Raw genomic sequence first — 57,671 nt, forward strand, 5'->3', positions numbered from 1 at the left:
AGCCACTTTGGTAATGGTCTTAATCACACCATTAATGCTTTGGGCCTTTTCGCGAATCACCTCCAGCCTGGAGGTAATGGAGGTGGTTGACCTCATTAATTGCTGCATCGAATTGGCCATAGCCGTGAGATTAACCTGGCTCACGCTGGCACTAGCAGCCGTAGTCTGAGACTTAGCAGCTACCACTTCCATCGTTTGCACCAAGTCTTCAGAAGTAACCGCAATCTGTTTTGCGGTCGCCACTACCTCTCGGGTCGAAGCCACTTGTTCTGTCACGGTGGCCTCTAGTTGTTTCCCAAAAGCAGTCAGCTTGGTGATAGAAGCTGTCACTTGAATGCCAGATTGTTGGACTTGACCAACGAAGCCACTGAGTCCCCGAATCATCCTTTGAAAGGCGAGGAGAAGCTGACCGATTTCATTGCGATCGCTAATATCAGTTTTCAACTTTACGGTTAAATCACCGACAGAGATTTTCTCCGCAACATCTACAATCTCCGCAATCTGAGACTCCACTTGCCGAGAAAGCCAAAGCCCAATAATCAGATTAAAAACAACAGATATAACTACACCCAAAAACACTGAAACAACAACTAGTTTTTGGGCGGATTCAGATTCTTGCTCCAAGCGCTGTAACGCAGCCTGCTCTACCTGCAAAATTTGTTGTCGAGCTTCGTCAATATCATCCATTCGCAGAGATTTCATCAGAGCTTTAGCTTCAACCAATTGGCCTGAGTCAATTAGCTCAAAAATCTTCTGAGCAATTGCTTCATTTCGGTTCACCTTTTTGGCAAGATCCGCTATTTGCTGCTGACGCTCTAAACTCTGCGCTTGCTGATCCAGCTTTCCATAAGATTGATTGAATAGTTCTAAACCTTGATCATAGGATTGGATATAGCTTTTATCTTCTGGAAATAGCAGATAGCCTCGGACATTTCTGACCATTCTGGCAACGCCCAGCACCATTTGATCAACCTCAATAATGGTAGTCTGAGCTATCTTTTCTTCTGCCTGTCTTTGAAAAGCATTGCTTGTGTTTACATGAACGATTCCCCCTAGCCCTACTAAACACAAAATTGGTAGGGAGTATCCTATCAAGATCCGGTTTCTTAGTTTCTTATGCTTCAACATAGGCTTTGTGCTTAGATGAGTTGACTTTGAAGCGGGAAATCCCCTCACTTAGTATCTGGGCTACCTCTTTCAGCAACTCGATCGCCTGATTAATTTCCTTAAGAGAATCTGCCGTCTGCTCAGAGGTATCTCGCAGTTGCATCATGGCTTCGTTGATTTGTTGAGCGCCTTGAGCCTGGCCTTCCATGCCTTGATTGACCGTGAGCAATCTGGGTGCTAGCGCCTCTACCTGGCAATCTAATAGCTATAGGCAGGTTGGGGTTCAAGCGCGATCGCGCCTACCTTAAAGCGAGAAATTTCTTGGCGCAAACCCTGAGCTGCTTGGTTCAACTGCTCGATCGCTCGATTAATCTCCTGCAAGGCATCCGCCGTCTGCACAGAGGTTTCGCTCAACTGCACCATTGCCTCACTGATTTGCTGCGCTCCTTGAGATTGTGCTTCCATCCCTTGATTCACTACAGAAAAGCGGGGTGATAGTGCTTGTACTTGCTCAATAATTTCTCCTAACTGCTCACTGATAGTGCCTACATCCTCCACGCCTCGGCCCACTTCTTTGGTAAACTTGTCCATCTCCATCACTCCGGTGGAGACAGAAGATTGCATCTCCTTCACCATCTGCTCAATATCGAGGGTAGCCACAGCGGTTTGGTCGGCTAATCGACGAATTTCCCTTGCCACCACAGCAAAGCCCAAACCGTATTCCCCAGCTTTCTCTGCTTCAATAGCCGCATTGAGCGAGAGAAGATTAGTCTGGTCTGCCACTTTAGTAATCGTGTTAACCACACTGTTAATGTTGTTGGCCTTCTCACTAATAATTTCCAGCTTGGCGGAAATGGAATTAGTAGCAGCCACTAGCTGACGCATCGTAGTTGCCATTCGCAGCAAGTCTTCTTGGTTGGTAGCAGCAGCCACCGTTGTCTCTTGAGACATGGTTGCGACTTCTTCCATCGTGTTAGCCAGTTCTCCCGAAGTGGCAGCAATTTCTTTTGCGGTCACTACTACTTCATTGGTTGCCGCGACCTGCTCTGTGACGGTAGCTTCCAATTGTTTGCCAGAGGCTGCAATCTTCGTTGCCGAAGTTGTCACTTGAATACCCGATTGCTGTACCTGGCGGATCAGGGAGTTGAGATTATGAGTCATAGATTGAAAAGCGACCAACAGCTTGTCAACTTCATCGTTGCTGTTATTAGCACTCTCAACCTGCGTAGTTAAATCTCCGGCTGAAATTTGTTCTGCGACCACTACCACATTGGCAACTTTTGCCCCCAAGGGCTTCGCGATCGTGCGACTGAGATAGATGCCCAAAGCGATCGCTACTGTTGGTCCTGTCACTAACGTAAATATGACCCAGAAAGATGTCTGATTACTATCCTGAATAGCCATAACCTGAGCGGCCTTCGCAACTTCAGTATTAGTGTCTAGAAGCTTAAGCAGATCCTCGGTAGCTGCATTAAAAGTAGGACGTTCTTGTTGAGACAGAAAGCGGTTGAGAGTTTGCACTTCAGATTCAGTTAAACCACTTTGCTTAGCTTCTTCGTAAAGCTGAAGAAATCGTTCTTGATCTGTTTTCCAATCCTCCCAGTGAGGCTGGAAAGCGGACTTGTAAAGCCTTGCCTCTTCAGGGGTTTGAGGCGTTGACTCGTATTGTTTAAAGCCAACATCAATTTGCTCCCAAGCCTTCTTGATTCTGGTTAGCTCAGCCTCTTTATCATTCTCGCTAATTTCAGGATTAACCAAAACTCGCATAGAGGACTGAATTTGAGTTTGTCCCTCATTAATCTTCCAAATACCAGCCACACTAGGAAGACTATTTTTAGTCAGAGTGTCAATATGTTTATTTAGACGGGAGATACCTAACCATCCGACACTTGCAGCAACTAAAACGATCGCACTCATTACCCCAAATGAGCCAATCAAGCGATTCTGTAGTGACATGTTCTTGAGCATAAGATTTTTTCTATCAAGGTAAAGCTACAACAGAAGTTTGCGATCGCCTGCCATAACAAGCCACTTCAGCAAATACAACTCGGAATCCCGTATGGTACAGGATTGTGTCTACCTGCTTAGCCACGAAATCTTGAGAGGTCAAAATCAAACTTCATCAAGAACGTTGAACAGGAATAGATAACTTATATTTCCCTAATCTCAGCTCGGATTCACTAAAACTTTGCATCCGCCAGAAGCAGTTTTAGAAACACAAAGTTACTAAAAACAGGTCTCCACAAAGGCTTAAATTAATCTTAAATGTAGGTTTTAAGCTAAGAATTCAGCATTATATTTAGTGCTCAGATAAATGAATTCGCTGCAACCGTTGCCGCAACACCAGAGCACTCGCCAGATCACCCGATTGCTCTTTTAGTAAGACCAAGTGCAGCAGAGCTTCTTCGTGGTGCGGTTGTAAGTAGACAGCTTTGCGAAAACATTGCTCAGCTTCAGTTTCTTGGTCTACAGCTTGATAGAGTTGCCCTAAAAGGCAATAAGCCTCAGCATTATTACGATTTTGGTTGAGATACGCCTCACAGACTGCAACTGCTTCAACCAATTGCCCGCCATCCGCTAGCGTTTTGGCAGCAGTCAAAGATGCTTTTTGGGAGTCAGACACAGCAGTAGAGCGAGCATTCACCAATGTAGTTTTTGCCTCAATGCTAGGAACATTTGTCGGTTGCAACTCAAGCGCTTTGCGAGTGGATGTTGTATTTCTACTAGCTTTGGCTGGAGAAGCATTCCGCTTTTGTCCCTGCTGATTGTAAGTCATCAATACGGGGACTTTATCTTGAGTGCTAGACTCAACCTTACGGAAAGCAAATGCTAAAGCGTGCCGAATGGGACTAAATCGGGATGGAGGCAGTTGTCCCATTTCTGAGTGACCAACAAAGAACAAGCCATTTCTAACTAACAAACGATCTAAACGATGAATTGTTTGCTGCCTTGCCGCCTGATCTAAATAAATTAGTAAGTTGCGGCAAAAAACCACATCATAAGCTGGCTGATTCCAGAAAAGATTGGAATCTAATACATTTCCTTGAATAAAACTAACTGTTTTTCTGACAGATTCATTGAGCGAATACCCAGCTGTAACTCGCTGAAAGTATTTCTCCTTCAAAAAACTATTTTTTTCGCCTCCCTGGCTCAAGCTTTCTGCCTTGCCGATCGCAGCTTTGCCGCGAAATGAGTACTCGTCATAAACAGCTAGTTGAGCTTTTTGTAGAGCCTTTTGGCTAATATCAACAGCATCAACTTGAAATTGTTCTGCTCCTAACCCTGCTTCTAACAAAGCGATCGCCATTGAATAAGGTTCTTCCCCAGTCGAGCAAGGCGCACTCAAGATCCTGAAAACTTGATTGGGGTGGGCAGGCAACCACTCCGACATCACATAGTGCGCCAATAACACGAACGGCTCGCGATCGCGAAAGAACCAAGTTTCTGGCACCACCACGGTCTCGATCAGGGCTGCCAATTCTGTCCCCGAAGTGTGCAATTGAGTTAGATAAGCTGCCATGTCTACTAGGCCACAGCTTGCCATGCGAGATCGAACCGCTCTAGCGATCGTATTAGAACCAATGGCAGCGGCATTCAAGCCAATCTTCTGCCTGAGTAAATTCTCGATTGTAGCTTCTATCATTCTCAGGTACTTTATTGCACAACTGGCAGATCAATTACTTGCGTTGGAGGTAGCTGCACTGGAGATAATAGGTGTTCCACATCAAGGCACTGGATCACACCTTGGGTATCCATTAATTTTTTGCCTAAATAAGGAGCTGTATCCACCACCATTCCCGCAGGAACCAGCGTAGTACTAGACGTATTAAAAGTTTGCGTCACTCTCTCTGCTAGTAAGCCTAATATTTGTGTCTGGTTCTCGGCACTGAGAAAGCGAGCCACAATAATTCGAGTACTTAAGTAGGAGCGACAAGGACGACGACGAACCAGCTGGCATAGATCTACCACAGGCACCATATGACTCCGGTAGCGCAACAGACCAGATACATAGGCAGGTGCTTGGTGCGGTTTTGTCAGTCCTATTAGCGGTAGCACCTCCACCACCTGCTGGCTCTCCAAGGCATAACGCTCATCATCAATTGCAAAGAGCAGCATCAACATAAGGCAATCCCACTAAGCCGAACAGAATTTCTAGCAACTCAGCCAATTTCCGGCGCGATCGCTGAGGTTCACTTCTAGAATGACCAAATTAGGGCCAGACTTATCCAGTCAGTTGATGGAAGAAAATTAGCCAAAATGCGGATTAAGGAACTATACCTTATGAACTAGACTAACAGAATATACTCTCAAAAAACAGTATTATTATTAACTCTATTAGGTGCAATCAGTCGGTTTATCACTTACTTCAAGTTTTCCTCATCACACACATTCATGCCCTAAATACTAGCCATTTCATCAGCCTGGCTTATGATGTCAATGCCACCAGAAATTGTTACTAAAAGTCCGGAAGCATTCAGTGAATCCACCATACTTTCACCTGCTCCCCAAATTGTTGTTTTGCTCATTGATGATCAAATTATTATTGGTGAAGCAATTCGGCGGATGCTGGCTTCCGAACCAGATGTAATTTTTCATTATTGTAACGATGCTGCGCAAGCAATCCATCTTGCTGAAGAAGTTGCTCCAACAGTCATTTTGCAAGATCTAGTTATGCCTAACATCGACGGGTTGATGTTAGTTCGTCAGTTCCGCTCTAATCCCATTACTTGCAATATCCCATTAATTGTACTTTCGACCAAAGATGAACCGAAAGTCAAAGCGGAAGCTTTTGCATTAGGAATTAATGACTACTTAGTTAAACTCCCCGATAAAATCGAATTAGTTGCTCGCCTGCGATATCATTCCAGAGCTTATCTTAATCATCAAGCCCAGACTGCCGCACTGACGGCGCAAGCTCAAACTCAGAAGCTAGAACAAGCTTTGCAAGAGTTGCGAAAAACGCAATCGCAGTTAATTCAAACCGAGAAGATGTCGAGCTTGGGCCAGATGGTGGCAGGAGTAGCCCATGAAATTAATAATCCTGTTAACTTCATCTATGGCAATCTCAAGCATATTGAAAATTATATTCAAGAGCTACTAGATTTAGTTCATCTTTATCAAGAAGAATATCCTCAGCCAAGCACAAAAATTCAAAGTTATATTGAAACAATTGATTTAGATTTTGTAGCCCAAGATCTCCCTAAAACCCTATCCTCGATGAAAATAGGTGCAGATCGAATTCGTCAAATTGTCTTATCCCTACGTAATTTTTCTCGGCTTGATCAAGCTGAAATGAAACGAGTTAATTTGCACGAAGGCATTGACAGTACTCTTCTTATTCTGAATCATCGTATCAAGCAAGGAATTACTATTATTAAGAGCTACTATGACTTACCTTTAGTCGAGTGTTACCCCGCTCAGCTCAATCAGGTATTCATGAATATTCTGAATAATGCGATGGACGCGCTGTTAGAAGACTCAGGCAAAGCCCACAAACAAATCACTATCCAAACTGAACTAACGAATTCTCATCAAGTTCAGGTCCGTATTCAAGATAACGGTTGTGGGATTCCGCTAGAAATTAAGAATAAATTGTTCGATCCCTTTTTTACTACTAAACCCGTAGGCCAAGGCACTGGTTTAGGTCTCGCCATTTGCTATCAAATTGTCGAAAAGCACCAAGGTGAAATCGAAATTGGTTCTGGCCCAGAGGGGGGAGCAGAGTTTATTATTCGTTTACCAGTTCAGCACTTTTCTTGAAATCGGCGATCGCCCAAGCCATACCAACTGAGCGGTGCTTGCAGAGAGACAAGTGCCAACACTAATCTCTGAGTTGAGTAAGAGAATGCAGTAGTGGTTGTTTCTGTACGATCGCGGTGTAAACTGCTGCCAGTTGCTGGGCGATCGCTTTCGAGCAGGCAACCGTAAGATAACTAAAATTTTGGCAGGGGCTGTTGATTTAGAAGAGCAGTATAAACTTGGAGTAGTTTTCTTGCAGCTACATCCCAAGTATAGTTTTGAAAAATAAACTGACGGGCGCGATCGCCCAGCTCCTTGGCCTGCTCCAAATTACCCAAATATTTCGCTAGAGCATCTGAAATTGAATCAACATTAGTATCAACTATGCACGCGGCATCTGCTTTTGCTGCTTCAGGAAAATTGCAACCTGTAGTAATAACACAAGGTAAACCAGAGGCCATACCTTCGAGCACAGACATGCTGAATCCTTCAGAATAGGAAGGAGCAACATAAATACTGGCAGCGGCAAGGGCAGCATACTTTAAGCTACCTGTCAGTAGCCCTGTGAACGTTACAGCGTTTATACATCCTGCCTGTAAAAAATAACTCTGGGCGGTAGACGAAAAGCCAGTGTTGTCTGGTCCTGCAACAATCAAATGAGCTTGTGGAAAATGGCGGTGAACTTTAGCAAAAGCAGGAGCCAGTAGATCTAATCCTTTCTTAGGATCAATTCGACCGAGGAATAATACTATAGTTTTATTCTGAAGAGACGGGAATTTCTCAAAGAGAGGTTCTGTTTCCGGCAGTGCTTTAAAGTCTTCAGGATGAACACCGTTATAAATGATGACAGTAGGTGTATTTAATCCAAGAGATTTAGCATTGTCAGCTTCAGTTCCACAAGAAAACTGAATTGTACTCGCAGACTGAAGTGCAGGCTTTTCAACGACAGAATAATAAACCTTTTTCTTCCATACTTTATAGGATAAAGCCCAAGGTTCTAGCATGCCGTGTGCTGTCATCACATAGGGAATCCGATAAAGCTTACATATACAGTGAATTATTGAAACCAACGGAGAAAAGAGAGTATTAGTATGAACTATGTCATAATCTTCAACATTCTTAAGCATCCACTTAACTAAAGAAGAGCTAACAATAAAATCATTTTTATTGAAGCAGGGAAAGTATTGAACTCTATAGGCTCCCTCCTCAATCCAAACATTCAATGGTTTGGATAACTTAGAGGGATTGCTAGCATTAGTTGTAATAACATCAACAGTAACACCCAAACAAGCAAGCCCCTTAGCTATTCCCAGCACAATCTTAGGGATACCACCATAAACCTCTCCCATATAGGGTGTAACGAGCAAAATTTTCATCAACTTTAAGCTCTGGTTGATTAATGTATCTTTATTAGGCAGCGCTCATTGCGGATTTGGCTGCTTGCATAAGTCCATCGGCAAAGTTACTAGGTGAGTAGTTAGTAATAATTTTTTGGCTTACTTTTCCCATTTGAGCACGCAGTAATGAGCTTGACCTATGGATATTAACTAGCTTACCTATCATGTCCTCTACATTCTCTGGATCGAATAGAAAACCATTATGGTTATTGTGAATAAGCTCATGGCAGGCACCTACAGTCCGACTACAAAGAATTGGCAATCCAGCTGCACAGGCTTCGTTAACTACAAGCCCCCATTGCTCTTGTAATGCAGGGTGTATAAAAGCTTCAGCAAGACCATACCAATCTCCTAAGTCTTGGTAACTAATAAAACCAGGTAGATGGATGCAATAGTTTAGCCCTTTGTTCAGAATCAAGCTACGAATAGATGGTTCTTCTACTCCAGTACCACAAATTACCAGATCCCAAGCATGAGCTTCTTCTACTTGCTCACGATAAGCAACAAAAGATTCTATAAGTCGATGAATGTTTTTACGTTTAATAAATCGGGTTGCAGCAAGATAGTAAGGTTTATTAGGAATTTGAGGCTGACGTAATCTTGTAGTATTGGGATCCCGTCTAGCCTTCTCGGCTTGCTGACTAAAGTAGTCATTGTCGACTACGTCATAGCCAAGAAAAATGCGATCGGGACGAAATCCCAGTTGAACTAGATAGTCACGATGTAAATTACCGCCTACTAGTGCAGCGTCGTATCGCTTGACATACAGCCAAGATTTAATCATTTCCTTCCAAAATGTACGTCTAGCATCATCCCACTTGCTTTCACTCATCAAAATTGATAAAGCGGCATGCCGTTTGCACCACAATAAAGCTGCACGAGAAATAGGAAAACCCCAACCAGGAATGGCAACAACAGTTGGTTGTAGCGTATTCAGACAATCAAATAATAGAGATGTTGCAGGTATAGAAGAATTCGTACTATTTAGGGCGGTAGCCGATGTAGACAAAAGAGTTTTGAGGGGAAATGTAATCTCACGGCCCATGTCTCCCCAAGGATGTTCTTTGGTAGTATCTGTAACTTGTACTGCTGTAAACTGCCAATCTCTGCGTTGGCAAGCATCGTAGGTAGCTCGCAAACGGGCCGCGTGGTAACCCCCAATGTTATCGAAAATAACAACTACATGCATAGCCGAAAAATTAGTACTTAGTTGCTAGTTAATTGCGTCATGAGTGAGGAAGCCTCATGGGTGGATGCGGATTGGAGGGATAAGGATGAGTTGATGGATACATCCTGAGAGTTAGATTCCGACGTTTCATCCAGAGCAATAAAAAGCAGGGCCAAAAAGCCATACCGATCCAAGCATAAATTCCAGCTAAATCTCCGCCTCTTAGCAGTGGGATAAGAGACGAGCAAAGAATCGCACGAACTAAAACCCCTGCAAAAGGCTGAAGCTGAGTACTATACCGAACAACCTTGGCAATGACTAAGCCGTATAAAGGAGCAAAAAAGAGTATGCCAAATAGTCCAATTTCTGCATAAAACGATCCAAATATAGTTGGTGAAATTCCTACAGTGCCCCTACCACCTGCGATTGTAAAGCCTAACTTATTCATGTATCCTCCTACAGGTTTCTCAGGCCACCAAGCTCTAGGGATTGGCCGTATAAATATTTCTAGATGCTCCATTCCCCAACGGAAGTCTAGTTGCTCAGGATAAACATTTTTCAACAATACAAAGCCATCTAACATATTGGCGTCTTCAGCGCCTAATGCTCGTTCCAGCGCAATTTGATTGAGAGATTGGTTAGCTATGTTGGGATTACGCATGGCTCCACTAATAGCAAATACAGCCATAGCTAATATGAGAGAGAGCGTTAACAAAGCCAAACGTATTTTTGGTCGGTAAAATGAAGAAACAATGATTCCAGCAGCAATCATCCATCCTAAAAACTGGAAGCGAGCCTGACTTCCAAAAGTCAAGTAAAATACACTTGTTAAAATGGAGAGCGCCATCACTTTATTAATGAGAGAAGTTATTGCTCCAAACCGCCAAAGACAGACAACAAGAATTGCAATTCCTACTAAAGCAAAAGGAAACAAGTACAAATAGTTATTAATTTGAAAGGCTAGTGAGCTTCCGGCGCTGAGCTGGGTTGCTATTTGAGAGCGAGTAAGAATGACTAATGGCAAACAAAATAAACCAAGAAGAAGGGTCTTGGGCCGCAACCATTGTAGAACTGAGCGATCACTCGGTGGAATTGCAACTGCTAAGCTTCGCCTTTGACAAAGCATATAAGTGCTAAGCAAACAAATTTCCCCAAGAGTAATATACATTAGAGCCTCAAGGGCGGCTTCTTGAGTTATTGGTTTTGATATAAACCAACTTAACTTAATCCATTGGTTAATCCCATGCTCAACAGCCCAGTAGCGATAAGAAGCAACATAAAATAGAAAGCTACTAATAATTAATGGAATTTCATCATTGCGCTTCAAAAACCAGATAACACTTAGTACTAGGAAGGCTATTTGAGTAAAGGCAAGTTCAGGATATTCAAATAGTGGCATAAGGTAAGGCCTGGAGATTGTTTTGGAGTGTTGCCAAACCGAAATGCTCCATACTAGTAGATTGCCGAGAAAAATTTACTAATTGTTGAGGATTATTTAAACAAAAGAGGAGAGCTTCGGCGATCGCTGCTCCAGTCACGTTCTGCAATATCAATCCGCTTACTCCATCTTTCACGACTGCACCACAAAATCTGGACGCAATTGTTGGGAGTTTCCAGGCTTGCGCTTCCAGCTGTGTTAGTCCAAACCCATCCGAAAGAGTTGGAAGTAGAAAAATATCTGCCTGTTGATAGTATTGAGCTGTTGCGCTGCGAGGAACAGAACCAATCCACCGCACCTGTTCATGCACCTTATCCTGTTGGGGTCTAGCAATGCCTGGAGAACCAACTAGCCAGAATTCTATGTGTTGGTCACGTAGGTGTTCAGCCGCTTCTAGCAGTGCAACAATGCCCTTGCGTAAGATAACCTGACCAAGAAACAGCACTCGGAGCGGACGTTCAGCTGAGAAAGCAGAAGGGTAGGTTCGCACAAAGTCACGCGCTTGCTCAGGAGGTTCATAGGCAAGAGGAATGATATCAATCTTGTTAGCGGGTACTCCTGCTTGCTGCAAAGCTTGGCTTGACCACTGCGAGTTAACTAAAATCCGGTCAGCTAATGAGCATTCTTCCTGCCATCTGACCCAGTAGTGGGGTGGTGCCGGTTGCCAACTAGATTCATAGATCGAGTGTCTCGCGTATTCCTCTAGAACCAACTTTTCCTCAGTTGGCCCTGGATCAATTTGACCAAGGATAGTGCGCCAACCTCTGGTCTTGGCGTAACGGAACAGTTCTAAGGTAGCGTAACTGTAGGCAAAGAGGGTAGGGGGAGAATTGAGAGAGGAGTGTTGAGGAGCGATCGCATTTAGTACCTGCACTGCCCGTTTTTGGAACCAGTGATTACGGTCGATAATACGTTCCCATCCTGAGGTTTTCTGAAGGCGTTGAGTTAGTTCAAAGCGCATCAAAGAACCAGTGAAGGCGTGGACAGAGGTTTGGGCTAAATCTACATGGAACCGTTCACGTAAATTAGTGAACAGAGGTGTAGGCAGCTGGTTCAGTGCAGACTGTGGTGGAACCCAGGCATCTGTAATCAGGTGGGCGAGTTGTCCGGTCTGATGTAAAGCCCGTGGGATAGCGTAATGTTCACGCGCTCCTAGTTGACAACAGATCCAGGATGGCAATTCTTCATTTCTCAAAGTAGCCACGGTTGGTAGTTCAGCGTGTAGTGCAAGTCAGGCGATCGCTTTTTCACGAATCGGGCTGGGCTACCGGCAACAATGGTGTAAGGTTCCACATCTTTGGTCACGACAGAACCCGCACCCACTACGGCACCCTCGCCAATCCTGACTCCTGGCAAAATAATCGCTCGGTAAGCAATCCAAACGCGATCGCCTATGATTACATCTCCACCCTTATCGCCAAACTCAGACGACTGTGGATCATGTCCCAGGGTTAAGATTGTCGCTTCTGGGCCAATGGAGACATCAGAACCCGTTTGGATCTGGTAGTGGCGACCATCAAATAGGCAGCCGAAGTTAAGCACATTGCGATCGCCCAGATACACCTTTCTCCCATTCAAAAACCGACATCCCATTTGAACAGAAGTCCCCAACCCAACCTTTGCTAAATAGGCTTTGAGATAAGTCATACGAATTTTACGAGATGGCAAGTTTCCAAGAAGCTGATTGTAGCTGTAGCTCAAAACACTACCTGTAAAAGCTTTAAAGTTTACATGTGACATGCTACTGGTACTTTTCTTTTAAGCTTTTATATCATCGAGTTTTTACGAATAAATCCAGCCCCAATCCCGGGTTTAGGATTGCGAAGTTTAGTATCTTCATGTAGCAACTCTGGTATACAGGGTAGTTCTACCGCCCAGCAATTCTTACCTAACCTGGGCATAGTAAACGCGATATCATTCATTTGTTTATGCACCAACTCTAGGTTGCATGGCAAGTGGGCAGGGGAAGTACTGCCCTTGCCCCGATACACTCGAAAGCTCCAAGGAATCCGCCAAGGCCCAACCACGAGATGAAGCACGACCAGATGCACGCCTCGTTTGCCATGTAACATCGAGACTAAGCGCTCAAAGGCCTTGAACTTGCCTCGTTTTCCCAATCATTAAATCATCAATTACTTGGAGATGCGGTCGCAATGAGACTAGAATTGCTTTTTGAGATGCTGGCCCAGTGAGTGCGTCAGCCTTAGTGTATGTTTCTGTTCCACTGCTAAAATTCATATCCTTGCTAAGGCATGAGTAATAATTCTTTCTTAAAGGATACCGGTGTGATTTTATGGTTAACTGGAATTAGCGGAGCGGGGAAGACCACGATTTCTCGGCATCTAGAGCATAAACTACAAGAATACGATCGCCTAGTTGAGCTACTGGATGGGGATGTCATTCGTCAAAATCTCTCCAAAGAGTTGAGCTTTAGTCGTGAAGACCGGAATACCAATGTACGTCGGGTGGGTTATGTGGCAAACCTTCTCAGTCGTAACGGCGTGATCGTCATTGTTGCTCTGATCAGTCCATACCGTTCTGTCCGCGATGAACTGCGCTCCACGCTCAACAACTTTGTCGAGATCTACGTTAATGCCTCCCTAGAAGTTTGTGAGGCCAGAGACGTGAAAGGGCTTTATGCCAAAGCACGCTCCGGTCAAATCCCATTGTTTACGGGCATTGATGATCCCTACGAAGTGCCACTCAATCCTAATATCACTTGCTACACTGCTGAAGAAGAAACGGTAGATGAAAGTACTAATAAAATCGTAATTTGGCTAGAAAGCATGGGCTATCTACAAAGACCAAAAATTCGGCAATAAAATTGATGATGTTGCGATCGCCCAGATACACCTTTCTCCCATTTAAAAATCGACATCCCATTTGGACAGAGGTTCCCACTCCCACTTGTGCCAAATAGGCTTTGAGATAGGCCATGCGAATTTTACGAGATGGCAAGTTTCCAAGCATTTGACTGTAGCCATAACTCAGAACACTACCAGTGATAATTTTCAAGTTCACGGGTGCAATCCTATTCAACGGCTTTGAATGATTGTCTAGTGTCTGGCTCAACCTCGGTACGCTGAAATTACGGTGCAGTTAACGCTAGGGTCTTCAGCCCCTTCGATTGTGTAACCATGCTCTCGCAATAGAGAAAGCAAAGACTGACCTTTGGTATTAAAATAGTGGATTTCCATGCTGATCCAGCGAGGATACGGACCATTTTTTAGCAACGCCGGAAGCACTTCATATTCAGCCCCTTCAACATCAAGTTTGAGCCAGCAATCTGGTTCTATTTCAAGCAGAGTACAGGGAATTGGGACTCCAGGCGGGTTTTCATCAACGAAGCCAGTGTGCGAAGACTGAGCATGGTAGTAAAGGGTGGTGTTTTTTGACCAAAGACCCAACTGATGGGTGTCCACTTGCAGATGATTGAGCGCTAAGTTCTTCTGGAGTTGTTGGAAGTTGGCTGAATCCGGCTCATAACAGATTAATTTAGCTTTGGGGAAGTAACTGTTAGCGTGAATGGCAAACAGGCCAATATTCGCACCGCCATCCACAATAGTTTTGGGTTCAAAATTAGGAACTTCATAGGCTCCCCTGACTAATTCACCCCCCATTAGGTAGTCGGCTTCGTTACCCTGGCGCATAGAGAAATACGTCAATCTTCTCTTAATGTATAGCTGAAGTTGAACGAAACCTGTTGCACCAAGGTCATTGATGCGCTTGATAAACCACAAGCGCAGCTTGACGCGGTGAGAACCAAGTACCCCCAGACCAGCGATCAGGAAAGCTAGCCATTTGTCCTGCAAAGAGGCTCCTTGGTGAGCGTGATGACTCAGTTTAAAGATCGTGGATATAGTGGACATACACTTCAAGAGTTATGGGACTTTCTTAAGCTCTTGTGTCTCAATTTCTGCTAAACAGTGACTTACTAACTTAGCATTGAGTGCCCAGGAGTTTTCCTCAAAGTACCTCTGCCATTGAGGAGTGGGAGGATTTTCTAACCACATTCTGATTCCCGTCACGATGGACTCTACATCATCTGGCTCGACCCAAATTCCAAGTTCATACTTTTGAACTACAGAGCGTAAAGAGCTTTCCCCAGCTGAGGCAAGGCAGGGTTTACGGTAAGCGACCGCCGTATTCAAAACACCACTGGCAGAATGAAAATGTTTACTGTAAGTCAGGAGGATGACATCAGCAGATGCAAATAAGTTTGCCACCTCTGTAGCTGGAATGAATCGGATTTGCCACTTACAGCGATTTTCTATCCCTAGATTGGTGGCTAGTTCCTGGTAAAAAGCTACCGGGCGTTGACCTGATGACTGTTCTTTACCCGCAACAATTAGGTATAAATCCGGAAAATTAACCATTGCGCGAATAACAAGATTGAGATTCTTGTTATCCCGAATATGACCAAAAGCCAGCATCACTTTGGCGTCTAGTGGCAAAGTGATGCTGGATCGGGTTTCTTCTGGCGATTGATTCGCTTCAGGAAATTGATAGGTTCCGTGGGGAACTACGGTTGTTCGCAGTTGAGGCATGGGTCGAACCATATCGAGTTCGATAGATTCATGGACAAAGGCTTCACGTAGGAAGGAATAACCACAAGCGATTGACCAACGATGCCACCAGCGAGGACCGACAATAAAATCCCGCACGGGGTCATGCACGACAGCACCAAAGACAACTCCTTTTTTAGTTAATTGTCTCAAACGGCCCGACCAGAGAGGAGCTAAATACTCCACATAGGAGCCAAGTAATACATACTGAAAAGTATTTGAATCAATAAAACTGGCTAATTTGCTAAAATTTGCCAGGGTTACGGAGGTAAAATGTACCACTTTGAAAACTTTATGAGGGAGTTGTTTAGTGGGTGCTACTTCCTGCAAAATTGGCACAATTTGATACTTCTCTCCCCTACCCGTTGGGTATTTCAGAGTGGTAAGTACAGTAACATCCACTCCGAGAGCAACCAAAGCATTAGCCTGCTCGTGGGCATAATCGGCAATACCACCGTAGCTAGCGGGTGAGTAGTAGAGAAGTTTCATGACTCAATTTTGTTGAGTTTGGAATGAGCTAATTACTTCGAGGCCTTAGGGAACAATACACCTTAGATTTACAATAAATTTATTCCCAATCTTCGTCTGCATAAAATTCCTTTGATACTTCCTCAACATGCGCTTTAATACGGATGATTTCGTCTTTTGTTAATTTATTTTTCCAACTCCCTACATTTGCTTGACTGTTTCGTTTTCTTAAAGACCAGTCGCCCTCAGGGGCATCAATAGGGTTTGAAGGTGAAGTATAGTCTTGAATAGTAGCTTTAACCGAGTCTGAGAACTCTAAACCAAACCGATTAAATAAATATTCAAAACAAGGGATTGGATTTCCAGCAAGATCCTCATAGCGCAGATAAATCCAGTCCGGATGATATTTTTGGTACTTTAAAACCACAGAATATATCATTTTCCAGAGCAAGGCAGCTCTATCTATAATTTCATTGTCTAACGCTGCATATTCAGTAATTTCTTGTTCAAAAGGATATAAGTAATCTCGAATTAAAAGAGGTTGTTGGAGTAGCTCGTAAAAGTCATAGTCCCAATTTAATCTTTTTAGGCTAGTGACAAATGCAGCTGGATGCCGGACAAGAACTAATACATTCATGTCAAATTTTTTAGCCAGCCATCCTGCTGAGAAAATAGCCAAAGGGTCTTTCATCAGGGGCACAAGATTACGGGAACGATAACCCCAATAGATGCAGTATTCTTTTAACGTCCTTTTGAAATCGACAAAATTTCTGTTTGCGTTGAATTGGGCCCCCAAGTTGTAGCGAAACCCAAGTGTATTCTCGATATGCTTATAAAAAGCAGCCTCATTCTCATCAGTTACATAGGTGTTCCAGTAAATAAATTTTGCTCCACATCTACCAGGATAAATACGATAAGTCTCAGGGCTAAAAGGTTCATGGACATAGACGACTGAGGGACAAGCCGATATCATCTTTCCCACCCAAGTGGTACCAGAGCGATGAGAACCAGTCACCAATATTGGCTTTGCCATATCATTAGCCATTAGATAAACTCTGCCCTTATGCTAAACATAATTTTCTCTCTTAAACGGGTTTTACTTGTATGCTACGAAGCCGCTCTCGGCCTTTCTGGCAGTGCTTTATTCCGGCTAAAAATCCCTCCCAATACCCGACTACACTCCAAAACTTAGTCAGATATTCAAACAAGACAATACGCAACCAGCCACCTGGATATCCATAGGCGTTCAAGCGCTGCATAGCGGGGACTAATCGAAGTACTCGTAGCCCCACCACGAAGAGAAAGCCGCTTAGGAAAAGTGCTCCTACCCAGACCGGTGAAGCAAAAAGTAGCCAGACTAAACCAATAAGCAATAGAAGGACTTCAAGAAGCAGCTTTCCTCCTACCAGGAAACCATACTTTAACCAGATGCCCGCTTCCCCGCCACCACGAAAGTTGCGGCGTGTTTCTTTACAAAAAGACTTCAGGGTTACAGGGCGCTCCCAATAACAGCGCGGGATGGGGGCGCAAGCGACACGATCCGTTGTCTCATGTAAGAGCAGGGCAAACAGCATGTCATCCCCTGCTAAAGTTAAATCTTCTGGATAACCACCAATTTTTTCCCATAAGGATTTGCGATAGGCGATCGCTCGTGAGGAAGCGTGAGACTTGGGAGTGGCAATTAATTTCGGCCCATCGAGTAAGGCATACTCTATCTTTGCCCAATCACTCTTGAGGTCTTCCCAGCGAACTTGCCAACTCCCCATCACGGCTTCCAGTTGCTTATTCTCTAATAATGGTCGAGCTAGTTCCTCTAACCACTGGGATTCCCACATACAACCAATGTCTGTAGAAACAATTATTTCATGTTGGGCTTGAGCGATCGCTAAATTTCGACCACGAGCTACATTACAGCCAATTTCCTGAGTGACCTGTAGTGGATAAGGTTTCTTCGGCTGGTAGTTTTGTAGGAACTCCCAGGTGCCATCCTTTGAACCAGCATCGACAATGACAATTTCATCAGGCAGATAAGTCTGTGCTTCCATTTGGGTAAAGAAAGCAGCACATCCTTGCTGATCATTTAATACAGTAGTTACAAGTGAAATCATTAGGCTAACTGGCGACAGACTTCTGCCCAGAGCTTCATGTTCTGAGCTACATTTTTAAAGTAATTTTTCAGCGCTTCATCCCAGAGGAATCCTTGCTGTTTCGCTGACCATTTCTCGATTCGTTCTGCTAATTCAACAGTTGCCTCACTATAGGTTTTCGCTGGAGACAACGGCGCTTCTAAAAGAGGCAGCATATCATCAATGACAACCATACCCGCCAATTCATTCCAAAGGTCTTTGTAGAGGTTGTGGGGAGAACGGCGATGCTCAACAACGGGAGAGCCAACTTTGATACGATGTCCCACCGCTTGGGCACACTTTTGCACAAAGAAACCGCTAAATATGTCACCGAAACGATCCAGTTTCATGCCCCCAACTGGATGTCCCATTTTGACGTAATAGTAAGCTGGAATCGCCTCTCGGATAAGCCCAGTATTTTGGGTATTGATAGGCATTAACGTGTCAGGGGCAAGTAGGTAGTCAGTTGTAAACTTTTCCTTGGCGATACAACGAGTGACTAAGCGAGTGGCAGCATCAACATCTGGGTCGCCTGACCAAAGACCAGCATTGATTGCGACAAGACCCGTAGAAACTTCAGCATCAACTTTTGAACAGGCTATGTCACGCCGCTGATAGGGAAAGCCCCTGGCATAAACCGTTTCTCCAGCCCCTAAAGAAGGACATTGAACCTGCATCATGGAACACAAGTTAAACCAGCTATTATGTCCAACTGCCGAAAGGAGAGAAACTTCTTTACCGACCTCAGAATGCCCTGCTAAGAACGGCCAATTCTTTTGGGGATAGTTATCATCATCAATCGCAATAATCACATCACAGCGATCGCGATAAGCCATCAGAAAGCCGATGTTACGCCGGTTGTCAGTCTTCCAAGGAATTTCAGCGGCAAGTTCTGGAAAAGGCTTGAGGAAATCATTTTGCTCATTTGGGCCTAGGTAATACCAGGGTAAACCCTGCTTTGTGTATTGTTCTACCTGCTCTCGGCAACTAGTTGGTGTTGAGAGATCACCTACTACATAAAAATGAACCTTTTCCAAATCGCCACAAGCTAAAAAATGGTTGTAGTACTCATGAATAAACTGGCCATCATAAATCGTTGTGACAACAATGCCAAATTTCATAGGCTTAGAAAAAGGTAAGTGAATATTTAAGCAGCAGGTTCTAGATTTTGTCGTTTATTCTAAGTGCAAGATATTTTTTCTTCAGAATGCAAATAGAGGGCTTGAAAATAATCTTCTCCCTGAAACTGCTCACCCTCTAGCAGAGTTTCTTGATAATTCAGGCGATTCAAGAAGCCTCGCAGCTCAACCACACTAGCCCCAAAACTCGGCAGCGCAAACCCGTGCACCTCAATTAGTAGTGGTGGATGCCATTGCCGCAACAGTTGCTCAGCACCCCGGAGCACCTCTAGCTCTGCCCCTTCAACATCAATTTTGATCAAATTTACGGGTAGATTGAGGGGAGGCCAAAAATCATCCAACCGGACATTCGCAACTTGAATTTTTGTCTGGGATTGGGTGGATTCTGCTGATAGGGATGCAGTAACAGCTACTGTTTCAGGTGGTACAAAGAAATCAAGAAACAGATCAGTCGAATTTGATACTGCTTTTGGAATAATTTTTACTTGTTGCTGCACATGATTGATTGCAACATTTCTACGTAATAAGTTTAGGTTTGTAGGAACGGGTTCAAAGGCAAAAACACAGCCTTGAGGACCCACGGCCTTAGCAGCATATAACGTATGCAATCCAAAATTTGCCCCTACGTCAATCAAGATATGACCGGGAGCTAAGTACTTTCCTAGAATCTGATGAATTGCAGCTTCAGCATCAATATTCCAGCGTCTGAGGGACTCATCCAATCGAACAATTTCGTTTCCCATTTGAAAAGGAACGCCTCTAAAACCATAGCGAAGCTTGAATAATGAATCTTTGAGTAACGGTAAGAACATTCTTAAGACTACTGAAGGAACAACTGGCGCGGGATACTCACTGGTCATACAATATTTCTGCCTTTACTCAGGAGAAAATCTAACATTCTAGTCTGTCCTCTACCTCTAATATCCATCTCAGTACTTCAGAAATGGCTTGATTCCAACTAATCGTCGAGCGACCATTGACAATTTTGGTTTTCGAACAACGCGGAAATACTCGCGTAGCCAAGCCTCAGCATGCAGTCTTGCCACTTCTGCTACTTCTTTTGCCTGTTGATGACAAGCCGAGCGGTACAGTTCAACATACACTCGCATTAGATTTTCACATTGCGCTGAGGTGTAGTCGGTCTTAGCTTGCTGAAGAACTTGTTGATTGTGAGTGATCGCGGCATGGACTCCTTCAAACCACTTTTCTGGGTTTGAAATCTGGCTACGACATTCAGCTGTTTGAGTGCGATACAAGGCTCCCTGGCTAGTTCCATAGGTTACTCTGCAAGAGGTAACTAGCTTAAACCAGAAGGCAATATCTTCCCCTAAGTAGCAATCGAGTTGTTCTGGCCAATAGCAATCTGGCACCAGCGAACTATGCTTGATGATTGCGGCATGGACAGCCCAAGGAGCAAATGCGATCACAGCGTCTCTTAGTTCTTGAGGCGATCGCCCCATACCTGCTGGCTGCTTCAGCTTCTTCACAGTTGGATTTTCATCGATAAATTCCTGCCAACAACAAGCAATGATATCTGCGTCTGGATCTTGTTGGGCTGCTTGCAGTTGTTGAGAAAGATGGTTGGGTTCAAGCAAATCATCCGCATCTAGAAACTGAATCCATTCTCCCTGAGCATAAGATAGCCCATAATTACGAGCAGCTCCTGGTCCTTGTTTAGATGCTCGCAACAAGTGAATACGCGGATCTGGTAATTGTTGAGCAATTTCCCAACTGCTGTCTATGGAACCATTGTCAACAATCCACAGTTCCCAGTTTGAATAAGTCTGCGCTAATACAGAGTGGATGGTAGCTGCAATGTAGGGTGCTTTGTTATATAGCGGTGTAATGATTGAAATAGTTGGCATGAAAACGAACCAATCCTATTTTTTGCAAAGCCAAAAACTGCCACATTGATGGAACTTCTGCTGCCACTGAAGGACATTAGGCCAAAGTTTCGCCACCTCTTCTGGGTAATCAAGAGACAACCAATGATTTGCTAGCTTGACCTCGAAAACGTTGTTATAAGCTAAAAACGCTTCTAGCATGTACTGTTCGCTCCAGGCTCGGCGCTCCTTGATTAACCAGTCAGGGGGGTAATCATAGGGAAAGAAAATATCGTGGAAATGAACCCATACTCCAGATGGAAGAGCTGGTAGAATTTGTAAGATTTCTCGGCAAACATCACTATCGAACTTTACTGTGTGCGTTGAGTCGATCAATAGAACATCTCCCGCACTTAGTTGTTGAAAAAAGTCTAGACTTAGGGTTTCTACCTTCTCAGTGATAAGCTCTACCGCTAAATTAGCTTCTGTCAGCCTTGCTTCAGGGTAAGGTTCAACACAAATAATTCCGCCGCTGTATCCTTGTTGCAAGTTCTGGGCAATTGCTAAAGCTGCTATTTGAGTTGAATAGCCACAGCCAATTTCAATTACCCTCCTAGGCTTTAGCTCTCTCAAAATTGCGTAGTAAACTGCTGCATCTAGCTCAGAAAAAACACTATTTGAGAAATCAAATGAAATACTAGTCTGCCCCTCTACAATCTCTTGAATTTCAGATTGATACTGACTCAGCTTTCGAACTAAGCTAACTTGCCTTTCTAAATTCCAATCAATGCAGCTGGATACCCGTCGCTTTAACACCTGCTCTGGTGTAATTGCTGAAAATTCAGGCAGTGGCTCGTAGTAATGGCACTGACGAATAGAATAACCCCAGCGATCGCCTAACGTTGGATACTTTTGTAGTAACCAAAGCAATCTCTGCATTAAGCGTATAGGCAATCTCTGAAAAGCTTTTAACAGCAAGTTATCTACTAGCCTACTCAGTGTTTTTGGTAACAGATGGGGCCTAGGAGTGCTTGACATAAGATTATCTTGATATAGCAGTGTTGAATAATTTGTGGGTAGACTGGATTTTTATAGTTTAGTAATAGAGTAAAGGCTTTCAATAAACTGTTGTTGAATTGTCAGAGGGTTAAACATTGTTTGAGCCATCTCTAATGCTTTTTGGCCCAAACGTTCTTGTTCTATAGGTTCCTTTGATAGGTCTATAACAGCCCTAACCAAATCTTCGACGACAGGGGATGTTACTACTCGTGCTGAATCATATTTCTGCCCCCAGTCAACCACAGAGCAACCTTTTGGCCCCCAAATAACAAGCGCTTTACCAAACTGGCAGTATTCTAATAGCTTAGAGGGGAAGCTAGTCTGCATTCGCTTTTGATCTGATTCAGCAAATGACATAATCACTAGCAAAACATCCGCTTCCCAAAGGGCTTGAATTAATTGATTACGTGGCAAAAAACCAGTATAAATTCCCTGGAGCTGAAATTCCTGAACTTTTTCCATAGGCCAATCAGGAACAGGTCCTAGTAGCTTGAGTTGAAATGTATCTACTGATTGAGATATGGTGGCTAGCTTCTGAAGTAATGGCCCATAGATATCTGATAGATTACCTGCATACACCGCTGTCAACTTGTTGCTCAAAGCTTTCTTTTTAGGATTACCTTCAAGACTGATTTGCTGTGGGATCGGCAACAAAATTTGGGCATTTTGATGCTGGCCTAATGCTTGCTGCATAGCTTCACTAACACAGAAAGCTAGCTGGCTCTGGCGGTATAGTTGTCGAAACCGATGGGCGATCGCGTGTCTTACCCAATCATGTACATATGCTAGATCAGGCCACCAATCATGAAATATAGTCACTAAGGGGATGGAATACTCTTGGGCAAGTTTCTGGGCTAACCAGCACAAATCACCATGAGCAACGGTCAAAATTAGGTCGGGCGGTTGTTCTTGAATATAGCGTCGCAATAGACGAGTATCGTAAAAGCTGCTTAGGAGTTGTCGCACACCATGAATCCATCGAGCTGCTCTAGTTTGAGCTAACCGTGTTAGCAATGGATGAATTGGCAGTTTGATCACTGCCTCGACTGTCATATCTTCAGCGACCCTAGTGGGATCATCAGTGGCGATCGCTACTTTGAATGGTGAGCTTTGCCAAAGATGTCTATAAAGAATTAGTTCTCCCCCGTTACTGTTTCGCGGCAGCACTGAGGAAACCAACAGAATTCGTATAGGTATCGATATTCTTTCCAAGGCTGCTCCTTTCTACAACTTTGTAAGCTAACACTAAGGATCAGGACGATCGCAGCTTAGCTACTGAACGGTAAACATTAAGAGTCTGAGCTACTGTCTTATCCCAGCTAAAAGCTTTTGCCCTCTGATATCCTTTAGCGATTAAGCGATCGCGTTCTATAGAGTTGTCTAGAAGGGAGAGTAAGATATCTGCTAAATCACTAGTAGATTTGGGATTAAATAATAAGGCAGCATCACCGACTACTTCAGGAATGCTGGAGCAATTGGAAGCAACAACAACAGCTCCACAGGACATTGCTTCGAGTGGAGGAATGCCAAAGCCTTCATATAGGGACGGATAGACAAAGGCAAGACTGCAACGATAAAGCTTTGCTAAATGGCGATCGCTAGTGTAGCTGTAGTGTTCTATGTACTCACTCAGCCTCAGCTCGGCAATCAGTTTCTCTTCGGTTTCATTAAAAGGCAGACCAACAACACAAAGTTTAATCTCAGGTCGAACAGAAACAACCTTTGCAAAAGCGGCTAGCAAGCTATCGAAGTTCTTATAAGAGTAGCGACCGCCTACATAGAGATAGTAAGGTTGGGGGGGGACTGGCTCAGAACCATGAGAAAGGGTTACATCTATTTCTGAGGCTAAGTATGTAACGGTTACTTTCTCCTCTGGCAATGAGTATCGTTCCAATAAATCCTTCTTGGTATTCTCCGAAATACAGATAACAGCTTGTGCTGCCAAGATTGCTTTTCGCTTCTCTTCGGTTTTGTGACCGCTGGGATCAAGTTGATCAGCGAAAAGCTCATGGATCATGTCATAAACTGTCAGAACAACAGGATATCGACATTGATTAATTTCTTGGCGGGTAAGCAGTCCATAATAAGTGGGGTGGACAAGATCGAAGGAATTAAAGGAAGCAACAGCCCGAAAGTAATATTTTTCCAACCAGTATGAAACGCATCCTGGACGAAATCCAAATCTTTGATAGAAATAAGTTTTCAGATTTGGATGAGTGGGATAGTTAACATTGCGAAGCTGGCAAGTAGTAAGGGCAGAAGTAAAATCTTCTGGCAATCTGCTAATCAGGTTAGCAAAATAGCGATTGATACCTCCAGTAGGTTGCGATGCATATATCTGGCCATCATAGAGAATACGCATGAGCAGACTCAACCTTCAGGTAAAACTAAGAAGAAAGACTACTAACTGCTTAAAGCTGTTTTGTAAGCGTTAATGGTTTCTTGAGTACACTTTTCCCAGCTAAACTGTTTTGAGCGCTCTATCGAACTCAAAGACATAGTCTCTCTTAGAGAAGGATTATTATAAATCTCAAGCATACTTTGACATAGTGCATCGGCATCTGTAGGGGAAACCATTATCCCTGCATCACCAACCACTTCTGGTAGGGAGGATGTATTGGAAGTGATTACTGGAACACCGCACTGCATTGCTTCCAAAGGTGGAAGGCCAAACCCTTCATAAAAAGAGGGGTAAACAAATGCCATAGCTCCACTATATAGGGCAGCTAAATCTTCATCAGCTACGTATCCAGTCACAATAATGCGGTCTTTTAAATACTGATGGTGAGATATTTCATCAAAGATTTTGCTGTAATCCCAACCTTTGGTACCAACTAGAACAAGATATAGATCTTTAATATGTTCTTGTTGCGATAATTTTACAAAACATCGGATAGTGTGATCAATGTTCTTTCGAGGTTCTAATGTACTTAAACTTAAAATATAAGGTGCTTCAGGAAGATTGTATTTTTTTCTTATTGATGAAATCTGCTCAGGATCATTACAAGGATAAAAAAGCTCTGATGCAGCTAAGGGTGTTACAAAAACTCTTAAAGGATCAATTTCGGGAAATTTATTACACAGATCGTTTTTTGTACTATCTGATATGCAGATAACCCAGCTCTCTGGAGCGAGACTATCTAAAATTTTCTTAAGAAGATGATCTTCGTTGAACTCAAAAAACTGTGGAAACATAATGGGAATTAGATCATAAACTGTGAGAAACACATATTTGTTTTTTCTTTGTCTGATTTGTTCAGGTATAGGATAAAAAGGCGAGTGAAATATGTCTGTCTGCTCTAAGCTTTTAGGACAAATCAGATAATTTGATTTGTCGCCAATTATCTTATCTGTACTGTAGAGTAATTTTCTCCAGATCTTTAGGTATAAAAGCCTTAGTTGTGCCTCATTACCAATATTACTAATTTCTAAATTAAGGTCACAAATTTTAGTATCAAGACCTCTCTTAATCTTTATGATATCTGTCTCAGGAAGAGATATCTCTTTAAATAGCGAGCTAAATTTCAGGTAATCTAAAGAACAGTTCAGTTGTTGAAATGACTCACCAGCGCAAAAGGACAAATCACACTCTTTTGAAGAGGCCAGCCCATAAGCTATATTTTCAACAACTCTAAAGATTCCAGTTCGGGCACGAGGATGATAGTAGCCTGCTCCAAGTACTGATATATCATATAAAACTTTCATAACTCTTCTACAAAGAAGCTAAGTCTACGACAGCAACTAATCCGGTAGGTATATCTTGATATGAAGCTTTATCAAGCAGTTCATTGGTCAAAAAATCATAAAATTCTTGATAGAGAGATTGTGATTTTGAAGCACCAAATCCAACTATTTGTTTCAATTTAATTTTAGCCAATGAAGATTTCATATATTTTTTAGTAAAACTATCAACATCAAGTTGAATTACTTGTCTCACTAAATTTCGTGTAGGTATAGCAAGTTCAGGGAAAATCCTAATATTGCAACAATCAATACCACTAAGTAGTTTTCTTAAAGAACTTTCCGTATAGTTCCTTAAGTGGGTTTTATCTTGATAATGTAAAAACGTAAGATTAAATTTATTCATAATCTCATCTTCCTTCGGTACTGCGATGATTAATCGCTTAGTAGTCACTCTAGCTAATTCCTGAATAGCCAGCATGTCATTTACATGTTCTAGAACATCAAAACAATATGTGCATTCAAATGCTTTATCAGGAAAGGGAAGACTAGTTATATCCTCTTGGACGTAAGTTCCTATCCGACCTTCTTCTTTTGCTAATTGTAAAAACTGAGTATATTTGTCAACGCCTGTAATCTCTAACCCTTTTTGAGCCAAGAATTCTACATAGGCACCACCACCGCATCCGGCATCAAGAATTTTTTTACCTATTAAATACTTTTCAAGGTGTGATACCCGTTCAGGATTTAAGTTGCCATTGACAGAAGACCAGTTGAATTTTTGGGCATTTTCAAGTGAGTAAAGTTCATCCATAACTTATACTTCGGTCAACTGTTTTACGTTCCAATTAAGCTTGGGTCGTATAATTCCAGGAAGTTTTTCACTGCGTGACCCATGACCCTCCACATCTTCAATGGTGAAACTTAAACAGTACGGAGTTGTTACAAGAGGGCTTGTATAAGGTGGTATATCTGCGCCAAAAAAAACCGAATATTTGGCAGCATTGAGAAGATAGCCGGGGAACGTACATTTGCTAATGTAATAACCTGGGTTTCTTAGAGTGGCTGGCCAGGCATTTGGATCATTAGAACCACATATAGGAACTCCTTCTAAATTTTGCATGAAGAAGCCAATTCTTAAATCATCTAAAGGTTTAATGACTTCGTACTCTACAACAACAGAAAATTCTTTGCGACAATCTAAAGAAGAGGCATACTGACCTTTATCATTCAATATATAGGCCTTAGTAAAGCGAATTTCTGGAGATTGAGGTGCATCGTATTGGTTCCATACGACTGTCGCATCAGATGTATCTCCTTCTGATAAGTAATTACTAATAGCAGTCTCAAAATCAGAATCTGTAATAAGCTGTCCCCTCTTCATCAAAAGTGCTCGACTACAGAGAGATCTGATTGCTGCCATATTATGGCTAACAAAAAGAATAGTTCGCCCTTCCTTCGCTACATTCTCCATTTTTCCTAAACACTTTTTCTGGAATTGAGCGTCCCCTACCGCCAGCACCTCATCCACAATCAAAATCTCTGGCTCTAAGTGGGCAGCAACTGAAAAGGCAAGACGCACATACATTCCAGAAGAATAATGCTTAACTGGTGTGTCTAAAAACCTTTCAACTTCAGCAAAATAAATAATTTCATCAAATTTCTTTTTAATTTCCACCCTGCTCATTCCCAGAATTGCACCGTTGAGATAGATGTTCTCCCGCCCAGTTAATTCTGCGTGAAAGCCTGTTCCCACTTCCAATAAACTAGCTACTCGACCTTGAATTCGAATACTACCTTTTGTTGGTTCTGTAATTCGACTCAGAATTTTTAGAAGCGTTGATTTTCCTGCACCATTTTGGCCAATGAAACCGACGCGATCGCCTTGCTTAATTTCAAAAGAGACATCTTTAAGCGCCCAAAACTCTTCTTGATCAAGTCGTGGCTTTTCTTTGTGCTTAGATGGTAAAAAATGCTGACCCACTGACCGAGCTGTTTGAGCGATCGCATCTCGTAAAGTCAGGTATCTTTCCTGTTTCTGGCGACCGATAATATATTTTTTACCTAAGTTCTCAACCCGGATCACCGTATCAGACATACTCAGCCAATAAATTACTTCTAAATATTCCGTCTAAGCTAAGTTTCTATTTGCTCTTAATAGTCTTCTGATCCCATAAAAGATACCCGGAAATTAAGCATTAATTAATCTAAATTCATATTTAAAAACTCTTTTCAAAAGATAATCATATAAATAATGCGAGCAAGAGAGTTTTAGCTCTCCTTGTTGCCTGCATCAACATCTTCCTGTAAATCTCCCTCTAGCTTCTAGCACAGACAGCAACAGCTCCGGTAAACATAGAGATGCAACCATCCGTAGCATCCCTCAGGCTAACGAATGGAGCCCTAATTAATCAGCAATTCTGCCCTGACAAACCTGCGATCGCCCTCACTAATATGTTGAGAAGTGTGGCTGACCTCTCCAGGCATCACTCACTCTCACCTCACTCCTCGCTACAGATCTAGGTTTAGTCAGCATGTTTAGCAAATTCTCTAAAGTGGCGATCGCGATCGCTCTCTCCAGCGCCGCCATCAGCACCTCAACCCTCAAAGCTGAAGCAGTCACCAATCCCACCACTACACCTCCTGGTACTGCCTCAGCCGAGATTAGCCTAGCCACTCACCTAACTCAGGCAAACATAAAAATGTATGGTGCCTATAACTGTCCTTTTAGCCTGCTCCAGCGGCAATTGTTTGGTGAAGCCGCATTCAAGCAAGTGACCTATATCGAGTGCAACGCCAACGGCAAAAATGCCCAGGCCAGCCTTTGTCAAGCATTGCAAATCAAACAAACCCCAACTTGGGAAATTGGCGGACATCTTTATTCCGGTGTCCGCTCCTTAGAGCAATTAGCCCGTCTCTCTAAGTACCAAGGATTCACTCACTTTCAGCAAGCTGAATCCTTGGTAAACAGCTTCTAGCGGCAGGCCGCTTGACTAATCAACATGCCATTACTAGTAGGGTTGACAGACTTGAGCTGCGATTGTTGCTGGCTTGTGGTTGAGTCGTAGGGGCAAGCCAAGTGCCCTCCCGCCCGGACTAGAAAGTCATCAAAGTCTCGGTCTTGAGCATTGGGCTTCACAATCACAGACCCCGTATCATCCCAAATAATGGCGATGCCTTGGTCGGCCAGGTTGCCCAGCCCTCCCTCAAATCTCACCAATCTGCTGCCATTGGTTTGGTTTTGGAAATTGGTGGAATAAAGTACGCCAGCAGGTCGTCCCTGAAAGCTAGACTCCAAATAGAAGGCATAGCGAGTATTGGCTTGAAACTCAAACTCAGCCAAAGGCTCAGGCACCGTATTGCCCGGCGTGCCCAAGAAATCATCGTTATCGCTAGTACCAATGTCAGAACTGTAATCCGAGGGTTCCATCAACGCTTGAGGATTGTCAGAAGGCTTCACTTCCGTAAACAGCGGCGTCCTCTCTCCCGTGTCTAAGTTCACAATCCCAAAAATGGACTGGTACGCCCCGTTGGATTCAATAAACTCAAACTCCACAATCGTATCCACATCAAAGCGGATACCTTCTGTGCCAAAGATTTCCTCAGCTTGGACTGGAGCCGCCAATCCTCCCAATAAAAAGCTGCTCGCGATCGCGCCTAGCCACCACCCAATACTTCCAGCCTCTTTGTTTCGCATTGCCTGCCTTCCCATAGAGTTACTCCTCACTTAGACCACTGCCAACCCTCAACGCTGGAATGGTTACCAAATCTTCAAGTTCGCGCTTTTGAGTTGTTCAACTTGGGAACTATCCAAACCGCTGAGAAATTCCTGCGACGCTCTAATCGCTTCATTCAAGCGAGACAAAGCTGGATTCACACATTCTTCACCAGGCCCACGAGCAAAGCGCCGGGGCACACGGGTCACTGCCTGCTCAGTCGTGTTGTAGGCATTGCGAGCCGCCGTTAATTCTTGAGCCAGCCGATTTGCAGTTGCCAGGGTGTCAGGGTTCAGACCAGGTCTGGAAGGAAACCGGGGAGCCGTATTGTTAAAAACATTAGTGCCACTTACATCCGACTGATTGTTGATTTGAACTTGAGCCTGAGCCGAACCTGCAAAACAGCTCCCTCCCACTAAAGCAACTCCAACAATCCAACTCGCCCACCGCTTACTACGCATAAAGTTACTCCTGACTCCATCATCAAATTTTGGGGTTAAACTTTGCGGTTCAAGAGAAGGTAAAAGATTGGTCGCCCTTGATCTTCGACCTTCTCAGATTTCAGATACTAAAACTTCCAGGAATATCCCAGTCCTACTACAAAGCGAGCCCCATCGCCTGCACCAGCAATATCTCTCACGGCTGGAGTGATTACCAAGCTTTGATTTTTGAATGGCACAATTGAAAGACCTGCCGCTAAGTCTTCGCCTGTCCATTCCACTAAGGCACTCACAGGGCGAACAACTCTCACGGCCAAGCTGCCAAAGACGTTGAAGTTATCTTTATCTTCAAACACATCATCTTCCGTTCGGAAACGACCATTGCCAATCCCTCCCGTGAGAGCAACTCGGCTGAATGGCGTGTTCAAATCTGGGCGAGTTCGGAAGATTTTAGTTGCGACTGCATAAATCGAGTCTTTAAAGTCTTCGTTGAATTCGTCACCAATCGTGATGAACCCATCCCAGCCCAAAGCAGCAGCAAAGTCTTCAGAGAAGGCGCGGTGAAGTTTCACATTGAATCCACCAGTGCCAAAGTCTCGGTTGCCTCCAAAGCTAGCCAGCGTATAGGACAACTCAACGCCTACATTTCTCCGGGCATCTCCTAAACCTACACCAAACCCAACTGCGGCATCATCTTTGTCACCGTAGCGAGTGCGTTCTTGATAGGTAGCACTGATAAAGCCAGTGCCGTTATCAGCTCCAAAGCCTACCGGGTTAGCAATGCTGAGAGCTGGCGATCCTTCAAAGACATTGCCGAAATTTTCTGACTCAGTTTGCACAGCTTGCAAGCGAGTCTGCAAGTCTTGAATCGTTTCCTCGGAAGGAGCTGCTGCTGTCGTCGGCGTGGTTGGCAATGTCTGCGCGGGTGAAGTGGTAGGGGTTTCAGCCGTAGTTGCTGCGCCAGCAATGTATTGGGCTGCTGTGGTGCTTGCATCCAGCGCTGATACTTCACCTGTTTGCACTAAGGCTTGGTAAATAAAAGCCGCTACCTCAGCTCTAGTGGCTAATTGCTGCGGGTTCAGCGCTCTCACGTTTGGATAACTGACAACCAAGCGCTTGTCAGTTGCGATCGCTAAATCAGTTCGCTCTGCCGTTGACACCTGGGCCGCATCTTCGAAATAAGTTTCTAAAATATCGGCACTGGTTGACTCCGAGGTCAATTTCAAGCCATTGACTAAGCCCACCAGCGCTTGGTTGCGGGAGATACCCTGGTCGGGAAGAAACACATTGTTGCCAGATGCGGAGACGAACCCAGAACGGTAGGCTTCGTCGATGGCGCTGTAAGCCCAGTAGTTCGTGGATACATCCGAAAACTGTACCGAGGTACGGACGGGTTGCACTTGGAAGGCTTGCCGCACGATCGCAGAAAATTGGGCTCTGGTCACTGTAATGTCGGGTCGAAAGGTGCCATCGGGAAAGCCACGCACCACATCCCTGGATGCCAACGATTCAATCACGCTTTGCGCCCAGTGGCCTTGAATATCTGAAAACGAGCTAACTTGGGCTACCTGATATTCGCTTCTAGAGCTGGATACAGGTGCGATCGCAGGGTTAGATTCACGACGCTGAGGTGCCAACTCAGGTCTTAGAGTTTCTGCTCTAGTTTTAGGGCTAGGCGTAATTGCGGTTGGTTCAGCAGCAGTTAGTTGTTTCGGTTGTGCCGCCACAACCGGAGTTTCAGGGCGATCGGCCTCTGAAGCAACCACTGCGGATTGAGAGTCGGAGACTGACACAGATTTGTCAGTTACATCCGGTGCTGGAACTAAATCATTGATCGTTACGGCTGACTCCACTGATGCAGATGACCAACCTAGCTGGGCATCTGGAAGAGCTGTGGCTGCAAATTCAGTAACCGAAGCACTTTCTGGAGGCGCGATCGCGGGTGTGGTGACTAAATCAGCCGCGTTAGTTGAAACGACAGAGCTGCCAGGTTCTGGGACTGATGCCAATGGAACGACCACATCTGCCTTAGCTTCTGGCGTTAAGCCAGCTCCTACTAAAGCTAACAATGTACAGGTAGCCACGGTGCGAACATAACTCACCGTCTCTTTTTGCACCCAATGTTGCCAAACAGCACGCAACAAAAATCGCTTGTGCTCATTTGTAGTGTTGCTATTTGGACTCTGAAGAAGCCTGCGATCGCTCGGTATCATGACTGAACCACTCCTACTACCCACCAGGAAATTTCTTGTCTGTCGTGAACATTGCTCAGACAACATTCACATCCTTGCCAACTGGCAGCCAGCACCCGATCTGATCTCGCTTACAGGCTGTTAGGTTGAGTATCCGCATAAAACAGGATCAACCGTCGAAAAAGCTAAAAAACTTCTCCTAATCATGAGCGAGTCGGCAGGTGATGGCAAAAAATTTTTGGAAATATTTAAAGATTTTAGGTAGCGTAGCAAGACTAGCGGCAATTTGCTAGATCAGTTGAGCATCACAGACTGGCTTGTCGCCGATAAAAGGGGCGCTTTACCACTTCCCCTGAATAGAATTTGCCGCGAATCTCTACATTGAGTTGCTGCCCCACTTTGCTCAAAGCTACGGGGACATAAGCCAGCGCGATCGCTTGCTCTAAAGTGGGTGACCAACTACCACTAGTTACCTCGCCCACCGTTTGTCTCTCATGCACCACCGGATAGCCATGCCGCGCAATATTGCGCCCTGCCATCCTCAGCCCTACTAAGCGCCGTTGCACACCTGCTTGCTTCTGTTGCTCCAACACCGATCGCCCGATAAAGTCGCCTTTAGTGTCTAGATGCACCAACCAGCCCAAACCTGCTTCTAAGGGTGTGGTGGTTTCGTCAATATCTTGGCCGTAGAGGGCCATTGCCGCCTCTAAACGCAAGGTGTCCCGACAGCCCAAGCCACAAGGAGTCACACCTGCCGCCAGCAGCGATCGCCATAGTTCTACACCTGCCGCTGCATCAACCATGACTTCAAAACCATCTTCTCCGGTATAGCCTGTGCGAGCGAGGAAACCGAGTTGACCCAAGACTGGAGCTGCTAAATGACCAAAGGGCTTAACGGCACTCAAGTCGGCTTCAACTAAGGGTTGGAGACAGGCGATCGCTTGAGGGCCTTGTACGGCAATCAGGGCTTTTTCTGTAGACAGGTCTTGAAAATCCACCTGGCCCAAATCCAGATGCTCGGTCAACCAAGTTTTATCTTTTAACGTGGTGCCCGCATTGACAATTAGCACTACCGTTGGTTGCCCTGCTGCATCTTCTCCTTGGTAATACACAATCAAATCATCCACAATACCCGCTTCTGGCGTGAGCAAAACGGTATATTGGGCGGCACCAGGTTGGAGCCGAGCTAGATCTGAGGGCACTAAACGCTGGAGTTGCTCAATTACTTGGTGGCCCTTCAGCACAAATTTGCCCATGTGGGAGATGTCAAACATTCCCGCTTGCTGCCGCACCGCTTGGTGTTCTTGAGCAATGCCGACATACTGCACAGGCATCTCCCAGCCAGAAAAGGCAGTCATGCGAGCTTTCAGGGCTACGGCATGCTCAAATAGTGGGGTCCGGGCCAAGGGCAGAGGAGTTGCAGCATTGTTTGCATCGCTTAATGAGGCCACAGCTTTGAATTCCGTTCGAGTAAGACTGTATTGATCCTACGGGAAACTACTACCAGTTGCTTTAACCGTTAGGGTCGCTGATTCTGGGTCAGCAAAATCAGGGTAAACTCTGAATCACTTCGTTGATCGTCACCTTCCATAGCTTGACCATGCCTGCATCCTACCGCTTCCAATCGGCTGCTCTCCTAGGACTTTGGGTTGGCCTCACAGAAATTGCGATCGCGCCCAGCGTCACAGCTGCTCCCAGCTCTGAGACTAATCCCTCACCTGCGCCACATTTACGGGTAGTGGTCAACAGCAATCAAGATGGGCCGATCCAGCCAGATACAGCCATAACCCTGCGAGAAGCGATCGCCCTAACGAATGGCACCCTGGAGCGCGATCGCTTGAGTACCGAAGAACAAGCTCAAGTCACAGCCCTAAGTGCCGATGCCCCTTCCCGCATCGAGTTCAGCTTACCTGCCGAGCAAACAACAATTCGTCTCACTTCAGTTCTACCACCGCTCGCTCGCCCTGGCTTAGTTATCGATGGCAGCACGCAACCCGGATATGATGCAGAAAAATCGGCTACGGCTGAAATCAGCATTCCGATCCCAGTAGTCGCTATTACTCCCGCGGAGGGTCAGGAAGTCTTTCGGGGGCTAACTGTCGTTGCGGACAATGTGACGATTCGCGGCCTCAGCCTTTACGGATTCAACTCCCGTCGTCAAGTACCCGCCAGCACTCCGCCTGCCGATATTTTTATTGCACACCGTTTACCACCCCCAGACACCAGCCAGCAGCAACCTCCCAACGCCAACTTCCCGTTTGGTGCTGAAGACAAACCGCCGCAGAACGTCACGATTGAGAACAACTGGTTAGGCCTAACCATTAATGAACAGATGCCTACCAATCCCTCAGCGTTTGGTGTTTCTGTGTTTAACGGAGTCGGCACCGTGATTCGGCGCAACCGGATTGCCAACCATGAAGGCAGTGGCATTATTACGGCGGTGCGGGCGGAGAATACCCAAGTTACAGAAAACATTATTGTGGGCAACGGTATTGCGGGGATGCCCGACGCGATTCGCTTGGAAGGTGTGATCGATCGCTCCCAAATTACGGCTAACTTGATTTGCGGCAACGATGGCAGTGGCATTTACTTGTTTAAGCCTGATGGATCAGTCCAGATTCAAGCCAACCAAATTAAGCTCAATGGACGACGGTTGCGGCGAGCCGCAGTCTATTTAATGGGCAATCAGCATCAAGTGATCAAGAACCAGATTAGCTACCAAACGGGGCCTGGAGTCGTAGTCACTTCTTACCCCAAGAGCGATCGCAACTTGATTCAAGACAACGAATTTGCCGCCTTAGAAGGACTCAGCATTGATCTGAACACGCAGCAGAACGTAGGCGTGCAAGACTATCAGCGTGGTGATGGTCCCAATCCCCCCCGCAATTCGGGCAATCGCCGCTTAGATACGGGGAACTCAGCCATTAATGCCCCTCAGTGGCTCAGTTCCGAATTCGTTCTGCTCAATGATCAAGTAAATGTGGATGGCAAAGCCGATCCGGGTACTCAAGTCGAGATTTATCGAGTTGAAGCCAGGAGCCAGGAGTCAGGAGTAAAGAGCAAAGCCATTAATCTGTTTCCGGGTTATGCACCCTTAAGCAAAGCGATCGCCACCGCAACAGCCAACGAAAAAGGTCGATTTAGCGCCACCTTGACCAACGTGCAGCCCGGCGAGCAAATTAGCGCGATCGCCACAGATAGCCGTTACGGGACCTCCGAGCCAGCCGCCAACGCCACTATCCGCACCACTCAAGGTGCTGCGGCTCCTCCCACATCACCTACGCCAGTTACAGAAGTGCCCCGTTGCACCACTCCCCCCGTGGCTCAGGTGCCACCCACACCTCCAGTAGAACCTACACCAACTCCACCTCCCATTCGGTTGCGCGTACCTAGAAACATCCACTTTGCTCTCGACAAAGATATTGTCAGCCCAGAGAGCGCGGCAGTGCTCAATCAAATCGCTGAGGTGCTGCGAGAATATCCTTTCATCGTGGTGGATATTGAAGGCCACACTGACCCTCGGGCTAGCGATGCCTACAACTTAGATCTGGGTCGTCGTCGAGCTTTAGCAGCCAGAAATTATTTACTCCGTCGAGGCGTTGCACCAGAACGGTTGACCATTCGTTCTTTGGGCGAAACCCAACGTAAAACTACTGGTGCCAGTCGCGTAGATTACGCTCGCGATCGCCGAGCCGAATTTACCTTCCAAGACATACGCGGTGTAGACATCATCTTTGAGTCTCAAGAAGAAGACTTGCAAATTGAACCTGGGGGTAGCAGGTAAGTTACATCCGTAAATTCCGTCAAATCACCAGGCCCTTTAAAGCAACTGGCTGGGTGGAGATCCGTGTGAACGCCAGTTAATTCTCCATGCGTTCCAGGCAAAGTGAGGGCTATGCGATTTACTAGCTTTATTGCTAGGAGCAATCGTGTTTTTGGTGTGAAATAGGGTGTCCTCGCTCAGTCCTTTATCGAATTGAACGAACCACGCATGACGATCCCATCCTCAAACTGCCGTCCCCTGCAATTGCTACTAACTGCATCATTAACGATAGGTAGCTTAGCAGCCGGATTGCTAGATCCAGCGATCGCAACTCCCCAAAATTACCGGATTCAAGTTACTACCAATTCAGCCACTGGCTCCATCAAACTGATTCAAGTACCAGTGCCAAGTTATCCTGTCGCGGCCTCTAGACCATCCAGTTCGAAGCCCAATTTTGCTTGGCCCACAGATTCCTCCCTCCAAGCAGGTTATATTTGGCCCGTCAAAGGCGTCGTCACCTCTAGATTTGGTCCACGTTGGGGTCGCATGCACAATGGCATCGATATTGCTGGCCCTGTTGGTGCGCCGATTCAAGCAGCAGCAGATGGAATTGTGATCAGTGCTGGCTGGAACCAGGGTGGGTACGGCAACTTAGTCAAAATCCAACACCTGAATGGCAGCGTCACCTTTTACGCTCATAATCAGAGAATTTTGGTGCAGCAAGGCCAGCAGGTGCGGCAAGGCCAAATCATCGCTGAGCTAGGCAGTACAGGTAATAGTACTGGCCCTCATTGCCACTTCGAAATTCGCCCCCAAGGACAAAGCGCTGTTAATCCGATCGCCTATCTTCCCAGTACGGTGGCTCAGCAATTCACTCACTAATTCTCTCTAGAAAAACTAGTGCTGCACCAAATCAGATTTGCGATTTTATATTGGGCAGTTCACTCGACCAAGCAAAATTAACTTGAGGCAACGCTAGGGGCTAAATGTAAGGTATAGACTAGAACTCTAGATACTACCCCAAAAGATACTATGGAGCCACAAGTTGAGAGCCGCGATCGCGTCACCTGTGCTGTAGAAACGACACTAGGCGTGATTGGTGGGCGTTGGAAGGTTTTGATTATTCGCGAATTATTTCCTGGAGTAAAACGCTTTGGAGAGTTACACCGAGCGTTGAATGGCATCACCCAAAAAATGCTGACGCAACAACTGCGAGAAATGGAACAAGACGGTTTAGTGCATCGCCAGGTTTACCTGCAAGTCCCACCCAAAGTGGAATACTCCCTGACTCCCCTTGGCGCAACCCTCAAGCCAATCTTGAACTCCATGCACGAATGGGGAACTAAGTTTTTGGAGAGCCAGGAGTTAGACCAGATTTGACCTCAGCCAGCGATCGCCATATTGCCATCAACGCCATAGAAAAAGCGCGAGACCTCAGCCTCGCGCCCTAGTAATACAGCCTGTGATGGAAACAAAAAGCTTTAGACGTTAGCTGCTACTTTGGTCTTCGCTTCTTTAGACGTCAAACGCTCGTAAGTTGCCCGCATCTTCAGACCCGTCAGCACTTGGAATAAACCAGTACCGTTGTTCGAACCGGGATACTCACGGTGTTGCAGCAACAGATGAGTCACTTCACCTTCGTACTTAGCCGAAGTCTTGCTGAGGTGCTTCTCAATGTAGATTACTTCCTCTAGCTCGTCGAACTGACCATCCACTTCCAGCACGGAAACGCTGTGATCGTAGTAGGTATCAGGACCGTAGAACATCTTGATACCGGGATACGAGCAAGTAAGCTTACGACCACAAGGAGTCCAGTCGATAGTAGAGCCTTCATCAAACAGATAAGCAGGCTCGAATCCTTCAACCCCATCTTTCTGCACCATGCGAACGCGCAGAACTTTGCGCTCCGTTTCACCTTTGATCAGGTTAGTGGGTAGTACCTGAATCACTACATCAGCGTGGCCTTTTTGCGGATCGATATAAGCTTCGAAGTCAGGGCGACGAGCATTGATGGCTGCCATGACATCGTCATAGGTGTGACCACGCTCGGCCATATCTCGCTGAATCTTCCAAGCGATCTTCACTTCGTCACTGATGTCGAGGTAAACGCTGAAGTCAAGCAGCGATCGCACCCGCTCATCATGCAGAGGATGCAAACCTTCAATCACGATGATGTGATTAGGATCAATCCGTTCTGGAGGATCGAGTTCGCCCGTTTCGTGGTTGTAGATAGGCTTATCAATAGACTGGCCGTTCTTCAGAGCTTTGACCTGCTCGTACATCAAGTCAAAGTTGTTAGCACGGGGATCAAGGGCGGTAATCCCGGTCTCCTTACGTTGCTTCCGGTCCAGACTGTGGTAGTCGTCGAGGCAGATTACGGTAACAAAATCTTCCCCAAACAAATCTGTCAATCGGCGCAAAAATGTAGATTTACCGCATCCGGAGTCTCCGGCAACGCCAATTAAAACCACGCGGTCTGGCTTACTGGTCATAGATTCCCTCTAACGATCGTTGAATAGACTGTTCACTAACTGAGTTTTGAGCAGATTCACTCTAGAGCCCGGAATTCACGCCCGAAGTGGGTAGTGCGGCTTAGAAGGCTGGCACAGAGGCAGATGCAAAACAAACGTGCAGCAAAAGAGCTACCGCTTATCCTGAAGAAGCTTTTCTAGTAAGTATTTAATACTACTTTAACAGTTCATCTTACCAGAACATGATCCCCTCTACAAGTTCAGCCTGAATTGAAAATTAGCTCGGTTCCTATCTATGCTAAGGTTAATTGCGCATTTTAAAGAAATGAAATTGGCTCGACATTGACATTCTTTTCCTGACTAACCTTTTATGCTTTGGGTAGCCACGAGAAAGAGGCCGAGATATTTCGGTCTTCCGATACTCTAGAAGTAGGCATGGCTTCTATAACTGCGTGATGTAATTGCGTGATGCAGATTTAATCTTTCAGTCCTTTGAGACTTGCGATTGAGGCGTAGGGCTAACATTAATGGGAGCCAAGGACGCTTTGTAGCAAAATGTTAAGTTAAGTTGGGTTCGGAGATATCTATAGCAATGTTCAATTCAAGTGCAGCGGGCGGTGCTGGCAACACGGCTTCCGGTAGCCGTCTCTTCCGCTATGAAGTCGTCGGTCTGCGTCAGAATTCGGAAACGGATAAAACGAACTACCCCATTCGTCGCAGCGGTAGCACCTTTATCACAGTGCCCTATAACCGCATGAACGATATGATGCAGCGCATTCTGCGTATGGGCGGCAAGATTGTTGGCATTGAGCCACTCAATAGTGAAACCCTTACCAACGGTAATGCGGCTGCTAGTAAAAGTTCGCAGTCAGCGCAATCTGCTCCGGCGGCTCAACCCGCTAAGATGCAAGCAGATTCTGCTCCAGCAGCAGGTGCAAAGCATGAGGCTCTATTCGAAGAAAATGTTCCCGTTAACATTTATCGTCCGAATAGCCCCTATTTAGGCAAATGTGTTTCTAACGAGGAACTAGTGGGCGAAGGCGGAATTGGCACCGTTCGCCACCTGATTTTTGATGTTTCTGGCGGTGATTTGCGCTACCTAGAAGGTCAAAGTATTGGTATTATCCCACCCGGAATTGATAAGAAAGGCAAACCCGAAAAGCTCCGTCTGTACTCGATCGCGTCTACTCGGCATGGCGATCATGTCGATGACAAAACTGTTTCTTTGTGCGTGCGTCAGCTAGAGTACAAGCACCCTGAAACAGGCGAGACCGTTTACGGAGTTTGCTCTACCCACCTCTGCAACCTCAAGGAAGGCGACGAAGTTAAAATCACGGGACCAGTTGGGAAGGAAATGCTCCTGCCTACTGATCCCAATGCCAACGTGATCATGTTTGCCACTGGAACGGGTATTGCACCTTTCCGGGCTTACCTGTGGCGCATGTTTAAGGACGCTGAGCGTCAAGCCAATCCTGGCTACCAATTTAAGGGTTTTGCTTGGTTGGTCTTCGGCATTCCCACCAGCCCCAACATTCTCTACAAAGAAGAGTTGGAAGAAATTCAGCAAAAGTATCCAGAAAACTTCCGCCTCACCTGTGCCATCAGCCGGGAGCAAAAGAATGCCTCTGGCGGTCGGATGTACATCCAAGACCGTGTAGCTGAGCACGCAGATGAACTGTGGAAGCTGATCCAGCAGGAGAACACCCACACCTACATTTGCGGTCTCAAAGGTATGGAAGGCGGCATTGATGAAGCGCTGTCTGCTGCGGCTGCCAAAGATGGCGTGACCTGGAGCGATTACCAGAAGCAAATGAAGAAGAGCGAGCGCTGGCACGTAGAAACCTACTAAGCCGCGATCGCTCCGTGAATGCTCCGCTGAGCTGAAGTCTCAGAGTGTCATCACTAGCAGTTAAACTAGCCCTAGAGTTTGGATCGATTGGGAAGCAACTTTTCTTCCTGAAGATTCAAACCCTAGGGCTTATTCGTTTGTCAGAACTTATTGGAATTTGGGATAACGGTTGTGACCTTCAAAGTCGGTTTGCTAGGGCTAGGAACAGTGGGCACGGGTACAGCACAGATTTTGCTCGATGCAACGCAGCGCCACCCTTTGTTAAAGGAGTTAGAAATTCATCGAGTTGGGGTGCGATCGCTCGACAAATCCCGTGAAATCGACCTGCCCGCTGACTTACTAACCACGGATCTCGAATCCATTGTGACCGATCCCAACATTGATATTGTGGTTGAAGTGATGGGAGGTTTAGAGCCTGCGCGATCGCTGATTCTTCAAGCCATTGCTCATGGTAAGCATGTGGTCACGGCCAATAAAGCTGCGATCGCCCGGTATGGCGCTGAGATTTTCACCGCTGCCAACGAAGCAGGAGTATATGTACTGCTAGAAGCAGCGGTAGGCGGGGGAATTCCAGTAATTCAACCCCTCAAGCAGTCACTCGGGGCCAATCGTATTGATACGGTCATAGGGATTATCAACGGCACTACTAACTACATCCTGACCCGGATGCAAAATGAAGGCGCTGACTTCGCTGAGGTGCTAGCAGATGCTCAACGATTGGGTTATGCCGAAGCCGATCCCACCGCTGATGTAGACGGCCTAGATGCAGCCGACAAAATTGCGATTCTAGCTTCACTCGCCTTTGGCGGACGAATTAAATTAGCAGAAGTTCATTGTGAAGGCATTCGTCAGGTCAGTGCTGCTGATATTGCCTACGCGGAGCGGCTCGGTTTTGTAATTAAGCTGCTAGCGATCGCCAAACGCAACACAGTCTCTACTGAGAACGCACCGGAGCAGCTCCAAATCCGAGTACATCCAACTCTAGTTCCCAAGTCTCACCCTCTTGCCAGCGTCAACGATGTCTACAACGCCATCTTGGTGGAAGGTGACCCAATTGGGCAGGTGATGTTCTTTGGTCGTGGTGCAGGGGCAGGCCCAACGGCTAGTGCTGTGGTGTCAGATATACTCAACATTGCCGCTATGCTGCAAGCTAATTTAGTGCCAGTTTCCACTCAGCCCACTCAAGCTGCGCATCCCCTCCTAGCTTGCTCTCACCAGCACTACAGCGCGATCGCACCGATGACAGACCTAGTGACCCGCTTTTACGCCCGATTTCTCACTAAGGACTACCCTGGCGTCATTGGCAAACTAGGTACCTGCTTCGGCAACCATCAAGTCAGCTTGGAATCCGTTGTTCAGATCGGCAATCAAGATGGTTTAGCAGAAATCGTCGTCGTTACGCACGATGTCCCAGAAGGAAACTTTCGCCAAGCCCTAGAAGAAATCCGCAGCTTGTCATCAATCAGCAGTGTCTCTAGCGTGCTACGAGTGCTTTAACTTTGCAACATAAAATCCAGCTCTAAGAAAAGCCTCATTACTTAGAGCTGGATCGATAGGATTCTAAGGTCTTGGTATGAGCTTGAAACAGTGAAACCCTGGGGGCTTTGTCTGACTGAGAACCTCAGGGGGTCTGAGGTGCAGGTGAATCTGAGCTGGGGGCTGATTCAGGAGACATAGAACCGTCAGGACTCATGCCGGGGTCGGTCGTACTCCCAGCGTCATCGGCGGGGCTAGATGGGTCTACTTCAGGCACAGTGCCGCTGTCAGGGCTACCAGGTGAGCTGGGTGGACCCGCAGGCCGAGTCATATCGGGCTCTTCGGTCTCGGTTGTGTCTGTTGTGTCTGTTGTGCCCGGGTCAGTCATAGTCCCAGAGTCATCAGCGGGGCTAGATGGGTCTACTTCAGGTACAGTGCCGCTGTCAGGGCTACCAGGTGAGCTGGGTGGACCCGCAGGCCGAGTCATATCGGTCTCGTCGGTCTCGGTTGTGTCTGTAGTTGTATCCGCAGGTTCAGCCGTATCCTCAGAAGGGCTGGTGGGGGCTGCGGTCGAATCTAAAGGGGTACCACCAGGACAGCGGGAGTTTAGGGGAAAAACTTCGCACAGAATTCTGAAGCCTTCTGGAGAAAGCTTGATTTCTGCCGCAGAGGGGGCAGTTGTGCCACTCGATTGGGCAACAGCAGCACCGCTAGTGAGAGCCAGGGCTAGGGCTGTCCCAAAGAGGGTAACGTATTTAGCCTTCACAAGACTTAACCTCAACAAAGGACTTTGCCAATTAAATCAGAAGGCAAATTTTTAGAAATCCGCCTTATAGGTAGTGTGAATATCCTCCTACGGAGGGTAGACGGTTTAACATCTTGCCCCGTGGCATCCATCTATGGATATGCCAAACTTTGATGTCAGAGCTTCATAACCTGTTTTTAACCTTTTGGCTAGGAATCAAAAGAGGAGCGCAACTTACGCCCCTACTCTTCGTGCTGTTAGGACTCTATAGGTGTCCTAAATAATTTATCCGTTTGGGGTTTGTGAGAGGTGCGCCGCTCACAAACCATTTAGGATTGCTATATCTGATTGAGAGACACCAAGTTGTTTGGTTAGATTTCACTAATCAGCTTTCACTAATCAGCGTTGATGATTTTAGGCACTCTAAAAAAGTCAGCATCCCGCTCAGGTGCGCCTTCAAGAATCGTTTCGCGATCGCTATATGGCTGCAACTGGTCTACTCGCGTCACATTAGTCAAATCAATCGCCCGTGTGGTTGGTTCTACATTGCTTGTGTTCAACTCACTGAGCTGCTCAAAGTAGTCCAAAATGCTGCTTAGTTGAGTCGCAAACTTCTCTTCCTCTTCGATCGCCAATTCTAAACGAGCGAGATGAGCAACTTTATGAACTTGATCGCGATCCAGCATAGGTAAGTAGCTCAAAAGTAAAGGTCAAAAAAATTACAGCTAATCATGGAAAAAGATTAGCTGCTGTAGGTCAACTCAATAGAAGGAGCAAGCGACTAAAAATACACATCCATCTGCGAACGGCCTGTGGTTTTGAGCCAGTTCTGCGCCTCAATATAGTTGTTAGGAGCCATCCGAATGGCAGTTTTCCAATATTGAGCTGCTTGATCAAACAAGGCTTCGGCTGCCTCATCGTTGCCCGCTTCTTTTTCCTGTTCGCCTCGGTAGTGGTAAATTACTGCTACGTTGTTGAGGGCCTGAGGTAAGCGAGGGTTCAGCTCGATCGCTTCTAGATAGTTCTTTAGGGCTTCTTCGTGTTCACCATTGTTGGTGCGAATTAAGCCAATGTTGTAAAGAACGTAACTGCGATCGTAGGGATCGTCTTCCAGCTTCAAGGCTTCGAAATAGTTGTCGAGAGCTTCCGCATACTCTCCATCAGCCTGAGCAGACATGCCATCTCGGTAATAGGCAAACGCTTCTTTTTCCTTCTTGGTGGCTGGCAGAACTTTGAGAATCATGTCTGCCATGACTGTGAAGCTTTTATCGATGAAGTTGTCGTTTCGTTGAAATCTTGGCATAGTCGCCTCTGCGAATGGGGGCCAGTGGCTCAGATAACCGCTTGGCTAGGTCACTTGCTAAACGCTTATTCCACTAATTTAGCGTCGATTGGTCACTTCCTGAGGAGCAATCCCGCTTGTAACAGTTCTTAGTGAGTTTAATTAAGTTGAAGCGCGATCGCCGACCGATAAAAAATCTTGTGGCGAGATGGCAATTGGCATCAGTCGCTCCAACTCCAAATTAGCGGCAACTTCCGTTAACTTCGCTAAATCGGTGGCATCTGTTAAATGGGGGATCACCCCTAACACTGGCACATTCGTTAAAGACTGAATCAGATCGCTGGGTGCCCAGTCCTCGATTTCCTGCTCGGTGCGAGGTTGGGTACAATTCAGCACAATGCCTTTGAGGTGCACCCGCGCTTGACGCGCTAAAGCAACATTAGCGACTGCTTGAGCGATCGCCCCTAAGCGCACAGGCACCACCAACACAGTCGGCAACCGCCAATCCCAAGCCAAATCTGCCACTGTGGTTTCGTGAGTAACTGGGGAACCCAAACCACCGAGCGATTCTACTAACACCCAATCTCGCTGTTGTCGGAGCGTTTCCAAACCTTTCCAAGCCAGTTCTAGCTCGATTTTGCGCCCTTCGCGATCGGCTGCCAGCGGTGGCGCTAAAGGAGCTTGAAAGTAAAGCGGGGTAATTTCGTCTATAGACTGATTCAGGTTGAAAAGGCGCAGATAGAGTTCGCGATCGCCCAGCCCTGACTGGATCGGTTTCATAATCCCTAAACTGCGGGTAGGGCAGTAAGTCTGCCAGTAAGCAGCAAGAGCAGTCGTCAAGACAGTTTTACCTGCGTCTGTATCAGTTCCAGCAATGAGTAGTGCGTTCAAGGGGAGTGGAATGGTATCTGTTAGATTACGAAGTCAAAGACAGTCTCAAACTATACTTTACCGTTCTTCCTTACATCAGTTAGGTTGAGCTGTGAATCCCATCATTGGGACCATAGATGACCATAGCTATGGAGAGGGTTCCTGATTCTGGGCGCTAATATTTAGCGTGAAGTTAGTATCGCGAGCTGCAATCACATCAATTTGGTAATCTCCATCCGTTGGCAACTGCGACTGCCACGAAACAACTCCAGAAGCATCCTCTACCAACCGACCATCTGGATAGCGGATGTCGAGTGTAGCAGCGCCATCCGTAATTTCTACGTTGAGTACTTGTCCTGCTTGAGCGGTGACTAAATAACGCTTGATTGTCGTGGGGTTAGTCTGACCAGATACTTGGGTCTCGGTTGCCCCTGGGGGAAAACTGACTCGCTCGACATCAACCGCACCCGGTGTAGGGCTAGGAGTAGGCGTCGGGCTAGGCGTCGGGCTAGGCGTCGGACTCGAAGTTGGAGTTGGCTCAACAGGACTCTCTAAGTTCAACTCCAATTTATAATCTGCCTGAGCAATCCCTCGCACCGGGCTGAGTTGAATATAGTAGTCTCCGGTATAGGGCAACGCTCCTTCCCAAGCGGAGACACGCTTAGCGCGATTGTTGACAGGGTTTTGATCCGGAGCGAGCACCGTCATTAAAATTCCTTCACCACCCAAATAAGCACTTAGGGTTTGGTCCTGCTGCCCTGGCACGATGTAACTAATGGTCTCGTTAGCTTTCAACCCGCCTTCAACTGTATTTTGTTCGCCAGGAGTAACATTCAGCCGCTGGCTAAATTGAACTGGACTAGGGCTGGGTGTTGGCGTCGGACTAGGGGTAGGACTAGGGGTGGGACTAGGAGTAGAGCTAGAGGTGATAGTAACGGAAGGCGTTGGAGAAACAGAATCTCTTGGAGAGCGTAGTAAAGAAGTGACCAAAGCCCAAGAACCTAGCCCAGCGGCTAAGGCTAAAGCTGTTCCTACTGCTGCGATCGCCCAAGGATTTTCCCAAGACGGACCACTCGAAGGAGCAGGAATTACAGGATTGGTTCGGTTGGGATCACTATTGGGATTGGGATTTACGGGGTCTGGTCGGCGACCCACGGCAACAGTGGCCACCTGAGACAAGTTGGGATTAGCCGGGGGCGAAGGCGTTTGAGGAGGCGTTTGAGGAGGTGTCTGAGTAGGAGGAGGTGGAGGTGATGGTACTTGAGCCTGAACGGGAGGCGGAGGAGGTGATTGCGGTTGCCCAGGATAAGCAGGCGGAGGAGCTGGTGGAGAGACAACCGTAGGTTGAGTCAGAGCTTGTAGTGCTTGAACCACCTCAGCCACAGATTGATAGCGATCGCCCGGTTTATAACTCAACATTTGGTTCAAGATCTGAGCCAATCCGGGGCTAACCTTAGCCAAATCTTGCCAGTGCCAAGTCAGAGTACTTTCGTTGTAGAGTTCTTGTGGCTCCTTGCCCGTTAGCAAAACTATAGCCAGTACCGCCAAAGAATAGAGATCACTGCTGGGGTAAGCGCGGCCCGTCTGCATCTGTTCGCTGGGTGCGTAACCAAACTTACCAACTGTAGTAGGTTGCGGCACCGTCTCCGGGGATTGAATCCGGGTCGCCAAGTCTTTCACCACACCAAAATCAATCAAAACTGGCAGGTGGTCACTTTCTCGCAAAATCAAATTATCAGGCGCAATATCTCGGTGAATAATGCCCTTACTATGAATGTGAGCTAGTACAGGCAAGATTTGCCGTAGCAGTTGGATCACCTCTGACTCCGAGAAGGGATAACCCTGCGCCGTCCGCTCCTGAACCAACGTGCCATAGGTTTTGCCCTCAACATAGTCCTGAACTAAAAAGAGGCGCTGATCCTGTTCAAACGTGGCTCGAAATTGAGGTACCTGCGGATGCTGAATCTGATACAGAATCGCCGCTTCTCGCTGAAACAATTCCTTGGACTTCTCTAAAGCGTAAGGACTCGACTGAGCCGGAATAAATTCCTTTAAGGCGCAGCGCTCATTAAAACGCCCTTGATCCTCCGCTAAATAAGTTCGGCCAAATCCACCTTGGCCCAAAATACTAACTAAGCGGTAGCGGTTTTGCAGAATAGTCCCGGCAGGAATTGGCGGTTGCATAGCAGGTTAGTTTGCTTTGAATTGATTGCAACAGGGACATCACGGACTCAGCTCACCAGAGGTAGAGCCACCAAAAATTAGCTGAGGGTGGCCCATAGCTATAATTGCGCCCGTAACTATGTTGTGACAAAGAGGCTACAGCTGAGTAGGTTTAGCTAGCAACTTTAGGGACACTCAAGCTAGCTGTGCTCCCACAACAGCTTATTCGCTCAACTTGGCTTTGACTAGAGCTTGAATCTTCTTGCCATCGGCTTGACCTTTAACTCGTTGGATGGCAGTCCCCATAACTTTGCCTAGGTCTTTCAGTGAAGTTGCTCCCACCTCTGTGATAATTTCATCAATGATCTTGCTTAACTCGTCATCTGAGAGTTGTGCCGGCAAATACGCTTCCAGAATTGCCAACTCTTGGGCTTCTTGATCCGCTAAGTCTGTCCGTCCTGCTTGCTGATATTGTTCGATAGAATCACGGCGTTGCTTGGCTTGTTGCAGCAGTAATTCCATTTCCTGGGCTTCTGTCAAATCTGTCTGTCCACTGGGTCTGAGACTGACTTCTTTTTCTAACAATGCCTTTTTAATACTGCGGATCGTTTCTAAGCGAAGTTTCTCCTTAGATTTCATTGCCGCTTTTAAATCTTCACTAATGCGATCTTTCAAGCTCATAAGGCCATCCTCAGAAGAAATTTTTCGCCCTACTTAAAGTGGAGCTGTTTGCTCCTATTTCCCCAATAAACTAGGCAGAATTTTTCTCACAAATATGAATGAAGAATTTTGCCTAAACCAGCTAGGTGATCAATTTTAGCTTGCTTACTGACTGTTTGGCGGGGAAGTGAACACAGCTATTGCCTTCCACCGATCTGCAAGTTTCTCTGAAATTCTCATTAATCTGCGCATTGTTCAGCCAAAAATCGCTAGTTTGCCTCTCCACTCTTGTGCGACAATTCCTAGTCAGTTTCCACAAAAATTACTCTCCATAGCTACACCTAATTCAGGGAATTTTTGGAGGATGATTCTGGATCAGAATGATAATATTGCGATGAATGCGCTTCGGGGGCCTGTTGTGATCCGTTCTGCAACTTTGACTCTTCACCCAACTCTGCCGACTATTTCTGACAATAGTCGTCTGCGGTTGTTTTCCGGCTCTGCCAATGTACCGCTCTCTCAAGAAGTTGCTCGGTACTTGGGCATGGACCTAGGACCTATGGTCCGTAAACGGTTTGCCGATGGAGAACTTTATATCCAAATTCAGGAATCGATCCGAGGGTGTGATGTTTATCTAATTCAGCCGACGTGCCAGCCGGTTAACGATAACCTGATGGAATTACTGATCATGGTGGACGCTTGCCGACGAGCTTCGGCTCGGCAAATTACCGCTGTGATTCCTTACTATGGATACGCTAGAGCAGACCGTAAAACTGCCGGGCGAGAGTCTATTACAGCCAAGCTTGTAGCTAACTTAATTACTCAGGCTGGCGCAAATCGAATTCTAGCAATGGATTTGCACTCAGCCCAAATCCAAGGCTATTTTGACATTCCCTGTGACCATGTCTATGGTTCACCAGTTGTGTTTGACTATTTAGCCAGTAAGAATTTGTCGGATATTGTTGTCGTTTCGCCAGATGTGGGTGGAGTCGCGCGGGCCCGAGCCTTTGCCAAAAAGCTCAATGATGCTCCACTTGCCATTATTGATAAGCGTCGTCAAGCTCATAATGTGGCAGAAGTGCTCAATGTGGTTGGGGACGTTGCTGGCAAGACTGCCATCTTGGTGGATGACATGATCGATACTGCAGGGACGATCTGTGAGGGAGCTCGCCTCCTACGCAAGGAAGGGGCTCGTCAGGTTTATGCTTGTGCGACCCATGCTGTTTTCTCACCCCCGGCGATCGAGCGGCTATCCAGTGGCTTGTTTGAGGAAATCATTGTCACCAATACCATTCCAGTGCCTGACACAAGCCGCTTTGAGCAACTGACGGTACTCTCGGTGGCCAATATCTTGGGTGAGGCAATCTGGAGAATTCACGAAGACAGCTCACTCAGCAGTATGTTTCGGTAATGTATTAGCGTTCTAGTTTTGTATGTTAGGCGTAGCCATAACTTAAGTAGGGGCACCTCTTGTGGGTGCCCTTCATTCTTTAAAGCTTTAGAGGTAATCAAAAAACTGCTCTGGAACCAAGGTGAGTTCTCCAGATTTGAAGCGATCGCTCTCAATCCAGAGGGCTTTTTTCTGGCGATCGCCTTCGGCAAACATCAGTTCATCCAGTTCGTAGAATTTAGGATCAGCGAAGTCGCATTTGTAGAGCTGGATCAGCTCATGACCTGATTGGCCATTAAACACAAAGATGTTCTCTAGACAGCCCAAGTAACGAATGTTAGCTAGCTCTGCTTGGATTTCTTCCTGAAATTCTCGCTGCAAAGCGATCAGGCTGGTTTCACCAAAGTCTACGCCACCTCCTAAGGCTCGATAAAAAGTTTTTTGTTTCACTGGGTCGTATCCTTCCGAGACAAAGATGCGATCGCCTTTTCCAGCAGCAGCAGCCTGACGGTCTTGGATTAGCCCTAGCGCTAAAACGCGAATTTGATTGACTCCGTACATAGTTCTTAGAAGATGGGATGCAAAAGCTACGCCAAACCTAATTAGCAGAATTAACGGGGTGGCGGATGGGTTAGCTGATTAATTATCGTCGTATTCTGAGTACTCTCGTTTGCGGCTTTCGGGGATCGGCCAGTCTTCATTCTCTCCGCCAATAATCAGCGTTGTGATTTCTACGTAATCTTTGCTGAATTGCCGCAAGGAATTGATTAAAACATCTAGGGCGATCGCGTCACTGGTGCCTAAGTCGAACCAACAACGGGCCCAGTTGCTCTCGTACTCTACTTCCCCAATGTTGTGCATCAAGGCCATGAAGCTATCTTCAGCCGCATCCTGGTTGTAATTCATGTAGCTGATTTCTAGGCCAACATCTTGCACCTGGAGATTTTCGGCGTTAAACCCGCCTAATTTCCCTAGAAAAAACCAGGAGTTGATAATTTCTTCAACGTACTGTTTTTCTAGTTCAGAGGGGTTCAAGCTGAACTCTAGCCAAATCCAGACATTAAAGGGATCAAACTCCCGAAACTGTACTTGCATTTTGTTTGAAAACCGAATAATTGGGGCGTGGCTTAAGCGATCGCGAATGTGCAAGCTAAGCAATTCCAGAATACCGCAGCCAGTTTAGCCTGCTGTTGTGAGGGTAGCCACTCTGTAGAAACCCACCCATAAAAAAAGGTGCCATACTTGACACCCTCAGAAGTATTTTCGAGTAATTGATTGAGCGATCGCGACCTATTTCTTAAGCTCAGTACTGCAATTGCGCTCTTTTTGATCAATGCGGAATTCGGTTCTACAGCGCTCATACGCGATTTGGTTTCGCAGTTGGCGAGGCAATTGAGCGGTTTTATCCAAGGCTTTGCGGAAAAATTCTAGGCTTTCCTGATTTTTACCCTGTTTAACGAGAACTTGGGCTTTGAGGTAGTACAGATCTGGGTTGTTAGGGGTCACCTTCAGAGCTTGATCAACAAACTCTAGCGCTTTCGTCGGTTGGTTCAGGTCTCGGTAGCCAATCGCAATCCCCCGATAAGCCAAGTAACGAGGCTGGGCATATTTGTTCAATCGCTCTACCGCGTCCGCTGGATTGGCAAAGGGGAGATTAACCGCCAGCATCAAATCCATAAAACCTTTCACTAAGTTAAGTTCTGGGTCTTGAGGACTGAGCTTTTCAGCCGCATTCAATGATTGAAACACTCGTTGAAGTTTGTTCAGGGCTTGAGGAGTCCCTCGCACCGTACCTTCACGGGAGACGATATAAGCGCCTTCCATAAATTCGCCCACTGCTACGTACAAGTTGCCGCGTAGGGGGTCAGTTTTACGTAGCTGCTCAGCGGTTTCGCGAGTCTTAGTGGCATTGGTTCGCAAGGCATTCCAATCTTTGTCCAGGTAAGCTAGTGACGCTTTCATGGCATAGCTGAGTGGCTCACTGGGTTCAGCTTGAGATAAGTATTTTCTGGCAGCTTGGTAATCGCCCCGCTCAAAAATCGCTTTGAAGGCTGCTTCGGTATTCTTACCAATGGCATGCTGGTTAGTAGTACGGAAGGGATCGCCCGCAAAAGCAGGACTGCCGCATAAGCTAAGGGCGATCGCCGCAGTACCCGCAACGGCAGAAACGAACCGCCGGGAAGCGGAAACAGGGCGGCTTTGGCGTTGCATCCTAGAGGAGCAGGGTGGGGCATTTGTCCCAACACTACTGGGAGCAATCGGCATGTTCGTCATAATAGAGCCTCTCAAAACGTTCCTCGAATTCGTTCTGCTTGCAAATGCTCTAGAGCCTCGGATGGCACTCGATGAGTTGAAAATTCGCTCATCGCGGTTGATGCCAAAGGTCTAGAAGCACTCGGTTCAGGTGCGATCGCCTACCGATTAAGGGTTCAGCTAGCTGCATAAATTTGACGCAGTCATTCGGTTTGGGTTCCAGTTAGACTGGTCGATGGGTAGGCTAAATTTGTCACCGTTGAAACAAAATTATGACTACCTCGCTACAGCCGAAGCCTCAGGTTTGCAACTTTCCTTCTCGTTAGACTAGCGGCTGGCACGCTTGATTTGATTGAACTTGGGTGGCAATTTCAGCGTCAGGACAGGCTCTAGCCAACGGCGATCGCTGTATCCTGACATTGATCGACTGCTTTGCACTTCGCTAGAAACCTTGCTCCTCGCTGGTAACATCGTTAATGCTCTATCTCAAAAACCTGATCTATCATCCGACTGCTACCCCGACCGCCATCCTCAAATCAATCAATTTGGAGCTAGCGCCTCAGCAAATGGGCTTGATCATCGGCCCCAGCGGTTCAGGAAAAAGCACCCTCCTGGAAATTCTAGCGGGGTTGGCGGAAAAAACTTCAGGTGACATCCTGTGGCGAGAGCAAGAACTGACTCCAGCCCATCTCCAGCAACTGGGTGGTCTTGTCTTCCAGTTTCCGGAGCGACATTTTTGCGGTGCCACAATTCTAGAAGAGCTGCGCCTTGGCCACCCAGAACTAGGGACAGAAAAGGTAAATCAGGCTTTAACAGAAGTGGGGTTGGGGCACTTATCTCTACAAACATCGCCTCATTCCCTGAGTGGTGGACAACAGCGACGCTTAGCCTTGGCCGTACAGTTGATTCGCCAACCCTATTTATTACTACTAGATGAGCCAACGGCAGGGCTAGATTGGTCCATGCGACGGCAGTTGGTCAATTTATTGGCCCGCCTCAAAGACCACTGGAGTTTGTTGATCGTGACCCACGATGCGGGTGACCTGCTAGCGATCGCTGACCGCTGTTGGACTCTCAACCACGGTGAGTTGCAGTCTGTCGATCCCCAAGTGCTAGAAATGAATGCGAAGCAACCTCAATCTGTTGTCCAAAGTTAACTTTAATGTTGGATCTTGAAACCGTGAACCTGCCAGAAATGATCGCTGTTTGGCAAAAAACTCTCCGCTGGCAGCCCACCTCGCACCAGCAACAGCAGTTACAGCGGCTTTACGAACTCATTCTAGAGGGCAACCGTCAGTTAAATCTCACCCGCATTACCGAGCCAAGTGAGTTTTGGGAAAAGCACTTGTGGGACTCGTTGCGAGGCATAGCACCATTCTTCAAGGAGGAAGGAGGAGGGATGAAGGATGAATTTGACTCCTCTTCCTCCTTCATCCCACCCTACGGAAGTGGCGAGGGCGTACATCCTTCATCCTTTCGCGTAATCGACATTGGTACAGGTGGTGGTTTTCCGGGTATTCCGGCAGCGATCGCCTGTCCTGACTGGCAAGTGACACTGCTAGATTCGACTCAGAAGAAGGTTACTTTTCTGCAAACTCTGGCAACCACGTTAGAGCTGGAAAATATCACCACTTTAGTAGACCGAGCCGAACAGGTCGGGCAGTTGCCTGAGCACCGGGAAGCTTACGATTTAGCCCTGATTCGAGCAGTAGGGTCAGCTTCTGTTTGTGCTGAGTACGCCTTACCACTGCTGAAGCTGGAAGGACAAGCAGTGCTCTATCGCGGTCAGTGGACTGCCGAAGAAACCGGAGCCTTGCGTCCGGCGGTGGCTCAGTTGGGTGGCGCGATCGCCGCGATCGAAGAATGCAGCACTCCCGTTAGCCAAGGGATGCGACACTGTCTCTACTTACGCAAAGTGGCTCCCACCCCTAGTGAATTTCCACGGGCGATCGGAGTGCCAGCAAAGCAGCCCTTATAGATTAAGGTGGCGATGAATTGCAGTTAATCCCAGATTTTGGTATCCTGCCAGACTGCAAGGCGCATTGCTTTTTGGGGTGAGTTGAAAGCGTGGCCTGTAAGTTAAAGCTGAGTTGAGTTAGGAAATTGTTGCCACGTATCAGGGTAACTGTCGGAATGAACAACTCCTGGGAGTGAAGTTTGCATGATTGAAGTTGAACAGTTGAGCAAGGTTTATGGCTCAACCCCTGCGATTCAAGATGTGACATTTGCGGTAGAACCAGGGGAAATCTTGGGTTTTTTGGGGCCAAACGGGGCTGGAAAAACCACCACCATGCGGATTCTGACTGGATACTTACCTGCAACGAGTGGCAGTGCGCGAGTCGCGGGCTACGATGTTCACGAAGATTCGATGGCGGTGAGGCAGCGCATTGGTTATCTACCCGAGACGCCTCCGCTCTATCCAGAAATGACGGTGGAGGGGTTTCTCTATTTTGTGGCTCGAATTAAAGGCGTGAGTGCGGGCGATCGCTCTCGACAAGTTCAATCAGCTCTAGAGCGTTGCAGCTTGGTGGAAAAACGCAAAACCTTAATTCGTAAGCTATCTAAAGGCTTTCGCCAACGAGTAGGCATTGCCCAGGCGATCGTGCATGATCCCCCGGCGATTATTTTAGATGAACCGACTGTGGGCTTAGATCCGCGCCAAATTATTGAAGTTCGTAACTTAATTAAGAACTTAGCAGGGACTCATACAGTAATTCTCTCCACGCATATCTTGCCTGAGGTCAGCATGACCTGTAACCGAGTCGCCATCATTAATCGCGGGCGAGTGGTAGCAACGAATAGCCCGGAAAATTTGATGGCGCAACTCAATGCGGGGTCGGGGTATGAGCTAGACGTGGACGGCGATGTCAACACTGTGCAACAACTAGTGCAACCCATTCCCGGTGTGCGCTTGGTAGAGCCCATGCGAATCGAGGAACTAGCAGACCAGACATTAACGCCTCAGCGCTGTCGGGTGCGAGTAGTAGCTGAAGCCGATAGCGATCCAGGTCGGGATATTGCCGCTGCTGTCGTGGGGGGAGGTTTAGGTCTCTACGAAATGCGCCGGACTAAGGCCAGCTTAGAGGATGTGTTCTTGCAATTGACGATGACCGAAGAAAAAGCCTTAGAGTCGAGTGCAGAGACTGAGTTGAGCGCTGGGGGGGAAGCGGAGCCAGTCATTGAAGACGCGCCTGGAGCACCAACTGCTGTCGTGTCTGAGTCAGCAGAATCGGAGGAAGAAGCATAATGCGGGTGATTCTCAGCAATATTGTGGCGATTTATCGCAAAGAGTTGCAGGGGTACTTTGCCTCTCCCTTGGCTTATGCGATCGCGGGCGTGTTTTGGTTCTTGTCTGGCTTTTTCTTTGTGATTGCCTTGCAAGACACCCTGCAAACTGCCGCCGCTGCGGACCAAATTGGGCAACCCTTTGATGCGGCTTATGCCCTAATTCAAGCTTTTTTGGGCTTGATGGGAGTTTTGTCTTTGTTTATTTTGCCAATTCTCTCGATGGGGCTTTACGCCGAGGAACGCAAGCGGGGCACCTTGGAACTGCTAGCCACCTCTCCCGTAACCAACTGGGTGGTCTCCTTAGGCAAGCTGCTAGGAGTTCTCACTTTCTTCATCACCTTAGTGTTGCCCTTGCTAGTTTACGAAACGATTACTTTGAGTGCTGCGAATCCTCCCTTAAATCCCACGCTGTTGTTAACTGGCTACGGTGGCTTGATTCTAATGGCCGCAGCAGTTTTATCTTTGGGCATGTTTCTGTCTTCGTTGACCGATAGCAGCATTTTGGCGGCAATTTTGACGTTTGCCCTCGTTTTACTTCTCTGGTCGATCCAGGCGATCGCCACAGTGGTGGGGGGGCCTGTGGGTGACGCCATCGGGCACTTATCGCTGCTGAAGCACTACGGCGATCTGGTTCGCGGTGTAGTGAATACAAGCGGCTTGATTTTGTTCGTGAGCTACATTATTTTGGGCCTGTTTTTGACTGCCCAGTCTATTGAAGCGCTCAGATTCCAGCGCTCTTAATCTAGCCATTGCACCCGCGTCCACGCTGAGTGGGTCACTGGCTAAAGCCACTTGCAAGTACTATCCCTGTTAAGGGTTGAGTAGAAGTCGATGAAACAAATTCCTACCACCTGGAAATCGTTCAAGCAATCTTGGCAATGGCTCTTCTGGGCTGGGCCAGTGCTGGTAGTTATAGGCTTATCCGCCGGAGCTGTGTCTGGCAATTGGGGCAGCATTCCGGTCGGCCTGACCGTTGCTGGCATTGTGTTGATTGGGGTCTGGCTGCTGCTGCAAAGCCAACCTGGCTCTGGCTTTTGGGGCCGCCGCTCAACTCAAGCCAGCACCAATGCGCTCCTCTCCACGCTGGCTGTCGTCGTTATCCTAGGTTTGATTAATTTCCTGGGAGTCCGCTATGCCAATCAAGTTGACCTGACCGAAAATCAACTTTACACCCTTGCTCCTCAGTCACAGGGTATCTTGAGGCGCTTGCCCCAACCTGTGAAAGTTTGGGTGTTTATGGACCCCAATAGCCCTAATCCAAATTCTGGCCCGACTCAAGCTTTGTTAGACCAATACAAGCGCCAGTCAAGGCAATTTAATTTTGAGATGGTTGATCCACAAGCTCAACCAGGCTTGGCGCAATCTTTTGGCATTCAGGATATTGGCGATGTCTATATTGAGGCAGGCCAAAAACGCCGTTTTCTCCAAAACCTGAAGAGTGAGCGGTTGTCAGAAGGACGACTGACCAATGCCATTGAGCAAATTACGAGCGATCGCCAAGCCAAAATCTACTTTCTGCAAGGTCACGGAGAGTCTTCCTTGGATGAGGGTCAAAGGGGTTTAGCCCAAGCCAAAGCTTTGTTGCAGGAGAAAAACTTCATCAGTGAACCGCTGAACTTGGTCGAGCAACCTGCTGTACCTGAAGATGCAGCAGCAGTCGTGGTGGCTGGCCCCAAGCAAGCTTTGTTTGACAAGGAAGTTAGGGAGCTGAGCGCTTATTTGCAGCAAGGGGGCAGTGTGTTGCTGATGATTGACCCCAATGTAGACCCGAAGCTAGAGGGCTTACTCAAAAATTGGGGTGTGACCCTAGGCAACCGAATTGCGATCAATGCTTCGGCTCAGCAAATCGCTGAGTTAGGCCCGACCGCTTCCGTGGTTAATCAGTATGGCGATCACCCGATTACTAAGGATTTTGGCAATCGCTATTCGATTTATCCGATCGCAAGACCGATTCAAACGACTCCTGTTTCTGGGGTGCAGGAAACGCCTTTGTTGGTCACGAGTCCTCAAAGTTGGGCGGAAAGTGACCTGAAAAATCAAAACTTGGAGTTTAATCCGGAGCGCGATCGCCAAGGGCCTTTAGTGTTAGGTGTGGCGCTAAGCAAGGCGGCTCAGGCTACGGGATCTGCTCAGGCTTCTCCCTCACCTAGCCCATCTGCTAGCCCGTCTGTTTCTCCTTCTGCTAGTCCCAGTCCTAGCCCTAGTCCTACACCAACTACTGAGGCTAACAAAACGCCATCTGAATCTCGTCTGGTTGTGGTGGGTAATTCTAGTTTTGCTACGGATGGTTTGTTTGGTCAGCAGTTAAATGGGGATGTTTTCCTTAATTCGGTAAGTTGGCTGAGCAAGCGGGATGACCAGGTTCTATCGATTCGTCCGAAGGAGGACAAGAACCGCCGAATTACGATGACGGCGCAGCAGGCGAATTTGGTGGGTTGGTTGTCGCTGGCCGTGTTGCCTTTGTTGGGTTTTGGGACTGCTGGGGTGATGTGGTGGCGACGCCGCTAGAATCCGAGCCTTGGGGCACTCGCCCCCAAACCGCCGCTGAGGGACGGTTGCGTCCCTCAGACTCCCTCCAAAATTGAATTCAGAGCACTATGGAACTCTGGTGAGGGGAATGATCTTGCGGCGATCCAAAATCTAAAATCCAAGGTCGAAGATGGCATTACGAGGTGAGCGGTCAATACAAGTATGAAGCTGAATTCGAAAACTTTGATTTTGCTCTTACTGGCGTGCGGGTTGGGGGGCTTTGTCTATTTTTATGAAATTCGCGGGGGTGGCAAGGGCCAAGAACAACAAGTGCAAGGGTCGGGGCAGCGAATTTTTGCTTTTGAGGAGTCTCAGGTTCAAGCTTTGACGCTAACGACATCAGGGCAAAGGTTGGAGTTTGTCAAAGCTCCTACTCCTGAAGCAAAGGCTGGTGCGTCTCCATCTCCAGGGAAGCAGACTGAACAAGCTACAGAAAAACCGACGGAGAAGCAATCTGAATCTAAGCAACCTCAATCTCAGTGGTTGCTGAAGGCTCCGGAGGAGGGGCCAGCGAATGATGCTTCGATAGCTTTCTTGCTGAGTTTGCTGGCAACGGGACGGAGCGATCGCACGATTAAAGCGCCTCTCACTCAGAAAGCGGATTTTGGTTTAGACCAACCCACGGCGACGATTGAGCTGAGGCTGAATGATCAGAAAACTCACCGTTTTGTTTTGGGTAAACCTGACTTTAATCAGAGCTTTTGGTACGCTCAAGCTGATCCGGCGACTTCAGGAACGCCAGAGTTATCGGTTTTGTTGGTGTCTCCAGACTTTAACAATGCTGTGAGTCGTCCACTGTCGGAGTGGAAAGCAGCACCCGAAGCTCCCACTCCCTCTCCCTCTCCCTCTCCCTCGGCGGAGAATGCGGCTCCTA

At 46.7% G+C, this 57,671-nt stretch carries 52 protein-coding genes and 2 pseudogenes (2 of these 54 running past the window's edge); 15 read left to right on the forward strand and 39 right to left on the reverse strand.

Annotated features, from left to right (window positions below; translation table 11 throughout):
• The 6 genes from H6F72_RS13140 to H6F72_RS13160 all read right to left on the reverse strand — a co-directional run.
• On the reverse strand, positions 1-963 hold the 5' portion of the coding sequence (locus H6F72_RS13140) for a methyl-accepting chemotaxis protein (RefSeq protein ID WP_206755438.1). Its footprint begins 501 nt before the window's first position; the window shows 963 of its 1,464 coding nt (coding positions 1-963); the start codon lies at positions 961-963; its stop codon lies beyond the left edge, outside the window.
• A gap of 151 nt (positions 964-1,114) precedes the next feature.
• Positions 1,115-1,315, reverse strand: a complete 201-nt coding sequence (locus H6F72_RS13145; RefSeq protein ID WP_190435953.1) for a hypothetical protein — start codon at positions 1,313-1,315, stop codon at positions 1,115-1,117.
• Between the two features lie 50 nt (positions 1,316-1,365).
• Positions 1,366-3,063, reverse strand: coding sequence for a methyl-accepting chemotaxis protein (locus tag H6F72_RS13150; RefSeq protein WP_242016913.1), 1,698 nt, complete (start codon positions 3,061-3,063; stop codon positions 1,366-1,368).
• Positions 3,064-3,088: 25 nt separating this feature from the next.
• A complete protein-coding gene (locus H6F72_RS30760; protein ID WP_255527336.1) occupies positions 3,089-3,217 on the reverse strand; it encodes a hypothetical protein in 129 nt (42 codons plus the stop codon).
• Between the two features lie 189 nt (positions 3,218-3,406).
• Positions 3,407-4,750, reverse strand: coding sequence for a protein-glutamate O-methyltransferase CheR (locus H6F72_RS13155; RefSeq protein WP_190435960.1), 1,344 nt, complete (start codon positions 4,748-4,750; stop codon positions 3,407-3,409).
• 11 nt (positions 4,751-4,761) lie between these two features.
• Positions 4,762-5,229, reverse strand: a complete 468-nt coding sequence (locus tag H6F72_RS13160; RefSeq protein WP_190435964.1) for a chemotaxis protein CheW — start codon at positions 5,227-5,229, stop codon at positions 4,762-4,764.
• Positions 5,230-5,535: 306 nt separating this feature from the next.
• On the opposite strand from H6F72_RS13160, the gene H6F72_RS13165 reads away from it, so the two are divergent.
• On the forward strand, positions 5,536-6,867 hold the full coding sequence (locus H6F72_RS13165; protein WP_199295656.1) for an ATP-binding protein: 1,332 nt from the start codon (positions 5,536-5,538) through the stop codon (positions 6,865-6,867).
• A gap of 173 nt (positions 6,868-7,040) precedes the next feature.
• On the opposite strand, the gene H6F72_RS13170 is transcribed toward H6F72_RS13165, so the two are convergent.
• The 6 genes and pseudogenes from H6F72_RS13170 to H6F72_RS30230 form a co-directional block, all read right to left on the reverse strand.
• Positions 7,041-8,222: a glycosyltransferase gene (locus tag H6F72_RS13170; RefSeq protein WP_190435967.1), complete on the reverse strand. Its 1,182-nt coding sequence runs from the start codon at positions 8,220-8,222 to the stop codon at positions 7,041-7,043.
• 34 nt (positions 8,223-8,256) lie between these two features.
• A complete protein-coding gene (locus H6F72_RS13175; RefSeq protein ID WP_190435969.1) occupies positions 8,257-9,432 on the reverse strand; it encodes a glycosyltransferase family 4 protein in 1,176 nt (391 codons plus the stop codon).
• Between the two features lie 37 nt (positions 9,433-9,469).
• On the reverse strand, positions 9,470-10,810 hold the full coding sequence (locus H6F72_RS13180) for a hypothetical protein (protein WP_190435972.1): 1,341 nt from the start codon (positions 10,808-10,810) through the stop codon (positions 9,470-9,472).
• Positions 10,797-12,053 carry a glycosyltransferase family 4 protein gene (locus tag H6F72_RS13185; protein ID WP_199299067.1) on the reverse strand — a complete coding sequence of 419 codons (1,257 nt, stop codon included), beginning with the start codon at positions 12,051-12,053 and terminating at the stop codon, positions 10,797-10,799. Before H6F72_RS13185 ends, H6F72_RS13180 begins: the two co-directional genes overlap by 14 nt.
• A 55-nt stretch (positions 12,054-12,108) precedes the next feature.
• Positions 12,109-12,208, reverse strand: a pseudogene (locus H6F72_RS31115) (type B chloramphenicol O-acetyltransferase); the annotation flags it as partial.
• Between the two features lie 581 nt (positions 12,209-12,789).
• Positions 12,790-13,000 (reverse strand): annotated as a pseudogene (locus tag H6F72_RS30230) (IS701 family transposase); the annotation flags it as partial.
• Between the two features lie 101 nt (positions 13,001-13,101).
• On the opposite strand from H6F72_RS30230, the gene cysC reads away from it, so the two are divergent.
• Positions 13,102-13,671, forward strand: coding sequence for an adenylyl-sulfate kinase (gene cysC / locus H6F72_RS13195; protein ID WP_190435977.1), 570 nt, complete (start codon positions 13,102-13,104; stop codon positions 13,669-13,671).
• 246 nt (positions 13,672-13,917) lie between these two features.
• Here the strand turns inward: cysC and H6F72_RS13200 are convergent, their stop codons facing one another.
• From H6F72_RS13200 to H6F72_RS13260, 13 genes are all read right to left on the reverse strand, one after another.
• On the reverse strand, positions 13,918-14,718 hold the full coding sequence (locus tag H6F72_RS13200) for an FkbM family methyltransferase (protein WP_206755439.1): 801 nt from the start codon (positions 14,716-14,718) through the stop codon (positions 13,918-13,920).
• 12 nt (positions 14,719-14,730) lie between these two features.
• Positions 14,731-15,903 carry a glycosyltransferase family 4 protein gene (locus H6F72_RS13205; RefSeq protein WP_190435983.1) on the reverse strand — a complete coding sequence of 391 codons (1,173 nt, stop codon included), beginning with the start codon at positions 15,901-15,903 and terminating at the stop codon, positions 14,731-14,733.
• A gap of 79 nt (positions 15,904-15,982) precedes the next feature.
• Positions 15,983-16,927, reverse strand: a complete 945-nt coding sequence (locus H6F72_RS13210) for a sulfotransferase (protein ID WP_190435985.1) — start codon at positions 16,925-16,927, stop codon at positions 15,983-15,985.
• Between the two features lie 40 nt (positions 16,928-16,967).
• Positions 16,968-17,990: a glycosyltransferase family 2 protein gene (locus H6F72_RS13215; protein ID WP_190435989.1), complete on the reverse strand. Its 1,023-nt coding sequence runs from the start codon at positions 17,988-17,990 to the stop codon at positions 16,968-16,970.
• The gene (locus tag H6F72_RS13220) at positions 17,990-19,129 is read right to left on the reverse strand and encodes a hypothetical protein (protein WP_190435992.1); all 1,140 of its coding nucleotides are present in this window, start codon (positions 19,127-19,129) and stop codon (positions 17,990-17,992) included. The genes H6F72_RS13215 and H6F72_RS13220 overlap by 1 nt, the downstream gene beginning before the upstream one ends.
• A 59-nt stretch (positions 19,130-19,188) precedes the next feature.
• Positions 19,189-19,890, reverse strand: a complete 702-nt coding sequence (locus H6F72_RS13225; protein ID WP_190435995.1) for an FkbM family methyltransferase — start codon at positions 19,888-19,890, stop codon at positions 19,189-19,191.
• Positions 19,891-20,076: 186 nt separating this feature from the next.
• Positions 20,077-21,012: a glycosyltransferase family 2 protein gene (locus H6F72_RS13230; RefSeq protein ID WP_190435997.1), complete on the reverse strand. Its 936-nt coding sequence runs from the start codon at positions 21,010-21,012 to the stop codon at positions 20,077-20,079.
• Positions 21,013-21,027: 15 nt separating this feature from the next.
• The gene (locus H6F72_RS13235; RefSeq protein WP_190436001.1) at positions 21,028-21,909 is read right to left on the reverse strand and encodes a class I SAM-dependent methyltransferase; all 882 of its coding nucleotides are present in this window, start codon (positions 21,907-21,909) and stop codon (positions 21,028-21,030) included.
• A gap of 150 nt (positions 21,910-22,059) precedes the next feature.
• Positions 22,060-23,196, reverse strand: a complete 1,137-nt coding sequence (locus tag H6F72_RS30765; protein WP_199299068.1) for a glycosyltransferase — start codon at positions 23,194-23,196, stop codon at positions 22,060-22,062.
• Between the two features lie 85 nt (positions 23,197-23,281).
• Complete coding sequence (locus H6F72_RS13245) at positions 23,282-24,391, reverse strand: glycosyltransferase family 1 protein (protein ID WP_190436004.1); 1,110 nt, start codon at positions 24,389-24,391, stop codon at positions 23,282-23,284.
• Between the two features lie 41 nt (positions 24,392-24,432).
• Positions 24,433-25,734, reverse strand: coding sequence for a glycosyltransferase family 1 protein (locus H6F72_RS13250; RefSeq protein ID WP_190436006.1), 1,302 nt, complete (start codon positions 25,732-25,734; stop codon positions 24,433-24,435).
• Positions 25,735-25,741: 7 nt separating this feature from the next.
• Positions 25,742-26,524: a bifunctional 2-polyprenyl-6-hydroxyphenol methylase/3-demethylubiquinol 3-O-methyltransferase UbiG gene (locus H6F72_RS13255; protein ID WP_190436010.1), complete on the reverse strand. Its 783-nt coding sequence runs from the start codon at positions 26,522-26,524 to the stop codon at positions 25,742-25,744.
• Positions 26,525-26,527: 3 nt separating this feature from the next.
• Positions 26,528-27,808, reverse strand: a complete 1,281-nt coding sequence (locus H6F72_RS13260) for an ABC transporter ATP-binding protein (protein WP_190436013.1) — start codon at positions 27,806-27,808, stop codon at positions 26,528-26,530.
• A gap of 436 nt (positions 27,809-28,244) precedes the next feature.
• On the opposite strand from H6F72_RS13260, the gene H6F72_RS13265 reads away from it, so the two are divergent.
• Positions 28,245-28,688: a hypothetical protein gene (locus H6F72_RS13265; RefSeq protein WP_190436018.1), complete on the forward strand. Its 444-nt coding sequence runs from the start codon at positions 28,245-28,247 to the stop codon at positions 28,686-28,688.
• Here H6F72_RS13265 and H6F72_RS13270 read toward each other — a convergent pair.
• From H6F72_RS13270 to gcvT, 4 genes are all read right to left on the reverse strand, one after another.
• Complete coding sequence (locus H6F72_RS13270; protein WP_190436020.1) at positions 28,685-29,407, reverse strand: hypothetical protein; 723 nt, start codon at positions 29,405-29,407, stop codon at positions 28,685-28,687. The two genes, H6F72_RS13265 and H6F72_RS13270, sit on opposite strands and share 4 nt — an antisense overlap.
• 63 nt (positions 29,408-29,470) lie before the next feature.
• Entirely contained in the window at positions 29,471-29,887 is a 417-nt protein-coding gene (locus tag H6F72_RS13275; protein WP_190436023.1) for a hypothetical protein, read from the reverse strand.
• Positions 29,888-29,994: 107 nt separating this feature from the next.
• Entirely contained in the window at positions 29,995-32,010 is a 2,016-nt protein-coding gene (locus tag H6F72_RS13280; RefSeq protein WP_190436024.1) for an S-layer homology domain-containing protein, read from the reverse strand.
• 353 nt (positions 32,011-32,363) lie between these two features.
• The gene (gene gcvT, locus H6F72_RS13285; protein ID WP_348252093.1) at positions 32,364-33,509 is read right to left on the reverse strand and encodes a glycine cleavage system aminomethyltransferase GcvT; all 1,146 of its coding nucleotides are present in this window, start codon (positions 33,507-33,509) and stop codon (positions 32,364-32,366) included.
• Between the two features lie 149 nt (positions 33,510-33,658).
• Between gcvT and H6F72_RS13290 the strand changes: the two genes are divergently transcribed.
• The 3 genes from H6F72_RS13290 (at position 33,659) to H6F72_RS13300 (ending at position 37,201) form a co-directional block, all read left to right on the forward strand.
• Positions 33,659-35,842, forward strand: coding sequence for an OmpA family protein (locus tag H6F72_RS13290; RefSeq protein WP_190436028.1), 2,184 nt, complete (start codon positions 33,659-33,661; stop codon positions 35,840-35,842).
• A gap of 207 nt (positions 35,843-36,049) precedes the next feature.
• Positions 36,050-36,703 carry a M23 family metallopeptidase gene (locus tag H6F72_RS13295; RefSeq protein ID WP_190436031.1) on the forward strand — a complete coding sequence of 218 codons (654 nt, stop codon included), beginning with the start codon at positions 36,050-36,052 and terminating at the stop codon, positions 36,701-36,703.
• A gap of 150 nt (positions 36,704-36,853) precedes the next feature.
• Positions 36,854-37,201, forward strand: a complete 348-nt coding sequence (locus H6F72_RS13300) for a helix-turn-helix domain-containing protein (RefSeq protein WP_190436034.1) — start codon at positions 36,854-36,856, stop codon at positions 37,199-37,201.
• Between the two features lie 101 nt (positions 37,202-37,302).
• On the opposite strand, the gene H6F72_RS13305 is transcribed toward H6F72_RS13300, so the two are convergent.
• Positions 37,303-38,313, reverse strand: a complete 1,011-nt coding sequence (locus tag H6F72_RS13305; protein WP_190436037.1) for a phosphoribulokinase — start codon at positions 38,311-38,313, stop codon at positions 37,303-37,305.
• Between the two features lie 571 nt (positions 38,314-38,884).
• Here H6F72_RS13305 and petH point away from each other — a divergent pair.
• Positions 38,885-40,141, forward strand: a complete 1,257-nt coding sequence (petH, locus tag H6F72_RS13310; protein WP_190436040.1) for a ferredoxin--NADP reductase — start codon at positions 38,885-38,887, stop codon at positions 40,139-40,141.
• A gap of 171 nt (positions 40,142-40,312) precedes the next feature.
• Complete coding sequence (locus H6F72_RS13315; RefSeq protein ID WP_190436043.1) at positions 40,313-41,638, forward strand: homoserine dehydrogenase; 1,326 nt, start codon at positions 40,313-40,315, stop codon at positions 41,636-41,638.
• A gap of 124 nt (positions 41,639-41,762) precedes the next feature.
• Here the strand turns inward: H6F72_RS13315 and H6F72_RS13320 are convergent, their stop codons facing one another.
• The 6 genes from H6F72_RS13320 to H6F72_RS13345 form a co-directional block, all read right to left on the reverse strand.
• A complete protein-coding gene (locus H6F72_RS13320; protein ID WP_190436047.1) occupies positions 41,763-42,383 on the reverse strand; it encodes a hypothetical protein in 621 nt (206 codons plus the stop codon).
• Between the two features lie 374 nt (positions 42,384-42,757).
• On the reverse strand, positions 42,758-43,048 hold the full coding sequence (gatC, locus tag H6F72_RS13325) for an Asp-tRNA(Asn)/Glu-tRNA(Gln) amidotransferase subunit GatC (RefSeq protein WP_190436053.1): 291 nt from the start codon (positions 43,046-43,048) through the stop codon (positions 42,758-42,760).
• Positions 43,049-43,143: 95 nt separating this feature from the next.
• On the reverse strand, positions 43,144-43,665 hold the full coding sequence (locus H6F72_RS13330; protein WP_190436057.1) for a photosystem I assembly protein Ycf3: 522 nt from the start codon (positions 43,663-43,665) through the stop codon (positions 43,144-43,146).
• 141 nt (positions 43,666-43,806) lie between these two features.
• A complete protein-coding gene (gene bioD / locus H6F72_RS13335) occupies positions 43,807-44,535 on the reverse strand; it encodes a dethiobiotin synthase (RefSeq protein ID WP_190436060.1) in 729 nt (242 codons plus the stop codon).
• A gap of 126 nt (positions 44,536-44,661) precedes the next feature.
• Complete coding sequence (locus H6F72_RS13340) at positions 44,662-46,698, reverse strand: serine/threonine-protein kinase (RefSeq protein ID WP_190436063.1); 2,037 nt, start codon at positions 46,696-46,698, stop codon at positions 44,662-44,664.
• Positions 46,699-46,899: 201 nt separating this feature from the next.
• On the reverse strand, positions 46,900-47,358 hold the full coding sequence (locus H6F72_RS13345) for a GatB/YqeY domain-containing protein (RefSeq protein WP_190436066.1): 459 nt from the start codon (positions 47,356-47,358) through the stop codon (positions 46,900-46,902).
• A 373-nt stretch (positions 47,359-47,731) separates the two neighbouring features.
• On the opposite strand from H6F72_RS13345, the gene H6F72_RS13350 reads away from it, so the two are divergent.
• Positions 47,732-48,748 (forward strand): ribose-phosphate pyrophosphokinase, encoded by a 1,017-nt coding sequence (locus tag H6F72_RS13350; protein WP_190436069.1) that lies wholly within the window; start codon positions 47,732-47,734, stop codon positions 48,746-48,748.
• 87 nt (positions 48,749-48,835) lie between these two features.
• Here the strand turns inward: H6F72_RS13350 and H6F72_RS13355 are convergent, their stop codons facing one another.
• From H6F72_RS13355 to H6F72_RS13365, 3 genes are all read right to left on the reverse strand, one after another.
• Complete coding sequence (locus tag H6F72_RS13355) at positions 48,836-49,288, reverse strand: NUDIX hydrolase (protein WP_190436072.1); 453 nt, start codon at positions 49,286-49,288, stop codon at positions 48,836-48,838.
• 78 nt (positions 49,289-49,366) lie between these two features.
• Positions 49,367-49,822 (reverse strand): DUF3531 family protein, encoded by a 456-nt coding sequence (locus tag H6F72_RS13360; RefSeq protein ID WP_190436075.1) that lies wholly within the window; start codon positions 49,820-49,822, stop codon positions 49,367-49,369.
• Positions 49,823-50,017: 195 nt separating this feature from the next.
• The gene (locus tag H6F72_RS13365) at positions 50,018-51,001 is read right to left on the reverse strand and encodes a Sll0314/Alr1548 family TPR repeat-containing protein (protein WP_242016916.1); all 984 of its coding nucleotides are present in this window, start codon (positions 50,999-51,001) and stop codon (positions 50,018-50,020) included.
• A 455-nt stretch (positions 51,002-51,456) separates the two neighbouring features.
• Here H6F72_RS13365 and H6F72_RS13370 point away from each other — a divergent pair, with 455 nt between their 5' ends.
• The 6 genes from H6F72_RS13370 to H6F72_RS13395 form a co-directional block, all read left to right on the forward strand.
• Positions 51,457-52,137: an ABC transporter ATP-binding protein gene (locus H6F72_RS13370; RefSeq protein WP_190436078.1), complete on the forward strand. Its 681-nt coding sequence runs from the start codon at positions 51,457-51,459 to the stop codon at positions 52,135-52,137.
• Between the two features lie 5 nt (positions 52,138-52,142).
• Entirely contained in the window at positions 52,143-52,958 is an 816-nt protein-coding gene (gene rsmG, locus H6F72_RS13375) for a 16S rRNA (guanine(527)-N(7))-methyltransferase RsmG (protein ID WP_190436081.1), read from the forward strand.
• A 183-nt stretch (positions 52,959-53,141) separates the two neighbouring features.
• Positions 53,142-54,227, forward strand: a complete 1,086-nt coding sequence (locus H6F72_RS13380; RefSeq protein WP_190436083.1) for an ABC transporter ATP-binding protein — start codon at positions 53,142-53,144, stop codon at positions 54,225-54,227.
• Positions 54,227-55,009: an ABC transporter permease gene (locus H6F72_RS13385; RefSeq protein ID WP_190436087.1), complete on the forward strand. Its 783-nt coding sequence runs from the start codon at positions 54,227-54,229 to the stop codon at positions 55,007-55,009. Before H6F72_RS13380 ends, H6F72_RS13385 begins: the two co-directional genes overlap by 1 nt.
• 90 nt (positions 55,010-55,099) lie before the next feature.
• Positions 55,100-56,776, forward strand: a complete 1,677-nt coding sequence (locus tag H6F72_RS13390; RefSeq protein ID WP_190436089.1) for a Gldg family protein — start codon at positions 55,100-55,102, stop codon at positions 56,774-56,776.
• A 183-nt stretch (positions 56,777-56,959) separates the two neighbouring features.
• A protein-coding gene (locus H6F72_RS13395) for a DUF4340 domain-containing protein (protein WP_190436091.1) crosses the window boundary here: on the forward strand, positions 56,960-57,671 show its 5' portion. The gene runs 137 nt beyond the window's last position; 712 of the gene's 849 nt are visible here — the first part of the coding sequence; the start codon lies at positions 56,960-56,962; its stop codon lies beyond the right edge, outside the window.

The organism is Trichocoleus sp. FACHB-46 (assembly GCF_014695385.1).
In the GTDB taxonomy this organism is placed as follows: domain Bacteria; phylum Cyanobacteriota; class Cyanobacteriia; order FACHB-46; family FACHB-46; genus Trichocoleus.

Bases quoted from the DNA above. Each gene is read 5' to 3' on its own strand.
- H6F72_RS13385 (WP_190436087.1), top strand. From the start codon at position 54,227: ATGCGGGTGATTCTCAGCAATATTGTGGCGATTTATCGCAAAGAGTTG.
- H6F72_RS13180 (WP_190435972.1), bottom strand. From the start codon at position 10,810: ATGCCACTATTTGAATATCCTGAACTTGCCTTTACTCAAATAGCCTTC.
- H6F72_RS13170 (WP_190435967.1), bottom strand. From the start codon at position 8,222: ATGAAAATTTTGCTCGTTACACCCTATATGGGAGAGGTTTATGGTGGT.
- H6F72_RS13365 (WP_242016916.1), bottom strand. From the start codon at position 51,001: ATGACGAACATGCCGATTGCTCCCAGTAGTGTTGGGACAAATGCCCCA.
- H6F72_RS13360 (WP_190436075.1), bottom strand. From the start codon at position 49,822: ATGCAAGTACAGTTTCGGGAGTTTGATCCCTTTAATGTCTGGATTTGG.
- H6F72_RS13215 (WP_190435989.1), bottom strand. From the start codon at position 17,990: ATGATTTCACTTGTAACTACTGTATTAAATGATCAGCAAGGATGTGCT.
- H6F72_RS13250 (WP_190436006.1), bottom strand. From the start codon at position 25,734: ATGAAAGTTTTATATGATATATCAGTACTTGGAGCAGGCTACTATCAT.
- H6F72_RS13210 (WP_190435985.1), bottom strand. From the start codon at position 16,927: ATGGCTAATGATATGGCAAAGCCAATATTGGTGACTGGTTCTCATCGC.
- H6F72_RS13205 (WP_190435983.1), bottom strand. From the start codon at position 15,903: ATGAAACTTCTCTACTACTCACCCGCTAGCTACGGTGGTATTGCCGAT.
- H6F72_RS13220 (WP_190435992.1), bottom strand. From the start codon at position 19,129: ATGAAATTTGGCATTGTTGTCACAACGATTTATGATGGCCAGTTTATT.
- H6F72_RS13235 (WP_190436001.1), bottom strand. From the start codon at position 21,909: ATGCAGAGATTGCTTTGGTTACTACAAAAGTATCCAACGTTAGGCGAT.
- H6F72_RS13260 (WP_190436013.1), bottom strand. From the start codon at position 27,808: ATGTCTGATACGGTGATCCGGGTTGAGAACTTAGGTAAAAAATATATT.
- petH (WP_190436040.1), top strand. From the start codon at position 38,885: ATGTTCAATTCAAGTGCAGCGGGCGGTGCTGGCAACACGGCTTCCGGT.
- H6F72_RS13390 (WP_190436089.1), top strand. From the start codon at position 55,100: ATGAAACAAATTCCTACCACCTGGAAATCGTTCAAGCAATCTTGGCAA.
- H6F72_RS13345 (WP_190436066.1), bottom strand. From the start codon at position 47,358: ATGAGCTTGAAAGATCGCATTAGTGAAGATTTAAAAGCGGCAATGAAA.
- H6F72_RS13290 (WP_190436028.1), top strand. From the start codon at position 33,659: ATGCCTGCATCCTACCGCTTCCAATCGGCTGCTCTCCTAGGACTTTGG.
- H6F72_RS13300 (WP_190436034.1), top strand. From the start codon at position 36,854: ATGGAGCCACAAGTTGAGAGCCGCGATCGCGTCACCTGTGCTGTAGAA.
- H6F72_RS13305 (WP_190436037.1), bottom strand. From the start codon at position 38,313: ATGACCAGTAAGCCAGACCGCGTGGTTTTAATTGGCGTTGCCGGAGAC.
- H6F72_RS13155 (WP_190435960.1), bottom strand. From the start codon at position 4,750: ATGATAGAAGCTACAATCGAGAATTTACTCAGGCAGAAGATTGGCTTG.
- H6F72_RS13270 (WP_190436020.1), bottom strand. From the start codon at position 29,407: ATGCGAAACAAAGAGGCTGGAAGTATTGGGTGGTGGCTAGGCGCGATC.
- H6F72_RS13350 (WP_190436069.1), top strand. From the start codon at position 47,732: ATGAATGCGCTTCGGGGGCCTGTTGTGATCCGTTCTGCAACTTTGACT.
- H6F72_RS13145 (WP_190435953.1), bottom strand. From the start codon at position 1,315: ATGGAAGGCCAGGCTCAAGGCGCTCAACAAATCAACGAAGCCATGATG.
- H6F72_RS13230 (WP_190435997.1), bottom strand. From the start codon at position 21,012: ATGCCAACTATTTCAATCATTACACCGCTATATAACAAAGCACCCTAC.
- H6F72_RS13330 (WP_190436057.1), bottom strand. From the start codon at position 43,665: ATGCCAAGATTTCAACGAAACGACAACTTCATCGATAAAAGCTTCACA.
- H6F72_RS13150 (WP_242016913.1), bottom strand. From the start codon at position 3,063: ATGTCACTACAGAATCGCTTGATTGGCTCATTTGGGGTAATGAGTGCG.
- H6F72_RS13160 (WP_190435964.1), bottom strand. From the start codon at position 5,229: ATGTTGATGCTGCTCTTTGCAATTGATGATGAGCGTTATGCCTTGGAG.
- gatC (WP_190436053.1), bottom strand. From the start codon at position 43,048: ATGCTGGATCGCGATCAAGTTCATAAAGTTGCTCATCTCGCTCGTTTA.
- H6F72_RS13265 (WP_190436018.1), top strand. From the start codon at position 28,245: ATGTTTAGCAAATTCTCTAAAGTGGCGATCGCGATCGCTCTCTCCAGC.
- H6F72_RS13355 (WP_190436072.1), bottom strand. From the start codon at position 49,288: ATGTACGGAGTCAATCAAATTCGCGTTTTAGCGCTAGGGCTAATCCAA.
- H6F72_RS13255 (WP_190436010.1), bottom strand. From the start codon at position 26,524: ATGGATGAACTTTACTCACTTGAAAATGCCCAAAAATTCAACTGGTCT.
- H6F72_RS13245 (WP_190436004.1), bottom strand. From the start codon at position 24,391: ATGCGTATTCTCTATGATGGCCAGATATATGCATCGCAACCTACTGGA.
- H6F72_RS13175 (WP_190435969.1), bottom strand. From the start codon at position 9,432: ATGCATGTAGTTGTTATTTTCGATAACATTGGGGGTTACCACGCGGCC.
- H6F72_RS13200 (WP_206755439.1), bottom strand. From the start codon at position 14,718: ATGTCCACTATATCCACGATCTTTAAACTGAGTCATCACGCTCACCAA.
- cysC (WP_190435977.1), top strand. From the start codon at position 13,102: ATGAGTAATAATTCTTTCTTAAAGGATACCGGTGTGATTTTATGGTTA.
- H6F72_RS13370 (WP_190436078.1), top strand. From the start codon at position 51,457: ATGCTCTATCTCAAAAACCTGATCTATCATCCGACTGCTACCCCGACC.
- rsmG (WP_190436081.1), top strand. From the start codon at position 52,143: ATGTTGGATCTTGAAACCGTGAACCTGCCAGAAATGATCGCTGTTTGG.
- H6F72_RS13295 (WP_190436031.1), top strand. From the start codon at position 36,050: ATGACGATCCCATCCTCAAACTGCCGTCCCCTGCAATTGCTACTAACT.
- H6F72_RS13340 (WP_190436063.1), bottom strand. From the start codon at position 46,698: ATGCAACCGCCAATTCCTGCCGGGACTATTCTGCAAAACCGCTACCGC.
- H6F72_RS13275 (WP_190436023.1), bottom strand. From the start codon at position 29,887: ATGCGTAGTAAGCGGTGGGCGAGTTGGATTGTTGGAGTTGCTTTAGTG.
- H6F72_RS13165 (WP_199295656.1), top strand. From the start codon at position 5,536: ATGATGTCAATGCCACCAGAAATTGTTACTAAAAGTCCGGAAGCATTC.
- H6F72_RS13225 (WP_190435995.1), bottom strand. From the start codon at position 19,890: ATGGGAAACGAAATTGTTCGATTGGATGAGTCCCTCAGACGCTGGAAT.
- H6F72_RS13380 (WP_190436083.1), top strand. From the start codon at position 53,142: ATGATTGAAGTTGAACAGTTGAGCAAGGTTTATGGCTCAACCCCTGCG.